This window comes from Evtepia sp. (assembly GCF_034090835.1).
GTDB lineage: Bacteria > Bacillota > Clostridia > Oscillospirales > Oscillospiraceae > Evtepia.
In genome coordinates this window covers 1-55,967 of sequence record NZ_JAXDRS010000046.1, presented here as the reverse complement: position 1 = coordinate 55,967, position 55,967 = coordinate 1, and the positions used below count along the sequence as shown (strand labels likewise).

Below are 55,967 nucleotides of genomic sequence, written 5' to 3'. Positions count from 1 at the left end.
TTCCGATGAACCCATGCAGGCCAATGCTCTCCAGCTTCTTTCGCAGCCGGGTCATGTTCACATACAGGGCGTTTTCATCCACATAGGCATCGCACTCCCACAGGGCCGCCATCAGCGCATCCCGGGTCACCACATTGGGCTTGCTCTCCATGAGCACCTGCAGCATCCGGTTCTCATTCTTGGTGAGTTCCGCCTTCTCCCCTTCAAAGGTGATGGTGCAGTCCAGGCAGTTGAACAGCGCCCCCCGGTGCTCCATGAGATGGCTCTGCCCCTGATAATCATAGGCCCGCCGGAGGGCCGCCTGGACCTTGGCCAGCAGCACGGACAGGTCAAAGGGCTTGGGGATAAAATCATCTGCCCCCATATTGATGGCCATCACAATGTTGACGCTCTCCCCTGCGGAGGAGAGAAAGAGAATGGGCACCTTGGACACCTGGCGGATCCTCTGGCACCAGTGATAGCCGTTAAAAAAGGGCAGCACCACGTCCATCACCACCAGATGGGGCTGAAAGGCAGCAAACTCTTCCATCACATGGGCAAAGTCTTCCGCACACTGCACGGCAAAGCCCCAGCTCTTCAGCTTGGCGGCAATGGTGCCTGCAATGACCGGGTCATCCTCCACAAGAAAAATGCGATACACGGTGCCACCTCCTTTGACTTGCTCTGATCTCTTGTCCATCATCATACCTCCATCAGGAAAAAAGCGCAAGACAGACGCCCCTTTCCCAGCAAATCTAAAAAATTTATTAAGAATTCATTTTCCTCTTGATATCCTTTCCTTATTAGGATATAATCCTATTAAAGATCGTTCCCGGGAAAAAGGAGAGCAGCTCCATGCAACGCAATACCATCCAGCGGTCCCTGACCCTCAAGGCTGTACAGACCTTACGGTGTCACCCCACCGCAGAGCAAGTGTACAACGCCATTAAAGAGACCTGCCCCAGCATCAGCAAAGGCACGGTGTACCGTAACTTAAATCAGCTGGCCGAGAGCGGCCATATCCAAAAAATCGAACTTACGGACGGCGCGGCGCATTTTGACCACCGCTGCCACAAACACTATCATGTGACCTGCCTTGCTTGCGGAAGGGTATTTGACGCAGATGTGGCGCTGCCCGATCTGGAACGCTTCATCCAAAACAGCCATGGATTTCAATTCCTCGGCTATGACCTCATGTTCAAGGGGATCTGCCCTGCATGCTCCGCATCGTCACAACACAGCGATACTACGGAGAATCCCACCCCGTAAATCAACCAAGAAAAGGAGATATGACAATGAGAAGCATCACGACACTCGACCTGCAATACGCCCACCGTTTTTATGGCTTCAAAGGCGAAGCCCAGTACCTCCATGGTCACACCGGCGTGCTGACCATTGAAGTAGAGGACTCCATCAACCCCGGCGTGAACATGGCCTTCCCCTGTAACGAGATCCAGAAAACCGCCTGGGAAGTCCTGAAGAACTTCGACCATTCCCTGATCCTCCGAGAGGACGATCCCCTGCTGCCCGCCGTACTGGACGTGTATGAAAAGCAGGGCATCAAAAACGGCGCCCCCAACAACGTGATGAAGGGCCCCGCTTTCAAGACCGAGCTGGCCACCGCATATCCGGACTGTCGGTTGGTGGTCACCAAGGAGACCATGACCGTAGAGGGCATGATCAAGATCGTCTATGACCTGCTCAAGGATAAGCTGAACATCGTGAAGCTGACCTTCACCAGCGGCGTCAACGCCGCCACCGAGGAGTACCCCTCCCACCTGCATCTGGACCGCTGCCCCCTGTGCGGCATCGCACTGGACGAGCACGGCGTCTGCCCCAAGTGCGGCTACAAGAAGGGCTGAGTTTCCCTTCTCTCAAGAAAATACCTCCTGTAGAAAAGCCTTGGAACCCTCTGGGTTCCAAGGCTTTTTCTCTGGTTCATCGCACGATTTTATAATAGGTCCTGGCAGTCAGGGCGTAGATGACGAGATAGCCTACGGCGAAAATCACCACCGTGACCCCACAGACCGTGGCAAAGAGGGCCGTGTTGGTCAGGGACAGGGCTGCCAGCATTTTGGTGATCATCTTGAAGGCAACCGCCAGATGAATCACCGCCCCGGCCAGGGGCAGGAAAAAGACTGTCCGCACCTGGCTGCGAATGGAGGTCCGCACCTGCCGCTGGCTCATGCCCACCTTTTCCATGATGGCAAAGCGTTCCTTGTCCTCGTATCCCTCGGAGATCTGCTTGTAGTAGATGATCAGCACAGTGGCCATCAGGAAGAGGATGCCCAGGAAAACGCCCAGGAAGAGCAGGCTGCCGTACATGGCATAAATATCTTCTTCCGCTTCCTGGCGGAAGGAGGCGCTGAATCCGCCCCTCTCCTCGGTGCCGATCACCTGACCGTTCTCGTCATAGACCGGTACCTCTACCGGCTCCGAGAGCTTTTTGGTAATTGCCCGATACAGATCCTTGACCTCTTCCCGCGGGGCATCAAAGTCCAGATTCAGCTCCCACTGAAAACCGCTGGACCCCTGAGACGCTACCTTCATGTTTTCATTCAGGGTTTCCAGCGCCTGGTCGTCGGCTACCACCACGTGCAGGTTCTTGTCACTGTAGGCAGGGACATCCGAAAACCCTTCCTCCAGCCACTGCTTAACCTGGTAGGTTGTGCCCCAAAGGGTCAGGGTATCCCCACCGGCTCCTGTACCGCTGTAGACCGCTGCCTCTCCTTCTTTCAGCGTGAGCTGCTGGCCTGTGGCCCGGTTGTACTCTGCGGCGGTGATGACCCGCAGGTTAATCATATCATCGATGCCGCTGGTCTCTCCAGGCGAGACATAACTGCCATTTTCCTGCACCACAGCAGAGTCGATGATATTCCGCTCGATCACCTGGATGGGCTTGGGGCCGTCATACTCCTCTACAGTGTCCATGACCAGCTTACGGTACTCCTCTTCCGACCGGACGTTATCATTGTCACGCCACTGGAAAAAGGTCATGTCATGGGGATACATACTATTCAGGCTGTCGTCCACCCCCATGTACAGGCACACGCAGACCGACAGCATCACCAGCACCATGGTGGACAGAATACAGATGTTGGCCAGGCCAACCGCGTTCTGCTTCATCCGGTAGAGCATCCCGGAGACCCCAATGAAATGCTTGGGCTGATAATAATATTTTTTCCGCTTTTTCAGCCCCTTGAGCAGCGCGATGCTCCCCGCCACAAAGAGGCAATAGGTCCCGATGATCACCAGGATCACCGCCAGGAAGAACAGGGAGAGCGCTTTCAAAGGAGACGTGACGGTGAGCGCGATCCAATAGCCGGCGCCCAGGGTGGCCACACCCAGCAGGGCCAGAAGTTTCTTGGTCTTGGGCTCCCGCTCCCCCACGTCGCCGCCCCGCAGCAGTTCTACTGGCTTGGACAGCCGCACATGGAGCAGGTTCCGCAGCAGCGCCAGCACGTAGATGCCCACAAACAGGACCATCGACACCAAGATGGTCTTTCCGCTCACGGAAAACCCAAAGTGCACCTGGAAGAACAGCAGCTTGAACACCAGCAGCATCAGCAGCTTGGAGAAGAGGATGCCCAGCAGCAGACCCAGGCCCACGGCGATCAGGCAGGTATATCCCATCTCCCAGAAAAGGACCGCACCAATGTGCCGCTTGGACATGCCCAGGATGTTATACAGGCCGATCTCCTTTTGGCGGCGCTTGATCAAAAAGCTGTTGGTATAAAAGAGGAAGATCACAGAGAACAGCCCCACAACCACCACACCAAACCCCATGATGCTGCTCATGGTTCTGGCGCCGGTGGGCAGCGCCTTCAGGTCCTCACTCCAGGCCAGGAAACCCATGTTGTAAAACATGGCCACCGTCAGAAGTCCGGTCAGCAGGTAGGGCACCACAAAGCGGCGGTTGCGCACCATGTTCCCCGCCGCCATTTTGGGGAAAAAGAGGTTACCCACGGTTCTCACCTCCTGCGGCCAGGGCCGTGAGGGTGTCTGCGATCTGGGCGAACATGGCCTCGTTGCTCCGGTCGCCTCGGTAGAGCTGGTGGAAGACCTCCCCGTCCTTGATGAAGAGCACCCGTCCGGCCCGGCTGGCGGCCCGGGCTGAGTGGGTCACCATCAAAATGGTCTGGCCCTCCTGGTTGATCTGGCTGAACAGATCCAGCAGCTGGTCCGCCGACCGGGAGTCCAGGGCGCCGGTGGGCTCGTCGGCCAGCAGAATGCTGGGGTCGGTGATGCAGGCCCGGGCCACAGCCGCCCGCTGCTTCTGGCCGCCGGACACCTCATAGGGATACTTCTCCAGAATGTCCCGGATCCCCAGCTTCTCCGCCAGGGGCTCCAGCCGGCGGGTCATCTCCTGGTATTTTACCCCGGACAGCACCAGCGGCAGAAGGATGTTATCTTTCAAGGAGAAGGTATCCAGCAGGTTAAAGTCCTGAAAGACGAAGCCCAGGTTGTCCCGGCGGAAATCCGCCAGATCCCGCTCCCGGATCTTGCCCAGGTCCCTGCCCTCCAGCAGCACCTCGCCGCTGGTGGCCTGGTCCAGGGAGGCCACAATATTCAAAAGGGTGGTTTTTCCGGAGCCGGACTCCCCCATGATCGCCAGATACTCTCCTTTTTCCACAGAGAAATTCACGTTCCGCAGCGCCTGCACCAGATGCCCGCCCAAGCGGGTGGTGTAGGTCTTTTTTACGTTCTTCACTTCAAGCAGTGTCATATGTCATCCCTCCGGATCATCAGTTTACAGGTCTATTCTACGTTCAGGGTCCAGAAGGCGCCATCGCTTTTTCTTACATTTCCTTCCCGTTTCTTACATTCTTGAAAGGTTTGCTTTTCTTCTGTTTCCCCCTGCTATTCTCCGCCATTTCATCCTAAAACTTCGGTTTTCCCCTGTCAATGGAACCTCCGATTTCTTCATGATTTTTCATCGTTTCTTTATCGAATCTTAAAAATTGGCGCAAGAAAAGCGCCGCCCCATATGGGGCGGCGCTGTCATCACAAGTGGGAAAGGCAATCCCGATGCGATCAGATGAGGTTCAGCTTCACGTGCTCGGTGGAAGCCAGCTTGCTGTAGTCGCTGTCGATGGTCACAGAACCGTCCACGACCTTCTTGAACAGATCTTCGTACTGCTCAACGGTGTAGTTCTTCATGGACCAGGTGTCGGTGGGCAGACCAACTGCGTGGTCCTTGGCGCCCAGAGAGGTGCCCTTGCCGCCGATCTCTGGGAAGGTGTTGTCATAGACCTTGGCCAGAGCCCACTGGGCTGCGTCGGCCAGACCCTTCATAGCGGAAGTGATGACGGTGTCAGACTCGCTGGACTGGTCCACGTCCACGCCGATGACCAGGCCGTCGTTGGCAGCAGCAGCAGCAACGATGGAGGCGAACATGGAGCCGCCGCAGGCAAAGATCACTTCAGTACCATTGGTGTACCAGCCGTTGGCCATGGTCTGCAGCTCAGGAGAGCCGGTGAAGCTTGCGCCATACTGCCAGGAGTAGTTCATCTCGACCTGAACGTTCTTCTCAGCAGCAGCAGCTTCTGCGCCCTGGACAAAGCCGTAGCCATACCGGCAGACAGCGGGGTTCTCACCGCCGCCGCCGCCGCTGAAGCCCAGCTTGGTGTAGCCTTCCATGACAGCTGCGTAACCTGCGAAGTAGCCGCACTGCTCTTCCTGGAAAGCAATACCTGCCACGTTGGTCAGGTCGTTGCCGGCAGCGTCCTTCACGGGATAGCCATCGATGAAGATGAACTTTGCGTCAGGGAAGTCAGCAGCAGCCTTGGTCAGAGCTGCTTCCTGCAGGAAGCCAGCGCAAACCACCACGTCAGCGCCGCCGTCCACAGCAGCCTTCATGGCGTTGTAGCGGTCGTCGTCGGTAGCCTGGTCGCCGTTGGCGGGCTGATAGTACTTGTAGGACAGGTCGTTGGCCTTGGCATACAGCTTCACGCCGTTCCAGGTACCCTCGTTGAAGGACTTGTCCTTCAGGGAGCCCACGTCAGTGACGAAAGCGATCTTGTACTTCCCGTCAGAAGAAGTCATGGTGTCCGGGATGGCGTTGGCATCTGTTGCTGCAGAAGTGCCTCCATCACCCTTTCCGGAATCTGCGGGGTCAGAAGCGGGTTTGTTGGTGTTGCCGCAGGCGGCCAGAGCAAACGTCATGACCAGAGCAAGCAGCAGAGCAAGAATTCTTTTCATGCCTTTTCATTCCTCCGTTTCAACATGGTTGGTGCCGTGTGGGCAAGATATTCGCCACACTTTGCTGATATTATATCATTTATGCATGAATCAATCAAGCGTCCCTATAAAATCGCTTTCATTTTAGTCCTTTCATACAAATCTAACCACAACATTTTGTAAACCTTGTGAATGGACCTCTTTTCCGGCCCGGCAAATGGAAGGCCCGGTTCCTCTCTTCGGGCAAAAACACCACAGAATCCTCCCCCTGTAAAATTGCATTCCCGCCCCGGATATGATACAGTTATCTCATCTTGATTCTCTACAACAGAAGGCAGGTGCAGTATGGCCAAACTCTACTTTAAATACGGCGCCATGGGCAGCTCCAAGTCCGCCCAGGCCCTCATCACACAGTTCAACTACGAAGAGCTGGGGATGCACGTCTGGCTCATCAAACCCAGCATCGATGACCGGGACGGCCCCTCCATCATCAAAAGCCGGGTGGGCCTCTCCCGCGAGGCCCATGTGGTCCAGCCCCAGGACGACCTCCTCCAGGGCTATCTCTCCGCTGGACAGTGCGACGTCATCATCGCCGACGAGGCCCAGTTCTTCACCCCCCGGCAGATCGACCAGCTCCGGGCCATCGTAGACGATTACGACATCCCCGTCCTCTGCTTCGGCCTGCGCACCGACTTCCTCACCCACCTCTTCCCCGGTTCCCAGCGGCTCATGGAGCTGGCAGACTCTATCACCGAGATCAAAAACGTCTGCGCCTGCGGCTCCAAGGCCACCGTCAACGCCCGCCTGGACCAGAACGGCAACATCGTCACCCACGGCGACCAGGTCCTCCTGGGCGGCAACGACAGTTACACCGCCATGTGCCACCGGTGCTGGCGAAAAAAGATCCGGGAACAGGAAACCGCCGCCCAGCTCCCCTGATCCCTCCCTTTTTCGTCCCGGTTTTCCAAAAAACTGGTGCCATTTCTTACTTTTTATGGTATACTGTGGTTACTCTTTTTCGCGTTCCCACGCCACTTTCTCAGGAGGTCACCGCCTATGAAATGCCCCTTCTGCGCTACTCTGGACAGCAAAGTTGTGGACTCCCGTCCCGCCAACGATGGAACCAGCATTCGCCGGCGAAGAGAATGTCTCAAATGTCATAACCGCTTTACCACCTATGAGACCATCGAGGTCCTGCCCCTCATCGTCATCAAGAAAAACGGAAGCCGGCAGGCCTTCGACCGGAGCAAGCTTATGAACAGTATGCTGAAAGCCTGCGAAAAACGGACCGTCTCCCTCTCTCTTCTGGAAAAAGCCGCCGACGACATCGAAAAGGAACTGCAAAACGAACTGGGCGGTGAGGTCTCCTCCAACCAGATCGGCGAGCTGGTGATGGACAAGCTGAAAGACCTGGATGAAGTCGCCTACGTCCGCTTCGCCTCGGTCTACCGCCAGTTTAAGGATATCAACATCTTTATGGATGAACTCAACAAGCTCCTGGACCGCAAAAAATGATCCCAGCCACCCCGGCACCGGTCCACGCTCTCATATGACCGACAAAGTCCCCCTTGATGCAGAACATGAACTGCATCAAGGGGGACTTTTATGGTGTTTCCGTCTCCGTTGTTTTCTCTCCCGGCAGCATCCTGCCAGAGGGCAGTTCTCAGTCCTTCAGCGAGAAGGTGAAGACTGCTGCGGGATCGTCATAGTTTTCGTTGGTGACCCACAGTACGCTCCTGTCGGTCAGGTTATAGACGGCGCTGTGCACCGTGCAGCCGTTCTTGTCGTCGTTGTCCCAGCTGCGGCGGCCCACGATCTGGAGGATATCCATCGCCGCCTGCTCGTCAGGCACCACACCGGAAACGGCCTGGAGTTCCTGGTACAGGCGGTCGTACCGGTCAGCCCCCTTCTTATTCTCGGCGGGCACCCCATCATAGTAGCCGGGCTGCAGCACAAAGTTGGTGACCACCTGGTAGCTGCTGTCAGCTTCCCGCTGACCGATGGATGCATCCTGGTCGTTGTAGATCACCTTCAGGGTACGCTGGCTGCCATCGTTGTCCGTGGTGTCCACCGCATCGTCGGCAGTCCACTCCAGAATGGCGCTTCTGCCGGAAGCGTCCGCTACCATGTAGTGATAAGAGGTCTCGGCAGAGTCATGGAGGTCATAGGAAGAGGCGATCTCCACCGCTTCTTCCACGTTGTCGGCGTAGTCCAGAATGAGGCGCAGCAGGGTGGTGGAGGTAAAGTCCGGCTTGTCGGTATTCTGGTCGGTGGGAATGGTTTCGTCCCCTCCCTGGTAGGTCATGTAGATGCCGCAGCTGACCCCTGCGTCATTGACGCCGTCCAGAGGGGCATACGGGGCAGCCAGACAGGTGATCTTATCCATCATGGAGGTCAGGTTCTGGTCCACGTCGATCCCCAGGAACTGCAGGTCGACCGTAGAGATGGAGGCGTGACGCCCCTCATTGGCCTCGGTAAAGACCAGCATGGTGTTGGTCTTGGAAAAATCGTAGTTGCGGGCAAAAAGGACATCCCCGTCCTGGGTGGCGGCCGTGAAGGAGGAGCAGCCGATCTCAGGGGCGCTCATATCCATCTTGATCACGCCCTTGGTGATGCGATCCGTGATGAACTGGATGAGCTCGCTGTCGCTGCTCACACCGCCCTGCTCCACAAATTCATCCAGGTAGAAGCCGCCCTTGACCTGCATCGTGTAAACAGCGCCGTCCAGATGGGCATCGTTCCGGTCCCGCAGCATCTGGATGCTGGTCACAGCGCCGATCTCGTTGCGCCAGACAGCAAAGACCGCCGCCAGCGCTGCCACCACCAGCACAACAACCACCGCCACCACGGACAGCAGGATCTTTTTCCATTTTCTCTTTGAACTCACAGCATGCATAGAAACTTTCCTTCCTTTTTCCGTTCTTTGAAAAACACAAGCCCATATTATGGCAAGAAAGGCTCCCATTGTCAAGCAGTTTTCCCAATTCCCTCCCCCGTTTTTTCCGTCGCCCCACAACAGGGCCGGGCAGCGCAAAGATCCCCGTACATGCCCGATGAGGCATGTACAGGGATCTGGTGGTGCGATTGCGTTTTGTCATCCTGGCCCGCAGGAAAGAGCAGGCCCTTTACGGACTGGGGACCTGGATATCCCCCTGCTCTGCGGCAAACCGGTCCAGCTCCTCCCGGAGGGCCTGGTAGAACCGGGCCATGTGCAGGCCGTCCACCAACGCATGGTGACAGAGCAGAGAGACCGGAAGCACGGCCCGCTCTCCCTCCCAGCGATAGGCGCCCCAGGTGATCCGGGGGTTGCTGTCCGCCGGAAAGGGCGTGGGCTGCACCAGGGCCTCATAGGAAACCCAGGGCAGGCAGGACACAAAGAAGAGGGATTCCCCCTCCTCCCCGTCCTCCAGGGAGCGGGCTGTCCTGGCCGCCTCCTGGGCTGCTTGGGCATAGGGAAGGTAGTCCTCAAAGGGCAAATCACTGCGCAGAGCACAGTAACAATAGGTTCCATCCTCCAGGGCCACCGTATGGGATGTGGGACAGTGGCGATACTGGCGGATGCCCTCCTCCCCGATCCGCTGCCGCAGTTCCGGAATCCGATTGGCGCTGCGGGAGACGCAGTAGAGGAAGGTCAGGAAAAAGGGATACCCCTTTCTCTTCACCACCTGTAAAAAGTCCTGGATCTCTATGGAAACCGTCAGCCCTGCGTAGGGCTGGGCCAGGGACGAAAAGTACTCAAAGTGGGCCCGCCGCTTATAGTCCAACAGGGGAATGAGCTCATAGGCTTCCATGGCTCCTCCTTACCGGTACTGGATGAGCAGGTTCAGGTTGCTCTGGTCCATGCTGGAAAACCGCAGCTGGCTGGAATCTCTGGTCCGGCCATGGTACCAGGGCTGTCCCTCAAACATGTTCTGCAGGCTCTGGGTACTGAAAATATACCCGTTCTTGGCGTAAATGGTGTTAATGAGCAGCTGCACATCATATTGGGAGAGGTTCCGTACATAGCTGGCGCTGAGGGGCGAATCCACAGCGTAGCGGCTCCACATCCAGCCCAGAGAGGAGCTGCTCCCGGAGGCGGACTCCCGGTAGCGCACCAGCAGGTTCAGATTGCTCCGGTCCAGAGAGGACATGTGCAGCCGGGAGACATCGTTGGAAACCGGCACATACCAGGGCATCTGGCTAAAGTACCGCTGGATATGTTCCGTGCGGAACACGTAGCCGTTCTTTGCATAGATCTGGTTGATGACAAACTGGATGGCCTCCTGGTCCATGGCGCTCACCTCCCGCTCGGAGAGGTAGTAGGTGGGATAGACCGAGGCAGGATTGGTCTCCCGCACGTAGACCACATAGGTGTCCCAGGACGCAGCGTTTCCAGAGGAAGAGGCGGTCTGCTTCTCCCCGCTGCCCTGCTCCTCGTCTGCGCCCACGATGACCTCCACATGGGCAGAGACGTCGCTGTATTCTTTGGAGGCAACGCTGATGGTACAGTTGCCGTCCCCGATGGCGCTCACCATGCCCCGGCTGTCCACCGTGGCAACGCTCTTATTGCTGCTGGTCCAGATGAATTTGCTCTCAGGGGCGTCAGAGGGGGTCATCACCACCTGGATGACTTCCTGATCCCCTTTCTTAAGATGCAGGGTTCCGGGTAAGCTGCGATGGATTGCAGCGTGTTACTCTCTGTGCTGCCGCCAGGCATGACCACCTGACAGCCCGTCAAAAGAAACAGCATCGCAAACGAGAGCAAAAGGAGCTTCTTCATGGCGGATTCCTCCCAATTTGTAAAAATATGTCGTTCTTTGCCTTGTTGTGCTATTATACTTGATTTTCTCTCCCAATGCAAGGAATCGCCGTTCTTCTGTCCTTTACTCGATCACAAAGGTCTGCCCGTTGTGATAAATGGGATGCACTCTGCCCCGGTAAGGTGCGCTGCAGGGCAGCTGCAGCAGCTTTTTGGTCACCCAAAACTCCTCCCAGCTGTGCATGGGGAAAGCCGCCTTCACCTCCATGGTGCGCATGAGCCAGTCAAACCCCAGCCAGAAATCTTCCTCCTGCCGGGGGTCCAGCACCAGAAAGGCTGCGTCTACGGTCTCGCCCCGGAGTTTTTCACACTCCTTCTTAAAGGCCCGTTCCATGTCCGGGTTCCAGGGGTCCGGCTCCTCCTTCCAGTGCTACCAGTGAAAGTCGCCGCTGTGGAAGATCCGCTTGCCCTCTGCCTCCACCAAAAACGCAACCCCGGCGTCCGTGGAACGGTAGGTGCTCACCGTCAGGTCTCCCAGGCGGATGGCCTTCCCCGCAGGCACCCGCACCACGTGCCCCTCCTGAATACCCAGCGCCTTCTTCCGCTTCTCCGAAAGACGGATGCAGGTAGCCAGCACATACCAAACCCCTTCCATCCCCAGGGCAGTAAAAATCTCCGGGGAGTAATGGTCGCCGTGGTGGTGGCTGGCCAGCACATACAAGGGCTTCTCCCGGTCATAGTCTGGCAGCGTCCCGCCGTACCAGTCAAAGAGCAGGGTGCATCCCTCCAGCTCTACCATAAATGCGCTGTGGTACAAAAAGGTGATCTTCATCGGTGTCCCACCGTCCCTTCTCGGGTCTGTTCCCGTTCTTTCGCTTCAGTGTATCCAATTCCAACCCCCTTGTCAATTCACCTGCCACACCTCTGCCCCGCCCGCCGCATACACTGCTCACAAAGGAGGTTTTCTCTATGCCATATTCCGGTACTATTATCGCCAGAGTCTTTACCGGCCGGGGACAGCTCCCTGTGGAAGACGCGGCCATCTCCATCGTCCGCCACGGAAGCCAGGGGAAACAGCAGCTGCTCAGCATCCAGACCAGCGACCCCAGCGGCAATACCCTGCCTGTGGTGGTGGAGACGCCCAGCCCCCAGAGCAGCCAGTCCCCCGGTGCCCAGGAGCTCCCCTTTGCCCAGTGCGATATCTGGGTGGAGTGCGTGGGGTATCAGCTCCTCCTCATTCGAAACGTCCAAATCTTCCCCGGGATCACCACCTTTCAGGACCTCCCCCTGATCCCCCTGCCGGAGTCCGGCGGCAGGCCCGCAGCCAGGGTGGATATCCCCCCGCAAAATCTCTGAGAAAGGAGGCCCTGTATGCCCATCATCGTGACCCCTTACGTACCCTCGTTCATTACCGTCCACTTGGGTCCCCCGGACAGCGACGCAGAAAACGTCACCGTCTCCTTCCGGGATTACATCAAAAACGTGGCTTCCAGCGAAGTCTACCCCACCTGGCACATATCCGCCCTGCGGGCCAACATTCTGGCGCAGATCTCCTTCGCCCTCAACCGGATCTACACAGAGTTCTACCCCAGCCGGGGCTACCCCTTCAACATCACCTCCACCACCGCCTATGACCAGTGCTTCATCAAAGGGCGCAACATCTTCGACAACATCAGCGCCCTGGTGGACGACATCTTCACCACCTACATCCGGCGGCAGGGATTCGTAGAGCCCCTGTCCGCTCAGTTCTGCAACGGCACCACCTCTCAGTGCGACGGACTCTCCCAATGGGGCAGCGAATACCTGGCCCGGGCGGGCAGCAACTCTGTGGAGATCCTCCGCTACTACTACGGCGACAACATTGAGCTGGTGCCCGACGCCCCCATCCAGGACATCCGCTACTCTTACCCCGGTGTTCCCATGAAGCTGGGGGACCAGAGCCCGGAGATCCGCATCGCCCAGATCATGCTGAACTTTATCGCCCGCACCTATATCGCTCTGCCCAGGCTCCAGCAGGTGGACGGGATCTTCGGACCGGAAACGGAAACTGCCGTCCGGGAATTCCAACGGATCTTCAACCTGACAGTGGACGGCATCATTGGTAAGTCCACCTGGTACACCATGGTCTATCTCTATACCGGGATCCTTCGTCTGTCTGAACTGGTCAGCAAGGGGCAGACCTTTTATGAACTGGACTTCGAGTATTATGAAGCCATCACCTATGGGCAGCGGGGAGACAGCGTAACCCTGCTGCAATACCTCCTGTCCATCCTCTCCCAGTTCTATCTGACCATCCCCTTCCTCACCATCGACGGAATCTTCGGGGACGAAACCCTGCAAGCGGTCAAGGCCCTGCAAAAGGACGCAGAGCTGCCCCAGACCGGCCGGGTGGATGAGGCCACCTGGAACGCCATCGTGGATCGCTACCTGGGCATCGACGAGACCGTGCTCCAGTCCATGGATACCTTCCCCTTTGAGCAGGAGTCTGGCCAGGCCATTCCCCCGGATACCCTCCAGTCCATCCTCGCCAACTCACCCGGACGGTTTCCCGGCTTCCCCCTGGAATACGGTTCCTCCGACGGAGAAAGGAGTTCCTCATGACCCAACCTTCTGCCTTGCCCAGCGGGCCGATCCGCACCTTGCAGACCATGCTGCGGGCGCTGGCCCATCAGGACCGGGACATTCCCCCTCTGACCCCGGACGGGTTCTTTGGGGAGGCCACCCTGGAAGGGGTGATGGTGTTCCAAAAGCATCACGGCCTCCCTGTGACCGGCATGGTGGACCGCACCACCTGGAACGCCCTGGCCGCCTGCACCAGGCTCCGGCGTCCGCATCCCACCCCCTTCTCCCTGGACTTCTTCCCCCCGGATACCCGGACCCTGGCCCCGGGAGAGGCTGCGTCCTTCCTCTTCCCTATCCAGGGCATGTTCTGCGCCCTGGCAGAGGTGCTGGACCAGGTGGTCCCCGCCGCCCCCTCAGGGACCCTGGACCCGGATACCATGCAAAACTTCCGCTGGGTCCAGCACGCCGCAGGCAAGCAGGAGACCGGCCTGCCGGATCAGGAGACCTGGCGGTTCCTGGCCCGGCTGTACCAGACCTTCGTCCTGGAAAACCCGGACCACCCCCTTAGGTAAAAAACAGGGCCGGCACATATGTGCCGGCCCTGTTGCCGTATGCTTTATGCTTCTTCCTTCTTCACAGGTTCCCAGTGCTTGCTCAGGTCGTACAGACGCTGATACTTGGCCTTGGCCTGCTGTTCTGCCTTATCGAAGAGCTCTCTGGCCCGCTCAGGGAAGGTCAGCTGGAGGGAGGAGTACCGCACCTCGCCCTCCAGGAACTCACGATAGTCCATGATGGGTTCGGGGGAATCCAGCTGGAAGGGGTTCTTTCCGGCCTCGGCCCGGCGGGGGTCATACCGGAACAGATGCCAGTAGCCAGCCTGCACCGCAGCGCTCATCTCCAGCATGGTGTTCTTCATACCCACCTTGATGCCGTGGTTGATGCAGGGAGCGTAAGCGATCACGATGGAGGTGCCGGGATAGGACTCGGCTTCCATCAGGGCCTGGAGGGTCTGGCTGTAATCTGCGCCCATGGCCACCTGAGCCACGTAAACGGAGCCATACTGCATGGCGATGGCAGCCAGGTCCTTCTTCTGGACCGTCTTGCCTGCGGCAGCGAACTGTGCCACTGCGCCGGTGTTGGTTGCCTTGGAGGCCTGACCGCCGGTGTTGGAGTACACCTCGGTATCCAGCACCAGGATGTTGATGTTCTCGCCGGAAGCCAGCACGTGGTCCACGCCGCCGTAGCCGATGTCATAGGCCCAGCCGTCGCCGCCGAAGGCCCAGACGGACTTGCGGCCGAACATATCCCGCATCTCATACAGCTCCTTGAGCTGCTCCTGGTTGGCGGTGCCGGAGGAGAGGGCCTTGGCCAGCGCAGCGGTGAGAGCCTCGCCGGTGGTCCGGGAACCTTCGGTCTCCTTCCGGTGGTTGAGCCACTTCTGGGCGCACAGGGTCACCGCAGCGGGGGTGTCCTCATTCTGGGCAATGGCCCGAGCCAGCTCTGCCGCAGCGTTCTGCCGGGCGTTCACCGCCAGGTTCATGCCGTAGCCGAACTCAGCGCCGTCCTCAAAGAGGGAGTTCTCCCAGGCGGGACCTCTGCCTTCCTTGTTCACGGTGTAGGGGGTGGAGGGTGCGCTGCCGCCCCAGATGGAGGAGCAGCCGGTGGCGTTGGCAATGTACATCCGGTCGCCGAAGAGCTGGGTCACCAGCTTCACGTAAGGCGTCTCGCCGCAGCCGGCGCAGGCGCCGGAGAACTCGAAGAGGGGCTGCTCAAACTGGCTGCCCTTGACGGTCTCCTTGGCGAAGGGCGTCTGCTTCCGGGTCACGTTCTCCATGCCGTAGTCGAAGACCTTCTGCTCGCTCAGCTGGGTCTCCAGCGGCTTCATGGTGAGGGCCTTGGTCTTGGCCGGGCAGGCCTCGGCGCAGGAGCCGCAGCCGGTGCAGTCCATCACCGACACGGTCATGGCATAGGCGTAGATCTCGCAGCCCTTGCCGCGCATGTCGTGCATCTTGGTCCCTCTGGGGGCCATGACCACTTCGTCTGCGTCCATCACGATGGGACGGATGCAGGCGTGAGGACAGATGTAGGAGCAGATGTTGCACTGGATGCACTTCTCAGAATCCCAGGAGGGAACGGTCACGGCGATGCCGCGCTTCTCAAAGGCAGCGGTACCCTGCGGCAGGGTGCCGTCGGCGCCGGGCATCAGCTTGGAGACGGGGATGGCGTCGCCGCGCATGGCGTTGGCGGGGATCATAACATCCTTCACGTACTGGGCCAGGTCCTCCCGCTGGGTGTTGACCTGGGTCTCTTCCACCGTGTCCTGGGCGTCTGCCCAGCCCATGGGGATGGGGATCTCCTGCACGCTCTCCACACCGGCGTCCACGGCGTTGTAGTTCATCATGATGACGTCCATGCCCTTGTGGCCATAGCTCTTCACGATGGCGTCCTTCATGTGCTGGATGGCCTCCTCCACGGGGATGACCTTGGCCAGCTTGAAGAAAGCAGCCTGGAGGATGGTGTTGGAACGGTTGCCCATGCCCAGCTCAATGGCCTTGTGGGTCGCGTCGCAGGTAAAGAGGCGGATGTTGTTCTGGGCCAGGTACCGCTTGGCGGCAGCGGGGAGGTGCTCCTCCAGCTCCTGGAGGTTCCAGGGACAGTTGAGCAGGAAGGTGCCGCCGGGCTTGATGTCCTGGACAATGTCAAACTTCTCCACGTAGGAGGCCAGGTGGCAGGCCACAAAGTCTGCCTTGGTCACGTAGTAGGAAGCCTTGATCTGATTCTTACCGAAGCGCAGGTGGCTGATGGTCACGCCGCCGGACTTCTTGGAGTCGTACTGGAAGTAAGCCTGCACCTGCATGTCGGTGTTGTCGCCGATGATCTTGATGGAGTTCTTGTTGGCGCCCACGGTACCGTCGCCGCCCAGACCCCAGAACTTGCAGGCGATGGTGCCCTCGTCGGCCACGTCGGGTTCTTCCTCGATGGGCAGGGAGCGATGGGTCACGTCGTCCACGATGTTAATGGTGAAGCTGCGGATGGGGTCATCCTTCTGGCCGTTGCGGAAGGCAGAGAGGATGCCGCCGGGGGTGGTATCCTTGGAGCCCAGGCCGTAGCGGCCGCCCAAGATCTTGGCGCCGGCGAAGGGGGTCCCTGCCAGAGCGGTCACCACGTCCTGATAGAGGGGCTCGCCGATGGCGGAGGGTTCCTTGCAGCGGTCCATGACCACGATGTTCTTGGCGGTGGCGGGGATGGCTGCCACAAACTTCTCGGTAACGAAGGGACGGTAGAGGCGAACCTTGATGAGGCCGACCTTCTCCCCCTTGCCGTTGAGGTAATCGACCACTTCCTCCGCTGCGTCGCACATGGAGCCCATGGCCACCATGACGGTCTCTGCGTCGGGCGCGCCGTAGTAGTTAAAGAGCTGATAGTTGGTACCCAGGCGCTGGTTGACCTTATCCATGTACTCCTCCACCACAGCAGGCAGAGCGTCATAGTACTGGTTTCTGGTCTCGTTGACCTGGAAGAAGATGTCGGGGTTCTGGGCAGAGCCGCGGAGCACCGGGTGCTCGGGGTTCAGCGCCCGGGCGCGGAAGGCGGACAAGGCATCCATGTCCACCATTTCCTTCAGTTCGTCATAGTCCCAGACCTCCACCTTGCGGATCTCGTGGGAGGTACGGAAGCCGTCAAAGAAGTGGAGGAAGGGGACCCGTCCGCCCAGGGCAGCCAGGTGGGCCACAGCGCCCAGGTCCATAACTTCCTGGGGGTTGCTGCTGCACAGCATGGCGTAGCCGGTGGAGCGGCAGGACATCACGTCGCTGTGGTCGCCAAAGATGGACAGGGCGTGGGTGGCCAGGGCACGGGCCGAAACATGGGTCACGCCGGGCAGCAGGCTGCCGGCGATCTTATACATGTTGGGGATCATGAGCAGAAGGCCCTGGGACGCAGTAAAGGTCGTGGTGAGCGCACCGGCGGTCAGAGAGCCGTGCACCGCACCGGCTGCGCCGCCTTCCGACTGCATGACCGAGACCTTGACCTCCTGGCCGAACATGTTCTTTTTGCCTTCCGCAGACCACTTGTCTGCCAGCTCCGCCATCACAGAAGACGGGGTAATGGGATAGATCGCTGCAACTTCTGTAAAAGCATAGGCCACGTGCGCTGCCGCGGTGTTGCCGTCCATTGTCTTTTGCTTTCTTGCCACGTTTATTCCTCCTTCAACCAGGGAACCCAGGGGCTTTTTCCGCTGGCCTTATGACTGATATCCTCAAACCTATGAAAGGTCTGCATTCTCGTTAGCCTAATCCTATCATCATCCAAGGCTTCTTGTAAATGAAAGTTCTGTCCAAAGTTCCTGCGGGAATCTCCCGCAGAATACCTGAATACTGCCAAGGAGGAAAAAGTAACGCATCTTGGTAGCCCTTCTTTGTGCAAATAAACCACAGATTTTTGAAGGATTTTTTCACCCCACATGGCCGTCTATCGCGGATTCTTGTCCACATGCGCTGGATTTTCTTCCAATTTTCTCCTTTTCTTTGCAGAAGCTTTTTTGCAAAAAAACGATTATTCTTGACATTTCTTCTACCTTTTAGTACGCTATATAAGCATTTGTAGCAAAAAAACAAAATTTTCTAAGAAAAGAGAGTATCTGTCCATGCATTTCTTCAAAGAAAACGGCAGCGGCCTGCTCCTCTGCCTGGCCATTGCGGTTCCCTCGTGGATCCTTGGTCAATTTTTCCCCATCATCGGCGGGGCGGTCATCGCCATCCTCCTGGGTATGCTCATCACCATCCCCTTAAAGGATAAATCCCGCCTGGCTCCCGGCATCAAATTCACCTCCAAAAAGATCCTTCAGTGGGCGGTCATCCTCCTGGGCTTCGGCCTGGACCTGGGGATCGTCCTTCAGACCGGCAAGCAGTCCCTGCCCATCATCGTCTGCACCATTGCCGCCTCTCTCATCATCGCCTACGTCCTGCACAAAGTTCTCCATATTCCCTCTAAGATCTCCACCCTCATCGGCGTGGGTTCCTCCATCTGCGGCGGCTCTGCTGTGGCAGCCACCGCCCCTGTGATCAAGGCCGACGACGAGGAAGTGGCCCAGGCCATCTCCGTCATCTTCTTCTTTAACGTCCTGGCCGCTATCATCTTCCCGCCCTTCGGCCACTTCATCGGCTTTGACACCCTCTCCGGCGAGGCCTTCGGCATCTTCGCCGGCACTGCTGTGAACGACACCTCCTCAGTGACTGCCGCCGCCTCCACCTGGGACAGCATGTGGGGGCTGGGGACCGCCACCCTGGACAAGGCCGTCACCGTGAAGCTCACCCGTACCCTGGCCATCATTCCCATCACCCTGGTTCTGGCGTTCATCCAGACCAAAAAGGGCAGCAAGGACAAGGAAAATGCCGTGAGCATCAAGAGCATCTTCCCCTTCTTCATCCTCTACTTCGTGGCTGCCTGCCTCATTACCACCATCGCCATCCACTTCGGCGCAGACGCCTCTCTGTTCAGCCCCATCAAAACCCTCAGCAAGTTCTTCATCGTGCTGGCCATGGCTGCCATTGGCCTGAACACCAACATCGTTAAGCTCATTAAGACCGGCGGCACCCCCCTCATCCTGGGGGCCTCCTGCTGGGTGGGCATCACCGCTGTGAGCCTGCTGATGCAGCATCTTATGGGCATTTGGTAAGCCCCTCTCCCATGCAAAGAAAAACCGACGCAGCGTTCTGCTGCGTCGGTTTTTTGTCCACAGTTTTCTGTTTACTCCGTGCGAAGGGCCACCACAGGGTCCTTTTTCGCCGCCAGGCGGGAGGGAATGAGGCCGGCGATCATGGTGAGCACCACGCTGATGACCACCAGAATGACGCCGCCCAGAGGCGGCAGCGCCGCCAGCGCACTCACACCGGACAGGTGCTCGATCACCAGATTCAGCGGGATCAGCAGCAGAAGGGTCAGGCCGATGCCAATGAGGCCCGCGGCCAGACCCACCAGAATGGTCTCTGCGTTGAACACCCGGGAAATGTCCCGCTTGGAGGCGCCGATGCTCCGAAGAATGCCGATCTCCCTGGTGCGCTCCAGGACCGAGATATAGGTGATGATGCCGATCATAATGGAGGACACCACCAGGGAGATGGACACAAAGCCAATGAGCAGGTAGCTGATCATATCAATGATCTGCTTCACCGAGTCCATCATGATCCCCACCATATCCGTGTAGGTGATCACGTATTCCTCGTGGCCCTGGTCCTGCTGCTCCTGGTTGTACCGGTTGATGGCGTCGATCACCTGCTCCCGGGACTCAAATCCCTTCAAATACAAGCTCACCGACGAGGGTTTCTCCCGGTCCACAATGCCCAGGGTCTCCAGGTTATCCTCGTACGTGGCCTCCAGAGACTGGGCGTACGCATCCAGGTACGTGGTCCGTTCCGCCTCCGTGAGCATACGCATCTGGGCCTGCTGCCCGGGGGACAGGGTGGCCAGCAGCTCTTCCTGGCTCATATTCTCGGCGGAGATAAATTCCCGGCCGGTGAACACATTGATCTCCGGGTTCTCCTTCTGCTCTTTGGCGATGTCGCTCTGGTTGACCTGGTCAATGAGGTACTCGGTCAGTTCCTTGGTGTACCCCACAGAGCCCCCGATGGCCGCCGCAGCTGCCGACTCCGAAGGACGAAGGATGCCCACCACCCGCAGGGGCAGGGCCTTCTCCAGGGCCTGTTCCATGAACGCCTCGTCCTCCCGGCGGTCGATCCAGGCACCGTCCACCTTTTCATAGCAGGCCGTGCCGGGGAGCACACGGAACTCCAGGTCCAGAAGTTCCTCGTAGGAATAGCTGGTTTTTTCATACTGGGATTCGTCCAGTTCCTTCCCCTCTGCCAGGGCCTGCTTCATCTCCTCCACTTCCTGCCCATCCTTCAGGCCCAGGGTGTAGAGGGTCAGATCGCTGATCTCGTTGTTTTCGTTCACCAGAAGGACCACCTCGTCATAGGACGACGGCCAGCGTCCCGCCAGCACGTCATACTGATCTTCCAGCAAACCCCGGTTATCCATCATCTCCGTCCAGATATCCCCGGATATCCCCATCGACTCTCCCATGGCCGCCATGGGCATGGGGTTCTCCTCTTCCAGCAGAGGACTGGGGTTCACCTGGAGCACTCCGTCTTCGGTCTCCCGATACACACACAGAGGGGTGCTGTACCCATACTGAATGGCGCTGGTCCCCTCTCGGATGGCGGTTTCCTCCCCCTGCTCCAGCCACTGTTTGAACCGGGCCAGGTCATTGTTCTGCAGCTGCAAAGTCTGCCGCTCCAGGGTGCGTCCGGCATAGCCGCCCTGGTAGACCCGGTCGGTGCCATGGCTGCCTTCCTCCTCCCGGCAAAGGCCGTGAGAATGGTCCGGCCCTTCTTGGTCCGCAGATTCTGCAAGCTCAGGGACAGGGCGGTCCAGAAGGACATGGAGACCTTTGCGGCCTCCCGCTCCTCCGGCACCGTGTCCCCCTCTCCCCCGTCATAGGGATCAGAGTCACTGACGATCTCTCCGTCCAGCAGACGCACGATCCGGGTGGAGTAGGCCTCCGCCAGCTCGGGGTTGTGGGTCACCATGATGACCAGTTTCTCCCGGGCGATCTCCTTCAAGAGATCCATGACCTGCACGCTGGTCTCAGAGTCCAGCGCCCCGGTGGGTTCGTCCGCCAGCAAGATCTCCGGGTTATTGATGAGGGCCCGGGCGATGGCCACCCGCTGCATCTGCCCCCCGGAGAGCTGATTGGGCTTCTTATGGATGTGGTCCCCCAGCCCCACCTGTTCCAGCACGGCTTCCGCCCGGGCTCTCCGCTCCTTGCGGGATACCCCCGCCAGGGTAAGGGCCAGCTCTACGTTGGACAAAACGCTCTGGTGAGGGATGAGGTGATAGCTCTGGAACACAAAACCAATGGACCGGTTGCGGTATGCGTCCCAGTCCCGGTCCCGGTAATCCCGGGTGGAGACCCCATTGATGAGCAGATCCCCCCTGGTATACCGGTCCAACCCGCCGATGATGTTCAGCAGAGTGGTTTTTCCCGAACCGCTGGGTCCTAATATGGAAACAAATTCACTGTTCCGAAACCGGATGCTGACCCCTTTCAGGGCGGTCTGGGTCAGCGCTTCCGTTGCATACGTCTTCACAACTTCCTTCAGTTGAAGCATGGATGCACCTCCTTTTGCTCTGTCCAGTATACCACGTTCCTCTTCAAACTGGAATCCCCCCTCCCCTATAGGAAAAAGCAACCCTATGCCCGGAACGCCCAGACATAGGGTTGCCTCTTTTTTCCTGTCGTATTCTTGCCCGGAAAAGGCTGGGGTCCGTTTAGTCGTCCCACTCCTTTTCCCACTGGAGGATCTTTCCGTCGGCGGCGCTGATCTCATAGCTGTACTCATAGCCGCCGCTGATGAACTCGATCTCGTAGACCAGGCTGCCGTCCTCCCGTTCCCGCTCGCACTTGTACTTGCGGAGCCCGTTGGCGCTCACCCCTGCGTGGGCCAGAGCTACCTCTTTGGCCTTGGCCTCTCCGATATCGGTTCCGGCGCCGTTCTGCCAGCCGTTTCCGTGGTGGCCATCGTCGTGGTCCCAATCCCAGTCCCAGTCATGGTGCCAGCCGGTGGTGACCAGCTCCCCGGTCAGGGCGTTCACTGCGTACTCGTACTCCCGGCCGCCGCTGGTGAACTCCACCTCGTAGACCATGGTGCCGCAGGCGTAGTCCAGCTCACACTCGTACTGGGTGATCTGTCCCTCAGAAACACCGGCCTCTTTCAGGGCGATCTCTCTGGCCTTGCTTTCCCCGATGTAGGCCTTGTCACTGGCGGTCCCCACAGCGCTCACCTTATCCAGGTTCCCCTGGGAGGAGAGCAGGTTCAGCTCGTTGATGGACAGAGGGGCCAGCTCTTCAAAGGTGTGCACAGGGCTCTGCGCCACGATCTGCTGGATGAGCTGGGCCTTTCCCAGGCTGATGTCATAGGTGTCCGCCAGGTTCTGCAGTTCCTTGTCCTTGGACACAGTCTGGCTCAGCACCGCACCGCTGAAGGTATTCGTCTGGAGCATCGCTTCGATCTCCCGGCTCAGCTCCTCCTGCAAGGCCGCGCTCCTGGCAGGGTCCCCGCTCTCTACGCTCACCAGAATGGAGTTGGCCAGTTCGGTCAGGTATCCGTTGCGCAGCATAGAGCCAATGAGGGCGTTCACAGTCACGTCCAGGTCGCTGCCTTGAAAGTCCATATCCCCCACTACCTTGGCCCCGTCCTCGTTAAGGGGCTTCACGTCCAGCACCCGGTCCTTCTGGTTCACCTGGATCTCAATGCTGGGGTTCACATCCAGAGACACCGTGGAGGCCACCCCATAGACAGCCTGGTAGGTCTGCATTCCGACTACTCCAGCCACCGCCAGCACCAGCACAGCGGCCAGGCCGGCCATCCAACGACGCCACTTTTTGGGTTTCTTCCGGGCCGGCATGGTCTCCGGCAGCACACACAGGTTCGTATCCTCACACCGGGAAAGAATCTCATCCAGCGCGTCCGGCGCAGCATGGGCAAACGCCTGCTGGATCTTTCCGTTCAGTTCATGCTCTGTCATAGGCTTGTTGCTCCTTTCCCATTTCTTCTTTCAGCTTCTTGATGGCCCGATGGTACTTGGACAGCACGGTGGATACCCCCAGCTCCAGCAGTTCGCCGATCTCCCGGTGCTTGAACCCGGCCACCGCATGGATGCACCACGATCTGACGCTCCTCGTCGCTCAGCTTGTTCATACACTCCGCGATCACCATTCTGTCCTCGGTGGTCACCCCCGGGCAGCCCTCCAAATAGCGCTCCCAGTCCTCCTGGGGGATCTCCGCCTGCCGGGTCCGCTCCCGGAGCCTCTGCAAGCAGAGATTCCGGCAAATGGTCAGTATCCACGCCATGGGCTTCCCCACCGAAACATAGCCCGGGGCCGCCGCATAGATCCGCAGATACGTGTCCTGTAAAACATCCTCCGCATCGTGGGTATTCTTCACCACGGAAAACGCAAAGCCATAAACGGCCGGGTTGGTCTCCCGATACAGCGCCGCCAGGGCCTGGCGGTCGCCCCGGGCGATCTGCTCCAGTGCAGCGTCCAAACGCTGGTTCCGCAGAGCCTCGTCCCGTCCATTTCCTTTTGTCATTGGGATCAACATGGCCTCCCTCCTTTCTACACTATCAATGCATGGGAACGCCGTTTTATTGCGTTCTTCTGCAAAAAATTTTTGCAATCTTCAAAACCGCCGCCGGAGAGGACTCCGGCGGCGGTTTTCTCAGTCTGCGTGTTCGCTGGCCCGCATGGCCTGGATGGTCTTTTCCATCAGGGTATCCAGGTCCCAGCCCAGCATCTCCGCCCCCTGGAGGATGATATCCCGGGAGCAGCCTGCGGCAAACTTCTTATCCTTAAACTTTTTCTTCACCGACTTGACTTCCAGGTCCTCCACGCTCCGGGAGGGGCGCATCAGCGCCGCTGCGCCAATGAGCCCGGTCAGCTCGTCGGTGGCGAAGAGCACCTTCTCCATGGTGTGCTCCGGGGCAATATCCACCGTGCTCCCGTAGCCATGGCTGGCAGTGGCCCGGATGAGCCGCTCGTCCAGCCCCCGGTCCCGCATGATCTCCTGGGACTTGATGCAGTGCTCCTCCGGGTACTCCTCAAAGTCCAGATCGCGGAGCAGGCCCACCAGACGCCAGAAATCCTCTTCTTCCCCGTAACCCATTTCCCGGGCAAACCAGCCCATCACGTCAGAGACGATGTAGGCATGCTTGCGGTGAAAGTCTCCCTGGTTATACGCGCGGAGCAGGGCCAGGCCTTCCTCATAGGTCAGTTCCATGACAGGGTCCTCCTCTCTCAGGTGCGGGCGGTCTCGCCGCCGCCGGGGCGCAGATCCCGCCAGAACTCATACTCGTCGGAAACAGCGCCCAGCTGGTCCGGGGTCAGCCCCATGGGAACCTCCCGGAACAGGCGGGGGTCCATATACCGCACGTGCTCTGCGATGACCGGCTTGAACTCCATCTGGTCCAGAATGTCGGTCTGCAGGTCCACCCCGTGGGCGATCTCAATGAGGGTAATGCCCTTGAGCTCCAGGCTGAACACTGCACGCTCGGTGATGTACAGCACCTCCTGGCCCTTCCGGGCGGCCTCCTGGCCGGAGAAGGTGATGGACTCCACATCCGCCCGGAACTTCTTCTGGGGGCCCTGCTTGTGGATCACAAGGCCGTTGTCCTTGATGCCCACTTCCTGCCGTCCGGCGGTAAAGGTGCCGATGAAGCACACCTTCTTCACGTTCTGGGTGATGTCGATGAACCCGCCGGGGCCCACCATCCGCCCCTGGAAGCAGGCGGCGTTGACATTGCCGAACCGGTCCACTTCCGCAAAGCCCAGAACGGCCATATCCAGCGCACCGCCGTCGTAGATCTGGAGGATATCCGCCATGCGGTACATGGCCTCCGGGTTGATGGCAGCGCCGAAGTCGATACCGCCCAGGGGGATGCCCCCCAGAGGACCGCACTCGATGGACAGGGTGAACATATGGGACAGGCCCTCTTCCTCGGCCACCGAGCCGATGCCGCCGGGCATCCCGATGCCCAGGTTAATAAAAGCGTTGGGCCGCAGCTCCATGGCTGCCCGCCGGCAGCAGATCTTCCGGGGGCCCATGGGCACCGGGTCGAAGCCCGTGCCGGGCACGGTGGCCAGGCCGGCGATCTCCGGGCGGAACAGGTCGGTCTCAAAGCTCTGCATGCTGTACTCCGGACGGCCTTCCACCACGTAGTCCACCATGAATCCGTGGATGAGCACATCCTTGGCGGGGATGGAGCCCCGCTCCACGATCTTATCCACCTGTGCAATGACAATGCCGCCGGAGTTATGCACTGCCGCCGCCACCTCAAACTGCTCGATGTTCATGGCCTCGTTCTTAATGGAAAGGTTCCCTGCCTCGTCCCCGTACGTGGCCCGGATGAAGCAGACATCAATGGGGAAGCTGGGATAAAAGAGGCACTCCTGTCCCCCTAGTTCCACCAGAGAGACCACTTCCTTGCCGGAATCTCTGGCCAGCTGGTTGGCCTTGCCTCCGCCGAAGCGGGGGTCGGCAAAGGTGCCGATACCAGTGGTGGCGATGGCGCCGGGCAGGCCCCCGGCAATGGCCCGGAAGAGCTGCATCAGATTGCCCAGGGGCAGCATAAAGCAGGCTGCCTTCTCCTCCTGCACGATCTTCCGCAGGCCGGGGTCATAGCCCATGTGGGAGATGATCATCTCTTTGATCATCCCCGGCTTCTCTGCCAGGTGGCTCACGCCCCGGCCCTTGCCGTCTCCCTGGCTGGTGCACTTGACCAGGGTCAGATCTCTGGGGTGCCCTGTCTGGTCATAGTATCCCGCCAGAGACATGATGAGGTCCTCCGGGCAGCCAAACCCGTTGAATCCCGTGGTGGTCAGAGTACACCCGTCTGTGACCAGCGCAGCTGCCTGCGCGGCGCTAATTCTCTTACTCATACCGTCCTACTCCTATCATAAACCGGATGGCCCTGCGCTAAGCGCCATCCCTTTTCCTTTTGTTCGACAGGCTCCATTATACCACGGTTTTTCCTCCCGACAAGCAAACTCTTCTACTTTTTGCAATTTTTGCTGCTTCTTTGGAACATTTGCTTGCAGGATCTCCCAGCGGCCACTATACTGGATGGGACCTGGTCTTCAGGATTACTCTCTCGGAAGGTGTGTTTCCTATGCCCCGTCCCGTTTCCATGCAGATCATTGCCACCATGCGCAGCTCCTTTCCCTCCAAGTTTGGCATTCCCAGACAGAGCGGGCTGGTGGAAGAACTCAAGTCTACAGTGGTCTTTGAGCCGGAATACCGCAACCCGGACGCCCTGCGGGGGATCGAGGGCTTTTCCCACCTCTGGCTCATCTGGTCCTTTTCCAAGGCTGTCCGCTCCGGCTGGTCCCCCACTGTCCGCCCGCCCCGGCTGGGGGGCAACACCCGCATGGGGGTCTTTGCCACCCGCTCCCCCTTCCGTCCCAATCCCATCGGTCTGTCCTCCGTGAAGCTGGACCGGGTGGAGCTCCATCCGGAGCTTGGGCCTCTGCTCCACGTCTCCGGCGCTGACCTTCTGGACGGCACGCCCATCTTTGATATCAAACCCTATCTGCCCTACACCGACGCCCACCCAAACGCCGCCAGCGGCTTCACCGCCGGTTACCAGGGCTATCACCTTACAGTCGAGTTCCCCCCTGCCCTGCTGGAGCAGGTCCCCCCAGAGGACCGGGAGGCCCTGCTGGGCGTGCTGGCCCAGGACCCCCGCCCCTCCTACCAGGAGGACCCGGACCGGATCTACGGCATGGCCTTCGGCCAGCTGGATGTGAAGTTCCGGGTGGCGGAGGGCCGCCTCACCGTGGTGGCTGTCACCCAATAACACACAAAACGGACCGTCCGCTTTCCTGCGGACGGTCCGTTTCGCTTGTGTGCGAATGGATCAGAAATAGTTCATGGGGTTCACGCGGCTGCTGCTGGAGCTGCCCTTCCACACTTCAAAGTGCAGATGGTTGCCGGTAGAGCTGCCGGTGGAGCCCACATACCCGATGGTCTGTCCCTGGGAGACGGTCTGACCGGCAGAAACCGCCCGGGAGGACTGGTGGGCATACATGGTACGGCTGCCATCGCTGTGGGAGATGACGATGTAGTTGCCGTAAGAGGAACCATAGGTGGAGATGATGACCACACCGCTCTTGGCTGCCTTGATGGGTGTGCCATAGTTGGCGGGGATGTCGATGCCGCCGTGAAGCTCCTTCCCGTGGAAGGGACAGTTGCGGTAGCCGAAGGGGGAGGAAATGCGGGTGTAGCCGGGCAGGGGCCAGATGTAGCCGCCGCTGCCGGAAGGACTGCTTCCGCCGCCGCCCTGGTTGCCCTGGTTGGCCTGCTCCTGCTCCTGCTTCTTCTTTTCTTCCTCTGCCTTGCGCTGGGCTTCCAGCTGGGCCTTATAGGCCGCCTCGGCGCTGGTGATCTGCTTGGAGACCGTATCGGCGTCCTCCTCGATCTCTGCCAGCTGGGCTGCGTAAGTAGAGGACTGGCTGTTGATCTGGGCGATCAGCTGCTCCACCTTGGCTTGCTCGGCTTCCAGGTCGGCCTTCTGCTGGGTCAGCTGGGCGCGGACCGCTTCTTCCGCAGCCTTGCTCTCCTCCAGCCCGGCCTTGGCGTCTGCCACGGCCTGGCGGGCCTTCTCCAGCTGGTCCATGATCTTGTTATCATAGTCCATCACGTCCCGGACTGCGTTCATCCGGTCCAGAAGGTCGGAAAAGCTGGTGGCCGAAAAGAGGACGGACCAGTAGGAGATGCTGCCGTTCTCCTCCATGCTCCGGACCCGGGCCCGGAACTCTTCATAGTACTTGGCCTCTTCCTCCTGGGCTTTGGCCAGTTCCGCTTCCTTCTGCTGGATCATTTCTCCATAGTTGGCAATGGCCTGCTCAGAGACTGCGATCTCTTCCCGGAGAATGTTGATCTTCTTTTCCAGAGAAAGCTTCTGGTCCAGTGCGGAGTTCTCCTGCTGAGATAATTTGTCCAGCTCTTTTTGCAGATCAGCTTTCTGTTGGCTCAGACTGCTGGCCTTCGACTTCAAGCTGTTGATCTGTTCCTGCGTCACCGCAGCGCTGGCCGGCGGCAGGACAGCCGTCAGCGCAAACAGGACCATGACCAAAGCCAGACCCAGTGCCCCAAGGCGTTTGGACCACCCATGGAGTTGAAAGGGATGCTGCATAATGGATTCACCTCGTCGTCTTAGTTTCCATCGCTTCCACAATAACAGAGCAAGTATAGCATAGATTTCGAAAAAATGCACGAATATTTCAATTTCTTAACAAAACTGTAACAAAAATCAATCCCGCCCCCTTTGGCAGGGAGGGGATTGACAACTTTTACCATTTATTCTTCCAAAAACAGTACGCCCAGGGTGCCGGGACCGCAGTGAGAGGTCACCGTACAGCCGGTCCGGGTGAAGATGACCTCCTTCACCGGCGTAAGACGGCGCACCAGCGCCTCCAGCCTTTCCTTCATGTCCGGCTCCAACTCCACAGAGGTGGTGATGAAAATATAGTCGGGGGCGATCTTTTTCCCGGTCAGGCGCTCCTCGATGTACTTTTCATACACCTTGGAAATATTGCCCCGGTACTTCTTGCAGACCTCCAGCTTACCGTCGCGCATCTCGATGCACGGCTTCAGGTGGAGCAGGTTAGCCCCGAAGGCTGCCACACCGGTGCAGCGGCCGCCCTTCCACATGTACTCCAGGGTGTCGATGACAAAGCTCACGTTGACTTTGGAGATAAGGTCCTGCATGGCCTGGACAATGGTGGCGGCATCCTTTCCTTCGTCCCGCATACGGCAGGCCACCAGCAGCATCTCCCCCATGCCTGTGGTGAGCTGGCGGGTGTCGATGGGATACACCCCCGGCAGGTCTGCTGCGGCGATCACTGCGTTCTGATAGGTCCCGGACAGCTCCGAACTGATGTCCAGGTGGACCACCTCATAGCCGGCCTCCACCAGAGGCGTAAAAAACTCGGTAAATTCCTGGGGACTGACCGCGGCGGTACGGGGCAGGATCTTGTCCTTGGCGTAACGCTCATAGATCATGTCCGGGGTAAACTCCACCCCGTCCAAGTATACTTCCTCCCCCAACACTACATGGAGAGGAACCGTTTTGATCTGAAAACGCTCCAGCAGTTCCGGTGTCAGGTCACAGGTACTGTCTGTCGTGATATATACGGGTTTGCTCATACTCTTCCTTCCTCTCTGCCATCCAGGAAGCGTCAGACAGACCGCCGACAGCTTCCCTTTCCGATTTCCGGGCAACACAGCAGGTTGTCACGATCTTCTATGGTCATTATACCTTTCCTTTTTTCTGATTTCAACACTCTTTCCTGGAACTTTCCCAAAAGCCCCGGGCGGGGGAAACCCGGTTTCTTCACCGGCTGAAAAAGGTCCGGGCCAGGCGCAGGACTTCCTCCAGCTCCCCCGGGCCCATAAGGTTGTGCTCCCCCTGCTTCAGCACCGTGAGCTCTGCCCCAAAGGTCTCTGCAAACCGTTGGGCATCCGCCAGGGGCGCCACGTCGTCCCGGCCCCCGTGGACCATCCGCAGGCGGGCTTCTCCCGCCCGATACCGGGCAAACACATCGTGCTCCTCCAGGTCCTGGAGAAAGGCCGGGGTGATCCGGGCCTCCCGCACGTAGTCATAGTCCGGGACAAAGTAGCCCCGCCGGTCCATCTCCTCCCTGGCCCGCTGGTCCACCCACTGATCCACCAGCCGGGGCATGGACACCGCCGCCGAGCGCAGCATGGCCCGGTCCCCTGCGTGGGGGCGGGTGCCCAGGTAAAGCAAAGTGATGTACGCCCCAAAACTGGAGCCAAAATAGCCGATGCTGGCCTGGGGCGCCAGGGTGCGCACGTGCCGCTCCACCGCCGCCAGGTCATCGATGCAGAAGGGGACCCGCATCCCATCCTCCCAGACCGGACTGTCGCCATGGCCGGGAAAATCAAAGCTGTAAACGCCGATCCCGTACTTGGGCATCTCCTGGTTCAGGGCCTGGACCATGGGGCTGCTCTTGCTGCTGCCAAACCCATGGCAGACCAGGATCACGTTGGGCTCCCCGGACCAATGGTTGTGACAGGGAATGTCGTAGCCGTGCACACTCTTGCAGAACTCTTTCTTCATGGGTCTCTCCCCCTCCTTGTCTTGGTTGCCACCATTCTGGCACACTGCCCCGCTCCCGTCAAGGACCCATCCTGCGCAAGAAAAAAATTGACATCCTCCTTTGCATATGATACCGTAAAATCGAGCATAGATAGTATGGAAATGCTATCGAAAACGCCCAAACGACCATAAGAAAGGATGACTCTGACCTATGCTGAACAAAGAAGTGTCCGCCCTGCTGGAACAGCAGATCAACAAAGAACTCTACTCCGCTTATCTGTACCTGGATATGTCCAACTTCTACTATGATAAGAACCTGGATGGCTTCGGCAACTGGTATAAGGTCCAGGCCCAGGAAGAGCGCGACCACGCCATGCTTTTCCTGACCTATCTCCAGAACAACGGCGTGCGTCCCAAGCTCACCGCCATCGACACCCCTGACAAGGTCTTTGAGACCTTCCGTGATCCCCTGGCTGCTGCTCTGGAGCACGAGGAGTATGTGACCGCCCTCATCAACAACATCTACGCCGCCGCTGTGAAGGTCAACGACTACCGCACCATCCAGTTCCTGGACTGGTTCTTCAAGGAACAGGGCGAGGAAGAGAAGAACGCCAACGACCTGCTGGGCCGCTATGACCTTTTCGGCGCCGACCCCAAGAGCCTCTATGCTCTGGACAGCGAGATGGGCGCCCGGGTCTACAGCGCTCCCTCCCTGGTCCTGTGAGCCCCTTTCGCAGAACGTTTCCCATTGACCGCATGATCTGTTCAAAAAAGACCGCTGCAGAATTCTGCAGCGGTCTTTTTCTCTGTGTTGGAAACAGGAGCAGGCAATTACTTTTTCTCGTTGTATGCCTTGATGCCCAGAGCCAGCAGGTCCATCGCCCGCTCCAGGTCAGCCTGCTTGAGCACGTAAGCGATACGGATCTCATTCTTGCCCTTGCCGGGGGTGCCGTAGAAGGGCTCACCAGGGGAGAACATCACGGTGTCGCCGTTGTCCTCGAACTCTTCCAGCAGCCACTGCTGGAACTTGTCTGCGTCGTCCACGGGCAGAGCAGCCATCACATAGAAAGCACCCTTGGGACACTCACACACCACGCCGGGGATCTCTGCCAGCTTGGACACCACGGTGTCGCGGCGGCGCTTGTACTCCTCACGGACAGCATCGAAGTACTCGGGACCCACGGAGTACAGAGCGGCGGAAGCCACCTGGTCCAGGGTAGCAACAGACAGACGGGCCTGGCAGTACTTCATAGCCTCGCCCAGCAGCTCATGGTTGCGGCTCAGGATGCAGCCGACTCTGGCGCCGCAGGCAGAGAAGCGCTTGGAGACGGTGTCGATGACCACCACGTTCTCAGCAGCGTCGGCATACTCACCGAAGGACTGCAGAGGCTCGCCGGCATAGACGAACTCACGATAAGCCTCGTCGCCGATGATGAACAGACCGTGCTCCTTGGCGATGTCGCACATGAGGCGCTGCTCCTCGGGGGTCAGAACCACGCCGGTGGGGTTGCCGGGGTTGGTGCACATGATAGCACGGGTGTGCTCGTTGATCTCAGCCTCAATTCTGGCCCGGTCAGCATAGCGGTAGCCTTCCTCGGGAGAAGTGGGGATGGGATGGATGGTAGCGCCGGTGGTGTTCACCATGGTGCTGTAGTTGGGGTAGAAGGGCTCGGGGATGAGGATCTCGTCGCCGTCGTCCAGGATGCACTGGAGCACGATAGCCAGAGCCTCGCTGCCGCCGGTGGTGATGAGGATCTCATCCTTCTCGAAGTGCATGTTCAGGTTGTCATAATACTTCTGGATGGCGTCGATGAGTTCGGGCACACCGGGAGAGGGCGCATACTCCAGCACGGGGAACTGGAAGTTGCGAACGGCTTCAAAATACTGAGGAGGAGTCTCGATGTCGGGCTGGCCGATGTTCAGGTGATAGATCTTGCGGCCCTTTGCTTCTGCTGCCACTGCATAGGGGTGGAACTTACGCATGGGAGACAGGCCGCACTTTTTAACTTTGCTGGAAAATTTCATGTCCTTACCTCCGTTTGTTTGGTATCCTTTCCTCATTGTACGTCCTGGCAGGAATATTGTCAATCATTCTGTCAACATTTCTGCCGATCCCAGAAGGACTCCCGGTAAAACCATGCCTTCCCCCTCACTTTTTGGCAACCAGCTGCACGTTCATATCCACGTTCCCCTGGATCCCAGGGACGGGAAGCTCGCCGTACTGCCAGATATCGAAGTGGTAATAGAAGGAGGGCTTTTCATTGTACTGGGCCAGCCAGAAGGGATACTCTGTCAACTTGGACAGATCAAAATGCAGGTAAAAATACGACAGATTGGAGTACACCATGGGCTGGTAGCCTGCCTCCTTCACCGTTTCGCAGAAGGCCACGGCGCACTGGGTCAGGATCTCGTCAGACAGTCCCTCGGTCCGGGGATTCAAGCTGCTGTCGTAGGGCTCCCAGTCAAATACGATGGGATAGTCCAGCTTCCGGCCCTTCAGGGCATCCAGGGCGTAGCGGGCCTCCTCCGCTCCCTCCTCCGCGGTGATGGCCTGGGAGAAGAAATAGACCCCCACCTTGATCCCTGCCTGCCTGGCCTCGGTGATGTTCTTTTCAAAGTACGGGTCCATCACCAGAGCGCCGGAGCCGTAGCCCCGGTAGCCCAGGCGGATGATGGCAAAGTCGACCCCCGCCTGCTTGACCTGCTTCCAGTCAATGTTCCCCTGGTATCGGGATACGTCGATGCCAAACTGACTGGTGTACTGCTTGCTCTCGTAGGTCACGACCCCGTTTTCGTTCTTCCGGAACAGGTCCGGGTCATAGGGACAGACCGGGATCTCCTTCACCACCGGGACCTTTTGACCCCAGAACAAAATGTACTCCTGATCGGGGTCCTCCGGTTCTCCCGGGTCCGGGGGCGCAGGGGACACCTCTTCGATGTGATACACCCGCCAGATCACCGTGCTGATCTCCGCCCGGGTAATGGAGTCATTGGGCTTGAACACCAGCAGGGCCCCTTGGTCCGAGCCCTTGAAGATCCCGTGGTCATGAAGGATCAGCGCATAGGGGTCAGAAGTATCTGCAAAGGGAGACGGGGTCTGACGGATGCGGGACAGGCCCAGTACCTTCACGATCATTTCCGCCATTTGCAGGCGGGTGATGGGCTCGTCCAGCAGCAGCTGTTTGTCCGAGGCGGGCAGGAATCCCTTTTCGCTGGCCAGGCGATAGTATCCGCTGGCCCAGTGGGGGGTGGTGGGAGACTGCTCCGGATAGCCCGCTGCCAGCAGAATAAGCTTCAGGGCGTGGGCCAGGGTGGACGGGGTCTGCGGGCAGAAGGTGGTGTCGGTCATGCCGTTGATCACCCCGGCCTCATAGAGTTCCTTCACATAGGTGTAGTACCAGGACGTGGGTTTCACGTCAGAAAAAGGCATGGTGCCCGCCGCCGTGGCCGGCGCCCAGAGGGACAGCGCCATGGACATCAGCAGAAGCAGGGCTACGATCTTACGTTTCACGTTATCTCTCTCTTTCTCAATTTCTTTGGCTCAGGAAGTATGTCTGGGAAACAGCTTGGGGCGCAGCCGGTAGACATAGAGATCACTCAGGCGGGACAGCAGCACGTCATACACCAAAAATGCTGCGTTGCCCACCACCAGCATCCCTGCCACCAGCAGGCCGGTCCAGTCCGCCGCCTCCGCCTGGAGGTCCGGCATGGTGAGCACGAAGAGCAGCAGCGCATACATGGCGCACAGGGCTGCGTTCAGCAGGATCAGCTTCACCGCCACCCGGATGGGTTTCCGGCGCAGATGCTGCAGCTTGGGCCGGAGCAGCGGGTACCACCCCAGAAAAAACACAAACAGAAAGGCCGCTTCCTTATCCGGCGCCAAAATGACGCTGAGGATGGAGGCTGCCACATAGAGCAGCAGGCCGCTGCGCATCCCCAGCTCCCAGACCACAGGGATGACCAGGGCACCGGCAATGGCCGGGCAGAGAAACGTGGACATGGGGACCATGGTGCCCAGCAGCATCACCACCAGCATGAGGGCAGCCAGGACGCCGCAGAAGGCGACCCGCAGACTGATTCGATGGGACACAACCATCACCTCCAATAAAATAAGGGCTTACTTTTTCTCGTCCGGTCCAGTGTCCTCTTCTTCCTTGCTTGGACTCTTTTTACCAAAAAACGGCCGCTTGAGGCCCTGTCGCATCCGGTTCCAGACGCTGTCTTCTCCTCGGAACAAGGGACGGAACTGGATGGTCTTGGGAACGATATAGGTGATCGTCCCCCGCTCGTCAATGCCGCCGATGTTCACATACTCCTGGGTGGCCACCGGGAGATTCCGTTTTCGCAGACGGGCATTGACAAACTCCCGGAGCAGGTAGTAGAAGGAGGCAAAGAGGGGCACCCCCAGCAGCATGCCCCAGAAGCCCATGAGATGGTTAAAGAGCAGCAGAGCGAAGAGCACCCAGAAGGCAGACAGGCCCGTGGAGTCTCCCAGGATCTTGGGCCCGATCACGTTGCCGTCCACCTGCTGGAGGATCACGATAAAGATGATGAAAATGAGACACTTCTTGGGATCGGTGAGCAGCAGCAGAAAGGCGCTGGGGATCGCCCCGAAGAAGGGCCCGAACACAGGAATAATGTTGGTGATGCCGATGATCACGCTGATGAGCAGCACATAGGGCATCTGCAAAATGGTGAGGCAGACCCCGCAGATGATGCCAATGATCAGGGAGTCCAGCAGCTTGCCGGAGACGAACCCGCTGAAAATCACGTTGATGACCCGAAGGTGCTTCAAAATGGTGTCGCAGGTGCGGCGGTTCCGGCACAGGGCAAACAGGATCTTCTTCCCCTGCCCCACGAACTGGTCCCGGCTCATGAGCAGGTAGACCATGACGATGATGCCGATGATAAAGTTCAGCAGGCTCTTGGCCACCGCCGCCACCCGGCTCGCCAGGTCCACCAGGGCGGAAAGAGGGTCCTCCTGGAGCCAGGCATTGAACGACTCGGTCACCCGGTCGGACACCTTCTGCAGGATCTCCACAGATTGTCCGTGGCTCTGGAGATAGTCTGCCAGCCGGTTGGAAAAGTCCCGGATCATCCCCGGAATACTTTCCACCAGGGACGGAAGATTGAACAGCAGCTGGGGCACAATAAAGTAGACAAACAAGACGATCAGCAGCAGCAGCACAAAAGTGGAAAACCCCGTGGCCATAGCCCGGGCCGTTTTCTTTTTCACATTATGGTAGAGCAGAAATTGCTCGGAAAACCGGGCCAGCGGATAGAGCAGATAGGCCATCACGCAGCCCAGTAAGATCGCCCGAAGGGAATCAAAGATCCCTCGAATGGAATCCCCGATGTTTTCCATATCCAGCAGGGCGCGGCACACCAAAAATACCACCACGATGCCCAGCAGAGCCAGGCAGCTGTACAGCAGGATCTTCTTGATCGGAAATCGCAAGGCAGACACCTTCTTTCTTTCCGTTTCCCGGCCTCAAAACCGGAAAACACGGAGTATTCTTTGATAGTATAACAAAGCTCTCCCCCCCTTGCAAGGCCAAGGCGGCAATCCTCCCCCGCCCCTCGAAAAAAACCTCAACTATTGGTTGATCCCATACGATGTCTATGGTAAAATGATCGGGAAAGGATCGGGTTGCCTGCAATCCATTCTCCTGAGAAAGGAGGTCGCTCTTTTGACGTACCCATTCCTCTGGCTGATCCTGCTGGTGGCCTTCGCCGCAGTGGAGGGCCTCACCGCCGGCCTGATCTCGATCTGGTTCTGTGCCGGCAGCCTGGCCGCGTTTTTTGCTGCGTGGCTGGACGCCTCCCTCACCGTGCAGATCGCCCTCTTCGCCGTGGTCTCCCTCATCTCCATGGCCCTCATTCGCCCTCTGGCAAAAAAGTACCTGCACACCAAGACAGAAAACACCAACGCTGACCGGATCCTCGGCACCCAGGCCGTGGTCACAGAATCCATCGACAACCTCCGGGCCGCCGGGCAGATCAAGGCCGGCGGTATGGTGTGGACCGCCCGGTCCGCCTCCGGAGACCCCATCCCCAAAGGAACATTGGTCCGGGTGGAGCGCATCGAAGGCGTCAAAGCCATCGTCTCTCTCCCGGAGAAAGGAAACGGTACCTCTTTATGACACCCGGAAAAATCGCCATCATCATCCTTGTGGTCCTTATCCTCATCATCCTGGCCCGGTGCATCCGCATCGTCCAGCAGTCCAAGGCCTATGTCATCGAGCGTATGGGCGCTTTCTATGCCGTTTGGGGGGTAGGCCTCCACTTTAAACTTCCTTTCATCGACCGCATCCAAAAGGTGATCTCCCTGAAAGAACAGGTGGCGGACTTCCCGCCCCAGCCGGTCATCACCAAGGACAACGTCACCATGCAGATCGACACCGTCCTGTACTTCCAGATCACCGACCCCAAACTCTACGCCTACGGGGTGGAAAATCCCATGAACGCCATCGAAAACCTCACCGCCACCACCCTGCGTAATATCATCGGCGAGCTGGAACTGGACCAGTCCCTCACCTCCCGCGATATCATCAACGCCCGGATGCGCAGCATCCTGGACGAGGCCACCGACCCCTGGGGCATCAAGGTCAACCGGGTGGAACTGAAAAATATCCTGCCCCCCAAGGACATCCAGAACGCCATGGAAAAGCAGATGCGTGCCGAACGGGAACGCCGGGAACAGATCCTCCAGGCCGAAGGCCAGAAGCAGAGCCAGATCCTGGTGGCCGAAGGCGAAAAGGCCTCCCGCATCCTCCGGGCAGACGCAGAAAAACAGGCCAGGATCATGGCCGCCGAGGCAGAGGCCACAGCCATCCTCAAGGTCAACGAGGCGATGGCCAACTCCCTGAAGCTCCTGAACGAAGCCAACCCCGCCGAAGCGGTCATCAAGATCAAGGCTCTGGAAGCCTTCCAGGCTGCCGCCAACGGCAAGGCCACCAAGATCATCATCCCCTCCGAGATCCAGGGGCTGGCTGGTCTGGCCGAGGGCATCGTGGAGACGGTCAAGCGGCCTGAGACCGGAAAGGCGCCCACACCGTCCGTTCCTCCCCTCACCCAAAAGCCGTAACCATGCATCACAACAAAACGCGCTGCGGAATCCTCCGCAGCGCGTTTTTTCTCACCGAATCAGGAAAAAGTAGGCCAGGACCACCACGCCCAAAACGATCCGATACCAGCCGAACACCGGACGAGGTCTTTGATTTCGGATAGATAACATCTACCGGACTTCTGCCTGAAAAATGTCCAACTTGTTATTGCAATTTGCGAAATATTTAACGAGGGAAAAGAATCCTATTAATACTATGATCATCTTCATCGCGCGCCAACCACCTATGGCAAGGAAAAATCCACACTTTTTTGGTGCGCTCGTTCGTTACAGTCACCTCATCCAAAAACCAGCCTGGCCTTTTACCCGAATTATCATGCCTAATGCGAATAAATTCAATGTTACCAAGTTCAGAAGAATAAATTTTATAGGTGCCAATATCCCCACGTTCAAAATCATCATCGGAACTATCAAGGGAATACTCGGAGCTATTTCCTTCAGATCCAAATAAAGTAAGGTATACACTAGCATTGGTGCCAGCACCAGGTATATCACCAGTGCTTACAGTAACTCTGTAATAAGTTCCGATCTCATGAACATTTCTTCCCATCTTAACGTCCTCCTTGCTTAATCCGTTTTGACAATGGTCATTACATATCAGCATCCTACTGAATGTTGTGTAGTATTATATACTCTCAAGAGGATAGTGTCAAGGATTATGCGCAAATTGGTCTGCAAACTCTGAGCGAATGAAGTCAAATGGCAAAAGAGCATCCTCGCAGATGGTCTTAAGGTGCTTCATGTTCATGCATTTCTTGTTCCCCCACCATGTGCTGGCCATATGGCGCAGACGAGCACAGACCAGCATAAAAGCCGAGTTTCCAGCCAACCACTCTCGTGCGGCGGCGGATTTTCCGGTTCAGCCGCTCAATGACATTGTTGGTGCGGATTCGTATCCAATGCTCTGAGGGAAAATCGGCATAGGCTAGCGTTTCTTCAACGCCATCCTCAATTTTCTGGATAGCTTCTTTGAGTTTGATTGCACGCAGCGCTGGCATTTGGACTTCTCCTACGGCTTCCCGCATCCCGAGACACTTGTCACAGACGATGAGTTTTACGCCGTCCAGCCCGCGTCCTCTGAGCCACTGAAAGAAGCTGACCCAGCTGACCTTATCCTCTTTCATACCTTCAGCAGCACTCAGAATCTCACTATATCCATCCTCATTTACAACAACTGCTACCAGAATAGCCATATTTTCATACTATCCGCCCCAGTTGCGCCGCAGATAGGTGCCATCCACATAGACGTACGGGTAACGGCTACCCTGTAGCGGGCGGTTACGCCATTCTTCAATATGGACATAGGCTTTCTTGTTCGACTCGCTGATGGTGGAGGAAGATATCTTGCTGCGCCCACAGGGCTTCAGTGATATCCTCCACACGGCGCACGGAGACGCCGGCCAGGTACATCTCAATGAGTGCTTCCTCCACGCTGCTCTCACGACGGCGGCAGCGAGAGCAGAATCGATTGGAACGAAAAACCATAAGGTGTGAACAAAGGAAGGTGGAAAAGGAGCGACAATTTGCGCTGCGCCAACAGAAAAAACGGGAGAAGTATCGGGGACATTGATCTTTTATGTCGAAAAAAAGAAAAGAGGGGTTCTTTCCGTCTTTTGAAAGCCGTAAAGAACCCCTCTTTTTGGTGCGGATGACGGGACTTGAACCCGTACGTCATAGACACACGCCCCTCAAACGTGCCTGTCTACCAGTTCCAGCACATCCGCAAATCACGGTTGCTTGGATAGTATACTCACTTTAAAAGGATTTGTCAATCCTTTTTTCTATTTTCCCGAAAGAAAGCCCGGCGTTTTTTCGCCGGGCTCTCTTTGTCTGCTTTTGGGGATAGAGGATTCCTCACCCTTTCAAAGAAGGGGGATACACACCCTTGTCGTGGAGATCTTTCAGCGCCTTCTCCACCACCGGGCGGTCCTCCTGATAGGTCACGCCAAACCACACAGCGTCCGTGTGGAGAACCGAGACCTTCAGCTTCCCCTGGCCGATGAGCTGGTCCACCAGCACCGGCAGGAGACATTCTGCCTTCAGCTCCTGGGGAGCCAGGCCATGGAGGAAGTTCTGGAAGTAGGTATCCAGCTCCTGGAAGATCCAGGGGGTAAAGCCCCAGAAGTTCATGGACACCACGCTCTCCGGGTCCAGAGGCTTCTCCTGGTCCGGGTCCTCGGTGTCGGCGATCCGTCCGTCGGGATAGAGCTTAATTTTCAGGGTCTCCTTCACCTTGTCCAGGTGGCCTTCCTTCAGCTGGCAGATGCCGCGGGAGACGGTCCCGTTTTCGCTCACCGTGTTTTTCAGGCGATAGCCCACCATGGCAGCCTCCCCCTCAGCGGGGAGGGCCAACAGCTTCTCCAGAATGGTGCGGTACGCAGACACCCCGTAGTAGTCGTCGGCGTTGATGATGGCAAAGGGCTCGTTCACGTGGTCCCGGGCGCACAGAGCAGCGTGGACAGTGCCAAAGGGCTTGGTCCGCTCTGCCGGGATCTGGTAGAAGTCCGGGACACTGGAGAAGTCCTGCACTGCGTACGCCACCTCCACCGGCTCTCCCTGGGGGGTCTTCATGGTCTGGATCCGGTCACCGCACAGGGTGTGGATGGTCTCTTCCATCCCCGGCTTGATGATAAAGACGATTTTGTGGAATCCGGCCTGGACCGCGTCATAGACGGAATATTCCATAATGGCTTCGCCATGGGGGCCGATGCCGTCGGTCTGCTTTTCGCCGCCGTATCGGGAACCCATCCCGGCTGCCATAATCACCAAAGTTGCTTTCATGCTTGATCGCTCCGTTTCACCGCCGCAGCGGTTTTTTTCATATTCTGCTTTATTATACTATGGTTCTTCCTGTTTTTCCATGGTTGGGGCCATTTTTCTCCGATTCTTTTCTCCGTCCGAAAAAAGTTTTCCCGGGAAACCCAAAAAAAGAGTCGTCATCCCCGCCAAACTATGGTTTAATAGAGACAGAATCGCAGCACCGCTGCACCAAAGGAGGCCTCTCTATGGAACAACTGACCCTTCGCTGGCACGGCCACGCCTGCTTTGCCCTGACCTGCCGGGACTTTACCGTGGTCTTTGACCCCTACGAGGACAACTATGTCCCCGGCTTCTCTCCCCTGGATGTCCAGGCCGACCTGGTCCTCTGCTCCCACCAGCACGGCGACCACGGCGCGGCCCATGTGGTCAAGCCCCGCACCGGCCACCAGAATCCCTTCCAGATCACCACCATCGAAACCTTCCACGACCCGGAAGGGGGTGCGCTCCGAGGCAATAACACCATCCACATCCTCCAGGCCGGTTCTCTGCGCCTGGCTCACTTCGGCGACCTGGGCTGCGAACTGGCCCCCGCCCAGCTGGCGGAGCTCTCCGGCCTGGACGTGGCGCTCATCCCCGTGGGCGGCTTCTACACCATTGGCCCGGAAGAGGCCAAGGCCCTCATTGACACCATCCGCCCCAAAGTGGTGGTACCCATGCACTACCGGATGGGCGACGTGGGTCTGCCCACTGTGGCGGAACTGGAGGAATTCCTGGCCCAAATCGGCGGGGACTACGTCTATTATCCCGGCGATACCATCACCATCAACGAAGGCACCAAACCCCAGGTGGCCGTGCTCACCTATAAGGGATGAGCACACAGCCTTCCCCGGGCGACACCCCGGAACTGGTGCTGGCCTATGACCGGCAGGAAGACGTGCTGGCCCTTCTCACAGAATACACTGACAGCATCCTCCAGCATGGCGAGGAAGTCCGGCAGTGCCTGCAGTCGCAGCACCTGGAAGAGGAGCTAATAGATCTTCAAACCAAATACGCTCTCCCCCACGGCCGCCTGTACCTGGCCCTGGTCCAGGGGGTTCCGGCAGGGTGCGTCGCCCTCACGCCAAATGATGACAAATTCTGCGAGATCAAGCGGCTGTACCTCCGTCCGGCGTTCCGTGGTCACCATTTGGAGGAGCTGCTGACCCAGAGGGTGATTCAGGACGCCAAAGCCATCGGATACCGTCACATGCGGCTGGACACCTTTCCGTTCATGGTAGAAGCCATTGGGCTGTATCAGCGTCTCGGCTTTACCTTCATCCCCCGCTACAACGACAACCCCGCAGAAAACGCCCTTTTTATGCAGCTGGACTTATAACGGCAAAAACGCACAGAAACCCATGGTTTCTGTGCGTTTTCTTGCTTTTTATCGTTCTGCCAGGGCCTTATCATAGGCTGCCTTGGTCTTTGCGTCAAAGCAAACCATGGTCACCTGCTCCGGCAGGGGATGCTCCGCCAGGAAAGCACGGATCTCCCGGATGGCAATGGCAGCTGCCTGGGCCAGGGGGAAATGGTACACCCCTGTGCTGATGGAGGGGAAACACACGGTTTTGCATCCCTTTTCCGCCGCCAGGGCCAGGCAGGACCGATAGCAGGAGGCCAGCAGGTCCGGCTCTCCGTTTTCGCCCCCGCGCCAGATGGGTCCGGGGGTGTGGATCACATAGGAGGCCGGCAGGCGGTACCCTCCTGTGATCTTGGCTTTGCCCGTGTCGCAGCCGTGCAGCGTGCGGCACTCTGCCAGCAGATCCGGCCCGGCTGCCCGGTGGATGGCGCCATCCACCCCGCCGCCCCCCAGAAGGCTGGTGTTGGCAGCGTTCACAATGGCGTCGCAGGTCTGCCTGGTGATATCCCCCTGTATGACAGAAATCCGTGGGTCCATGCCATTTCCTCCTTTGTTACAGCGCCCGGGAGTGCTCGCTGCGAATCCGGCCTTTGCCTCCCAGCACATCGTCGATCATCTTCAGGAACATCGCCCGGTCGTCGGGAAGGGTCCCCTTCAAGGGCAGATAGTTGGAGGCGTGGTTGCTGGTAAAGTGGAAGGGACCGTAGTTGAGGCCCTCCACCAGCGCCCGGGTCTCCTCCAGGTACTCCCGGGCCGTGATCATCTGGAAGCGGCCCTCCCGCACGTCCTGATACATGGGAGAGTTGGGCTCCGGCATATAGGACAGGCAGGAGACATGGTTGGCCTGCATCTGGTTGAGCACCCGGATGGTCTCTTCTACGTGCTTCTTGGACCCCTCGCCAGGACCGGCCAGGCCCAGGATCACCGTGACCCACAGGTCGATCCCTGCAGTTTTCAGCATATTCGCCGCCTGGAGCATCTGACTGGAGGTGACCCCCTTGTTGACCTTCTTCAGCAGGTCATCCCAGCCGCTCTCCACCCCCAGATAGGCCCGGGTGAGGCCGGCCTTCCGCAGTTCGTTCAGCTGCTCCTGGCTCTTGGTCATGGTGCTCCGGGTGCCGGCGTATACCGTCACCTGGCGCAGATGGGGAAAGGCTGCGTACAGCGCCTCCAGAATTTGCAGCAAATGCTCCTGCCGCATCACAATGGCGTCGCCGTCGCAGAGGAACACCTTATCCACGTTCTCCGGGCCGTAGTATGCCTGGGCCATGGCGATGTCCTCCATGATCTCCTTCATCTTCCGCACATGGAACTTCTTGGTCTTGTACATCCCGCAGAACGTACACTTGTTATGGGAACATCCCACCGTGCACTGGAGCAGATAGCTCCGCCACTCTCCGGGGGGACGATAGATCTGACCTTCATAACGCATGGTTCTTCCTCCTGTCTTACTGCTCGCTCCCGCCGGAGCGAATGATTTTTTTCAGGGATTTCTCCGCTTTCTTCCGGGGAATCATCACTTCCCGGCCGCAGCCCTGACACCGAAGACGAAAGTCCATCCCCACCCGGAGGACCAACCACCGTCTGTCGCCGCAGGGATGCTCCTTCTTCATCTCAAGAATATCCCCTGGAATAATATCCATATGCCATCCACCTCCCCAAAGCAAGGAACTGGCAAGTTTTCCTTTTCGTCCGAATATAGTTGAGGCAGACTTTGTCTCAACCCATTGATGATTGTTATGAAGAAAGGAAGGCAAGCTATGTCCAACCTGTATCCCCCGGAAGGGCGCCTTCTGCACACCTCGGATAATCAGGCTGCCTGCGCCAGCCTCCCAGCTCTCCTGGCCGCCATGGACCGGGAAACCGTCCTGGAAGGGCGTGCTGTTCTCTGCACCCCTTCCCATGATCTCTCCGTCCGCCTGGGCCCCTTCACCGGGATCATTCCCCGGGAGGAAGCCGCGCTGGGTATCCGGGAGGGGACCGCGCGGGAAATCGCCATCCTCTCCCGGGTGGGAAAGCCGGTGGCGGTCACCGTCACCCGGCAGGACGAGGAGGGACGTCTGATCCTCTCCCGCCGCCGGGCACAGGAGCGGGTCCTGGACCGATTGGCGGCCCAGCCGCCGGGCACGGTACTGCCCGCGGTCATCACCCACCTGGCCGGGTTCGGCGCCTTTGCAGACGTAGGCTGCGGCGTGATCTCCATGGTGGGCATTGAAAACTGTTCGGTCTCCCGGATCTCCCATCCCTCCTGCCGGTTCTCTCCCGAGCAGGACATTTTTGTGGTGCTCACCGGGGTGGACCGAAAGGCCCACCGGGTCTATCTCTCCCACAAAGAGCTGCTGGGCACCTGGGAGGAAAACGCCGCCCGGTTCTCCCCCGGTATGACCGTACCCGGCATCATCCGGGGCATCAAGGAGTACGGCGCCTTTGTGGAGCTGGCCCCCAACCTCACCGGGCTGGCCGACCGCACCGAAGGGCTGCGGGAAAACCAGCGGGTCTCGGTCTATCTGAAATCCATTCAGCCCAAAGCCATGAAGGTGAAGCTGAACATCATTGGACCGCTGGAGGACCTGTCAGGACCGCCTCCCCTACCCTATGTTATCACCTCTGACCGGATCACCCGGTGGGACTACTCGCCCCCCGACTGCACCCGCGCCAAGGTATTTCGTGACTTTTCCTATCCCTGTCCCTTGACAGAGTCCCAGTAACGCTTGGCCGCCTGCTCGGTTTTGTTCTCCCCGTACCGGTAATAGACCCGGTCTTTCAGCTCGTCAGGGAGATACTGCTGGGCCACATAATGGTTGGGGTAGTCGTGGGCGTAGCGATAGCCCAGACCATGCCCCAGTTTGGCGGCGCCCCCGTAGTGGGCGTCCTGTAAATCCGCCGGGATGTTGCCGCTCTTCCCTGCCCGCAGGTCAGCCATGGCCTGGTCAATGGCCATCATGGCACTGTTGGACTTGGGGGCGGTGGCCAGGAAAATGACCGCCTGGGCCAGAGGGATGCGGGCCTCGGGCAGGCCCAGCATATTGGCGCTGTCCACGCAGGCCTTCACCACGGAGACCGCCTGGGGATAGGCCAGCCCCACGTCCTCGCTGGCGATCACCATGAGGCGGCGGCAGGGGGAGATCAGGTCTCCTGCTTCCAGCAGGCGGGCCAGATAGTGGATGCCTGCATCCGGGTCGGAGCCCCGGATGGACTTCTGAAAGGCCGAGAGAATGTCGTAATGGCTGTCCCCGTCCCGGTCGTATCGCATGGCAGAGCGCTGGGACAGGGTCTGCGCTTCCTCCAGGGTAAGGGTGATCTCCCCTCGATCCATGGCGTGGGCTGCAAAGAGGGCCTCTACTGCGTTCAGGGCCTTTCGCACGTCCCCGCCGCAGCTCTGGGCCACGTGGGCCAGAACGCCCTCCTCCCACTGCACCGACACGCCCCGGGTCTTGGCCAGATGGTCCACCCCCCGGCGGACCACCGGCTCCACCTCTTCCGGGGACACCGGCTTGAACTCAAAGACGGTCGAGCGGCTGAGCACCGCGTTGTACACGTAGAAATACGGATTTTCCGTGGTAGAGGCAATGAGGGTCAGGCTCCCGTTTTCCATAAACTCCAGCAGGCTCTGCTGCTGCTTCTTGTTGAAGTACTGGATCTCGTCCAGATAGAGCACCACCCCTTCCGGCGCCAGCAGGGTCCCTACATCCTTGGTGACCGCTTTGATGTCCGCCAGGGAGGCGGTGGTGGCGTTGAGCCGGTAGAAGGGCCGGTGGATACGGGCCGCAGCGATCTCCGCCACGGTGGTCTTTCCCGTCCCGGAGGGGCCATAAAAGATCATATTGGGAATGGTGCCGCCCTGGATGATCCGGCGGAGGACCCCCTGCTCTCCCAGGATATGCCTCTGTCCGGCTACTTCGTCGATGGTTTTTGGCCGGAGCGCGTCTGCCAACGGCTGGTACACAGCCCCTCCCCCCTTTCCACAGGTAAAAATAAGGAGAACGACATCCGTCGTCCTCCTTATTTTAACAGTAGTTCACTTACTCGTAAAGGGGATATTTCGCGGTGAGCTGGGCCACTTCCTGGCGGATCTCATCCTGCTTGGCGTCGAACTCGGTGGCGGTCTTCCAGATGAGTCGGCCGATGACCTTCATGTCCTCCTCCTTGAAGCCCCGGCTGGTGGCAGCGGGCACGCCCACCCGGATGCCGCTGGTGACGAAGGGAGACTGGGGATCGTCGGGGATGGTGTTCTTGTTGACGGTGATGTTCACCTGGTCCAGACGCTTCTCCATCTCCTTGCCGGTGATGTTGGCGGGACGCAGGTCCACCAGCATCAGGTGGTTGTCGGTGCCGCCGGACACCAGCTGGAAGCCGGACTCCATGAGGCTCTCGGCCAGAACGGAAGCGTTCTTGATGACCTGCTGCTGATAGGTCTTGAACTCAGGCTTCATGGCCTCGCTCAGGGCCACAGCCTTGGCGGTGATGATGTGCATCAGGGGGCCGCCCTGGGAGCCGGGGAAGATGGCCTTGTCGATGGTCTTGGCCAGGTTCTCCTTGCAGAGGATGATGCCGCCTCTGGGACCACGGAGGGTCTTATGGGTGGTGGTGGTCACCACGTCGGCGTAGGGCACAGGAGAGGGATGCAGGCCGGTAGCCACCAGGCCGGCAATGTGGGCCATGTCCACAAAGAGGTAAGCACCCACTTCGTCAGCGATCTCACGGAAGGCCTTGAAGTCAATGATCCGGGGGTAAGCGGAAGCGCCAGCCACGATCATCTTGGGCTTGTGCTTTCTGGCCAGATCCCGCACCTGATCGTAGTCGATGCGATGGGTCTTGGCGTCCACCCCGTAGGGGACGATGTTATAGTTGAGACCGGAGAAATTCACAGGGCTGCCGTGGGTCAGGTGTCCGCCGTTGTCCAGGTTCATACCCATGACAGTGTCGCCCACGTTGCACAGGGCCTGGTACACCGCATAGTTGGCGGAAGCGCCGCTGTGGGGCTGTACGTTGGCGTGATCGGCGCCGAAGAGCTGCTTTGCGCGGTCCCGAGCAATGTCTTCCACCACGTCCACGCATTCGCAGCCGCCGTAGTACCGCTTACCGGGGTATCCTTCCGCGTACTTGTTCGTGAGAACCGTGGACGCGGCTGCCAGAACTGCCTCGCTGACAAAGTTTTCAGAGGCGATGAGTTCGATGTTTCTGCGCTGACGGTCGTACTCCGCTTTCACTGCGTTTCCCACCTGGGGATCCTGCTGGATCAGGAAATCAATGACATCTTTGACCACAATATTCGCTCCTTTTCCTGTAATTTCTAAGGTGGCGGTTTTTTTGTAACGAATGTATTATACCCCAACCTCGAAAAAATTCCAATGACTATCCCGTGACTTTATGCTATACTATTTATACGAAAAACAGAGACTGCCCAAAAAGGAATCGGTACGTTTTATGAAAAATACAGAAGATATTCTCGCCATCATTCAGGCCCTCAAGGAGCTGTATCCCGACGGTATCTGCTCCCTCCAATACGAAAAGGACTACGAGCTCCTCTTTGCCACCCGTCTGGCTGCCCAGTGCACCGACGAGCGGGTCAACCAGGTGACCCCCGCCCTCTTCCAGCGCTTCCCCTCTCTGGACGCTCTGGCCCAGGCGGAGCCTGCCGACGTAGAACCCTACATCCACTCCTGCGGCTTCTTCCGGGCCAAAGCCCGAGACATCGTGCTAGCCTCCCAGATGCTGCTCTCCGACTTTCACGGCACCGTACCCGGCACCATGGAAGAGCTGCTGAAGCTCCCCGGCGTGGGCCGGAAAACCGCCAACCTGATCCTGGGGGATGTATACCACACCCCCGGCGTGGTGGTGGCGGACACCCATTGCATCCGCATCTCCGGCCTTCTGGGCCTCACCGATGGCACCAAGGACCCGGGAAAAACCGAAGCCCAGCTCCGGGCCTGTCTGCCCCCGGAGGAGTCCAACGACTTCTGCCACCGGCTGGTCCTCCACGGCCGGGCGGTCTGCCGGGCCAGAAAGCCCGACTGCCTCCGCTGCACCCTCCGCCCCTGGTGTGACCATTTTATGTCCAGCCAGCAGGAAGAGTCCTAAATCATGCCCACCAAAAACGCCCACACCCGAAAAAACGGGTGTGGGCGTTTCCTATTTATCGTTTTAATCCTTTTGGCTCTCCCGGTACTGCCGGGCCAGGATACGCAGGCCATCGATGATGAGGTCGTGGTCCACCACGTCGATAAGGTCCGTATTGTCCGCGATCAGCTGGGCCAGGCCGCCGGTGGCCACCACCTTGGCCCGGTCGCCAAAGCCGGTCTCCTTCTTTGCCCGGCGAATGAGATACTCCGCAGAGCCAATATGACCCATAATCAATCCTGCCTGGATCTGGGAGACCGTGGTCATGCCCAGCACCGTCTCCGGCAGCTGCAAGTCGATCTGGGGCAGCATGGCCGCCTGCTGGAACAGGGCGTTCACCGAAGTCCGCACCCCGGTCAGAATACAGCCCCCCAGGTACACCCCCTGCTCGTTCACTGCGTCCATGGTGGTAGCGGTCCCAAAGTCCAGCATGATAACCGGCTTGCCGTACTTCTCCATGGCAGCCACGCAGGCCACCGAGCGGTCAGGACCCAGACGCTCGTCCCCCTCGTAGTCCAGCTTGGGGAACACATCCACGTCTACTACAATGGGCTTTTTCCCAAAATACCGGGTGATCCCCTGGGTCAGCGCGGGCATCACCTGGGGCACCACCGACACGATGATGCTCTCCGTCACCGCCTTGGGCTCCAGACCGAACTGGTGGAAGTACTGGCACCCCAGAAGACCCAGTTCATCTGCCGTCCGGGTGGGGTCAGTGGCCAGGCGGAACGATCCTACCATTCTCTCCCCCTCCAAGAGACCAAACACGATGTTTGTGTTTCCTACGTCAATGGCCATCAGCATGGTGCGCTCCTCCTCTGTCTGCCAGTCTGGTTTCTCCCCAAATCTTTAAAAATGGAGTCGATGAGAGCATCATAGCACAGTTGCGCCGGTTTTTCCACTCTTATTTTTCTCTCCGCCAGGTACAGTCCCGGCCCTTCCCTCATATACCGTGGTACCACGACCACAAGGAGGAATCCATCCATGCAGCATTCATCCGGCTCTTTCGGCCAGTCTTCCCAGGCGAAGAAACTCCTGGAAAATCAGGCGGCCATCCGCAAGCTGCTCTCCGATCCTGAGACCAGAAAGGTCCTTCAGCTCCTGCGGAAGAGAGACAGCGCCCAACTGCAGCAGGCCGCCCAGGCCGCTATGAAGGGGGACGCCTCCGCCCTGAACCGCATCATGTCTGATCTCTCCCGCAGCCCCGAGGCCGCAAAAGCCATGGAGCATCTGAACCAGTCTCTCAACCAGTAAACCCAGCCATTCAGCGGAAAGGAGGGGGTCCCCCATGGCTGATTTCGAGCAGACCCTGAATTCCCTGCTCTCAGACCCGGACGCAATGGGACAAATCATGGCCCTGGCAGGAAAGCTGGGAGGAGCCCCCTCCGCCCCCCAGGAAGCGCCCTCTGCCCAGGAGGGTGTGCCCAGACCAGAAGAAAGCCCTGCGGCACAGGACCTTTTCTCCTCAGAAGAGGAGGGCGAGGTGCAGGAGGTCTTCTCTTCTCAGGAGGAACCATCACCCTTTCCCGACCTGGACCAGCTGGCCAAAATGGGACAGCTCATGGAGCTCTTCCAAACCGCCCAGGCCGACCCGGAGACCATGGCTCTGCTCTCTGCCCTGCGTCCCTTTCTCCGAGAGGATCGCCAGCGCAAGCTGGACCGGGCTATGCGCCTGGCCTCCCTCTCCCGGGCCGCCCGAACCGCCATCCGACTGTGGAAGGACGGTGAGCTCCATGTATAACGCCTACATACCCGGACCCCAACCCTATGAAAAAATCCCGGAGGAATCTCCCCCGGGATTTGACGCTGCTTCGTCGTCTCTGTTTGGTTCCAAGCTGGGCGGGCTGTCCGGTCTGCTGAAAAAGTTCGGTCTGGACCGGCTGGACTCCGGGGACCTTCTTTTGCTGCTCATCCTCTTCCTGCTCCTGCGGGAAAAGGATCAGTGGGACCCCATTCTCCTCTTAGCCCTGGCCTTTGTCTTTCTCTCCGACAACGGTCGGTGAATAGGTGTGCAGCACCTTGCCATCCGGCAGAGAGAAGCTGACTTCCTCGTCCATGGGAGCTTTCAGAAGGGTCTGGTGCATTTCGTAGACCACCTTGCCCTGCTCCAGGGTCTCTCCCCGGTAGAGCAGGCCCGTGGCCGTCTCGATCCAGTAGCAGTCCTTGCGGTCGCCGTCTCCCTGGATCTCCACGTAAATGCAGTCCCGGCCGTCCCTGGTCTCGTACCGGGCAGCTGCGATCTGTTGCGGGTCCGCCTTCAGCACGTCCTCATAGGTGGGGATCCGCTGGGCCAGGTCGGCGGATGTCTCCTCCGCGGGCATCTCCCGCCAGGTATCGTCTCCGTGATACCAGAGATACAAGGTTCCGTCCCCTACCAGCCGATACTGGGTCAGCCCATTCTCTGTGAGGGCGGTCTTGGTGTACCCCTGGTCCGACCAGATCTGCACGATGGTGGACGCACTGCCTTCCTGACCATCCGCCGTCCAGAAGAGGGTCACAGCCAGCTCCCGATAGGAATTCTCCGGCCGGGACAGGGTTTTGATGACGCTCTGCACCGTGGCCGGGGTCACGTCAATGGGCAGCTGCCCCTCTTCCCCGGTTCCTGCCGCCGCCTGGCTGATGTCTGGCAGCTTCACCTCCGGGATCTTTGCCGTCAGGGCAGGGACCCCGAAGCTCACGAACACCGCCACGCAGATGGTGACCGCAATGGCCGCCACCAGAATGGTCCGGCTTCGCTGCTCCACAGGGGGTTTGTCCACTTTCTTATCCATGGTACACGCTCCAGTTTCTCAAACAGAAAACTCGTCCGGCCGCTGGCGGCGCAGCCCCTTCTTCCACAAAATGCCGTCCACGATCCGGCGGCAGGCCTGGCCATCCCCGTAGGGGTTGACCGCCCGGGCCATGGCCTCATAGGCCTCCGGGTCTGTGAGCAGGCGCACGCCATGGGCATACACGGTTTCTTCCTCCGTACCGGCCAGCAGGACGGTCCCTGCTGCTACGGCCTCCGGCCGCTCCGTCTCCCGACGGAGCACCAGCACCGGCCGGCCCAGGGCAGGCGCTTCCTCCTGGAGCCCGCCCGAGTCGGTCATAACAAAGGAAGACCGGGCCATCAGGTTGTGCATTTCATCCGGCGTAAGAGGCTCGATCAAATGAATCCTCTCGTGGCCCCCTAAGTAGGTCTGGGCAGCCTCCCGCACCACGGGAGACAGATGCACAGGGTACACCAGCTCCACCTGGGGGAAGTCCTCCGCCAACCGGCGCAGGGCCCGCATGATATTGGTCATGGGCTGACCATAGTTCTCCCGCCGGTGGCAGGTCACCAAAATCACCCGCTTCCCTTCGTAGTCCAGGGTGTTCAGCAGGTCTGTGCGGAAGGTGTAGTCCGGGCGGACGGTGGTCTTAAGGGCGTCGATCACCGTGTTGCCGGTGACGAACACCCCGTTCTCAATGCCTTCCCTGGCCAGATTTCTCCGGTTGGCATGGGTGGGGCAGAAATGAAGCTCCGCCAGGTCGCCCACCAGGGTACGGTTCATCTCCTCCGGGAAGGGGGAGTACTTGTCCCAGGTGCGCAGGCCCGCTTCCACGTGGCCCACGGAGATCTTCTGATAAAAGGCGGCCAGCGCCCCGGAAAACGTGGTGGACGTATCCCCGTGGACCAGCACCAGGTCCGGCCGTTCCCGGGAAAAGACCTCCTCCAGCCCCAGCAGGCACTTGCTGGTGATGGTGTACAGGCTCTGCCGAGCCTCCATGATATTCAGGTCATAGTCCGGCGTAATATCAAAAAGGCGGAGAACGTCGTCCAGCATCTCCCGATGCTGCGCAGTAATGCAGCAAATGCTTTTAATCTCTTCTCTGCTCTCCAGCTCCTTCACCAGAGGCGCCATCTTCACAGCCTCCGGTCGGGTCCCGAAGATCGTCATGACTTTCAGAGGCATGGTCTTTCTCCCCCTCCTTTTGGGTATTGTCCGGCTGGGCGCTGCCGTGACTCAGGGAGATCTTCCCTGCGATGAGGCCCGCCAGACACAGGGCACACAGCAGTACAATGGCCTTCAGCGGGCCGCTGGTGGTGAGCACCACAGCAGACAGGCCCAGAATCGCGCTGATGATATACAGGATGGACACCGCCTGCTTCTGGTTAAAGCCCATGTCGATGAGACGGTGGTGCACATGGCTGCGGTCGGGCGCCATGGGGTTTTGTCCCTTGGACACCCGGCGCAAAATGGCAAAGCAGGTGTCAAACAGCGGCAGCCCCAGCATCAGGAAGGGGACTGCAAAGGATATGATGGTGTAAAACTTAAAGAGTCCCTGGATGGACACCGTAGCCAGAATAAAGCCCAGGAAGGTGGAACCGGTGTCTCCCATGAAGATCTTGGCCGGGTTCAGATTATAGGGCATGAACCCGATGCAGCCTCCGGCCAGGGCCGCCATCATGAGAGCCACCACGCCCTCGCTCACCAGCATGGCGATCACCAGCATGGTGAGGGAACTGATGGTGGCCACTCCCACCGCCAGGCCGTCCAGGCCGTCGATGAGGTTCACTGCGTTGGTGATGGCCACGATCCAGATCACCGAGATGGGAATGGACAGGCTCCCCAGGGACCAGTAGGGGTTATCGCTGAACAGGTTGGGGTTGGAGATCACCTGGATCACGTTGCCCCCCATGACCGCCATCAGCGCCGCTACGATCTGTACGATGAGCTTAGGCAGGGCGGGCAGGGCGTAGATGTCATCCAGCACCCCCAAAATCACAATGATCACGCCCCCCAGCAGCATCCCCTGCAACGGACGGGACAGGGGAACGAACACCAGGGTGCTGAGCAGAAATCCGAAAAAAATCGCCAGGCCGCCCATCCGGGCAATGGGATGGTCATGCATTCTCCGTCCATCCTTGGGGACATCGATGGCGCCCACCTTCTGGGCCAGGGACTTGACCACAGGGGTGGCGATGAAGGAGATCAGCATGGCTGCCACCAGGGCCGCCATGATCTTTGCAATCGCCGGCAGTTCCATAGTCATAATGTTGTACACTCCTTTGGGTAAGAGCCCCGTACCGGGTCAACGGGGAGCAAAGCCCACTTTCTTGTGCACCTTGCGCAGGGTCTTGCGGGCGATGGCAGAGGCCTTCTCTGCGCCCTGACGATAGAGGCTCTCCAGATAGGCCTTGTCGTTCAGCAGACGCAGGGTCTCCTCGCGGATGGGACGCAGGGCTTCCACCACGGCGTCGCCTACGGCGGGCTTAAAGGTACCGTAACCCTGGCCGGAGAACTCCTGTTCCACCGCTTCGGGGGTCTTGCCGGTAACAGCAGCGTAGATCTCAATGAGGTTGGACACGCCGGGCTTGTCGGGGGAACGGTAGATGCCGCCCTCGCTGTCGGTGACAGCCCGCTTAAACTTGCGGATGATGTCCTCCGGCTTGTCCATCACCAGAATGTAAGAGTTCTCGTTGGGGCTGGACTTGCTCATCTTCTTGTCGGGCTCGCTCAGGGACATGACCCGGGCAGCCACTTCGGGGATATAGGCATCCGGCATGGTGAACACATCCCCATAGATGCCGTTGAACCGCTGGGCAATGTTCCGGGTGAGCTCCACGTGCTGCCGCTGGTCCTCGCCAACGGGCACCAGGTCAGTCTGATACAGCAGGATATCCGCTGCCATCAGGCTGGGATAGGTGAACAGGCCCGCGTTTACATTGTCTGCATGGGATGCCGATTTATCCTTAAACTGGGTCATCCGGCTCAGCTCGCCGTACATGGTGTAGCAGTTGAGCACCCAGGCCAGCTCTGCGTGCTCCGGCACGTGAGACTGGATGAAGATGATGCTCTTCTCCGGGTCCAGGCCGCAGGCGATGAACTGGGCATAGAGCTCCAGGCTCTGGCGGCGCAGGGCTGCGGGGTCCTGGCGGACGGTGATGGCGTGCTCGTCAGCGACGCAGTACAGTGCATTATAGTCGTCCTGAAGGGACACCCAGTTGCGCAGAGCGCCCAGGTAGTTGCCCAGGGTGATCTTGCCGCTGGGCTGGGTTGCGCTGAAAATGATCTTCTTATCTTTTTCCATAGAACCTCCCTGCGTGGTGGTCCACGCAAATTAAGAATAATATAGTCTCTCGATTCCTCTCGATCTTAAATCATGTTTTTTATCTTACCACAACAGAATCTTCCGTGCAATACCACGCAATAATCCTTGACAATTCCCCAGGCAAATTTTAGAATATACTTTCAGAACAATGTTATTACCACTTGAATTTAGGAGGCATTCCCCATGGATATGACCTGGTTTGACCAGATGGAAGCCCAGATCCCCAAGGGCTCCGTTCGTACCCGCTTTGCCCCTTCCCCCACCGGGTATATGCACGTGGGCAACCTGCGCACCGCCCTGTATACCTGGCTCATCGCCCGGAAGGCCGGCGGGACCTTTATCCTCCGCATTGAAGACACCGACCAGGAGCGCTTCGTGGAAGGCGCCACAGAGATCATCTACTCCACCCTGCGCAAGTGCGGCCTGGACTGGGACGAAGGTCCTGACCTGGGCGGCCCCGTGGGCCCCTACATCCAGACCGAGCGCCGGGGTCTTTACGGCAAGTACGCCGACCTCCTGCTGGAAAAGGGCGGCGGCTACCGCTGCTTCTGCAAGCCCGGCGAGGGCGAGGTGAGCGTCACCCTGCCCAACGGCTCTGTGATCAAAAAGCACAAGTGCGGCTGTCCCTCCCTGACCCCCCAGGAGATCCAGGCCAAGCTGGACGCCGGTGAACCCTCTGTCATCCGGCAGAAGATCCCCGAGACCGGCACCACCACCTTCTCTGACACCGTTTTCGGCGACATCACTGTGCCCAACGCCGAACTCTCCGACAACGTGCTCATGAAGACCGACGGCCTGCCCACCTATAACTTTGCCAACGTCATCGACGACCACCTCATGGGCATCACCCACGTGGTGCGCGGCTCCGAGTACCTCTCCTCCGCCCCCAAGTACAACCTCCTCTATGAGGCATTCGGCTGGGAAGTTCCCACCTACATCCACTGCTCCCCCGTCATGCGGGACGCACACAACAAGATGTCCAAGCGTCACGGCGACCCCTCCTACGAGGACCTGCTGGCCCTGGGCTATCTCTCCGAGGCTGTGGTGAACTACGTGGCCCTGCTGGGCTGGAGCCCCGGCGTCGAGCAGGAGATCTTCTCCCTGAAAGAACTGTCGGAGATCTTTGACGCCAAGGGCATTTCCAAGTCCCCCGCTATCTTCGACATGGAAAAGCTCAACTACTTCAACAGCTCTTACCTGAAGACCCTCTCCCCCGAGGACTTCTTCACTGTGGCAGAGCCTTACCTGAAGCAGGGCATCAAGAATCCCCACATTGACCTGCGTCTGGTGGCTCCCCTGCTCCAGACCCGGCTGAACACCCTCACCGAGATCCCCCCCATGCTGGACTTCTTTGACACTCTCCCCGCCTACTCCAACGTGCTTTATCTCCACAAAAAGATGAAGACCAACGAGGAGAACTCTCTGGAGGCTCTCCAGATGGTAGTGCCGGTGTTCGAGGCCATGGAAGAGTGGACCTTCCAGTCCGTCCATGACGCGCTCATCCACCTGGCTGAGGAAAAGGGTCTGAAAAACGGCCGGATCATGTGGCCCGTCCGGGTGGCAGTCTCCGGCAAGCCCACCACCCCCGGCGGCGCAGTAGAACTGTGCCAGATCCTGGGCAAGGAGGAGACCCTCCGGAGAATCGCCGTGGGCATCCAGCAGTTGACCCCCAACCCCCAAGGCATAATTGGAGCAACCATATGAAAAAAACGATCCCTTTGGCACGCTGCCAAAGGGATCGTTTTTTGCTTTCGCACAAGAAAAAGACCCAGTCGGTTTCCCGACCGGGTCTTTTGTAGGCAAATTTTCTGAGGCGAGCTCAGACCAACTAAATAAATTAGTGGACCTTGTTGGACAGCAAAGCGCCAGAGATAACGATCTTCTGGATCTGGTTGGTGCCCTCGAAGATGCAGTATGCCTTGATGTCGCGGAAGATCTTCTCAACGCAGTCTTCCTTCATGTAGCCCTTACCGCCCATCAACTGGACAGCGTCGGTGCAGACTTCCATAGCAGCGTTGGTAGCGAACATCTTAGCCATAGCAGCTTCCTTGGAGAAGGGCAGGCCGTTTGCCTGCAGATAGTTAGCGTGGGTAACCAGCAGACGGGAAGCCTCGATCTTGGTGGCCATGTCAGCCAGCATCCACTGGATGCCCTGTCTCTTGGAAACGGGAGCGCCGAAGGTGACTCTTTCCTTCACGAAAGCGATAGCTTCGTCCAGAGCGCGGCGAGCGATACCGACAGCCAGAGCGCCGACGCAAGCACGGGACTTGTCCAGGGTCTTCATAGCGAAGCCGAAGCCCTTGCCCAGGCCTGCCTCACCACCAACCAGGTTGAAGGCGGGAACGCGAACG

At 58.8% G+C, this 55,967-nt stretch carries 55 protein-coding genes, 1 tRNA gene and 2 pseudogenes (1 of these 58 running past the window's edge); 21 read left to right on the top strand and 37 right to left on the bottom strand.

Features of this window, described 5'->3' with window-relative positions:
• Window positions 1-640: the 5' portion of a response regulator transcription factor gene (locus SOR61_RS08625; protein WP_320612257.1), read on the bottom strand. Its footprint begins 32 nt before the window's first position; 640 of the gene's 672 nt are visible here — the first part of the coding sequence; its start codon is at window positions 638-640; its stop codon lies beyond the left edge, outside the window.
• A 194-nt stretch (window positions 641-834) separates the two neighbouring features.
• On the opposite strand from SOR61_RS08625, the gene SOR61_RS08620 reads away from it, so the two are divergent.
• Entirely contained in the window at window positions 835-1,248 is a 414-nt protein-coding gene (locus SOR61_RS08620; protein ID WP_320612256.1) for a transcriptional repressor, read from the top strand.
• Window positions 1,249-1,274: 26 nt separating this feature from the next.
• Window positions 1,275-1,841, top strand: a complete 567-nt coding sequence (locus SOR61_RS08615; RefSeq protein ID WP_320612255.1) for a 6-carboxytetrahydropterin synthase — start codon at window positions 1,275-1,277, stop codon at window positions 1,839-1,841.
• Between the two features lie 76 nt (window positions 1,842-1,917).
• Here the strand turns inward: SOR61_RS08615 and SOR61_RS08610 are convergent, their stop codons facing one another.
• The 3 genes from SOR61_RS08610 to SOR61_RS08600 all read right to left on the bottom strand — a co-directional run bounded on the left by SOR61_RS08610 (window position 1,918) and on the right by SOR61_RS08600 (window position 6,180).
• A complete protein-coding gene (locus SOR61_RS08610) occupies window positions 1,918-3,945 on the bottom strand; it encodes an FtsX-like permease family protein (protein ID WP_320612254.1) in 2,028 nt (675 codons plus the stop codon).
• The gene (locus tag SOR61_RS08605; RefSeq protein WP_320612253.1) at window positions 3,938-4,705 is read right to left on the bottom strand and encodes an ABC transporter ATP-binding protein; all 768 of its coding nucleotides are present in this window, start codon (window positions 4,703-4,705) and stop codon (window positions 3,938-3,940) included. Before SOR61_RS08605 ends, SOR61_RS08610 begins: the two co-directional genes overlap by 8 nt.
• Before the next feature lie 308 nt (window positions 4,706-5,013).
• Window positions 5,014-6,180, bottom strand: coding sequence for a BMP family ABC transporter substrate-binding protein (locus SOR61_RS08600; RefSeq protein ID WP_320612252.1), 1,167 nt, complete (start codon window positions 6,178-6,180; stop codon window positions 5,014-5,016).
• 324 nt (window positions 6,181-6,504) lie between these two features.
• Here SOR61_RS08600 and SOR61_RS08595 point away from each other — a divergent pair, with 324 nt between their 5' ends.
• Window positions 6,505-7,098: a thymidine kinase gene (locus tag SOR61_RS08595; protein WP_320612251.1), complete on the top strand. Its 594-nt coding sequence runs from the start codon at window positions 6,505-6,507 to the stop codon at window positions 7,096-7,098.
• Window positions 7,099-7,215: 117 nt separating this feature from the next.
• Window positions 7,216-7,674, top strand: a complete 459-nt coding sequence (gene nrdR / locus SOR61_RS08590) for a transcriptional regulator NrdR (protein WP_320612250.1) — start codon at window positions 7,216-7,218, stop codon at window positions 7,672-7,674.
• Window positions 7,675-7,822: 148 nt separating this feature from the next.
• Here the strand turns inward: nrdR and SOR61_RS08585 are convergent, their stop codons facing one another.
• From SOR61_RS08585 to SOR61_RS08565, 5 genes are all read right to left on the bottom strand, one after another.
• Entirely contained in the window at window positions 7,823-9,055 is a 1,233-nt protein-coding gene (locus SOR61_RS08585; RefSeq protein ID WP_320612249.1) for a C45 family peptidase, read from the bottom strand.
• A gap of 229 nt (window positions 9,056-9,284) precedes the next feature.
• Window positions 9,285-9,950, bottom strand: coding sequence for a CatA-like O-acetyltransferase (locus SOR61_RS08580; RefSeq protein ID WP_320612248.1), 666 nt, complete (start codon window positions 9,948-9,950; stop codon window positions 9,285-9,287).
• A gap of 9 nt (window positions 9,951-9,959) precedes the next feature.
• Window positions 9,960-10,796: a YARHG domain-containing protein gene (locus tag SOR61_RS08575; protein WP_320612266.1), complete on the bottom strand. Its 837-nt coding sequence runs from the start codon at window positions 10,794-10,796 to the stop codon at window positions 9,960-9,962.
• Window positions 10,797-11,021: 225 nt separating this feature from the next.
• Window positions 11,022-11,291 carry a hypothetical protein gene (locus SOR61_RS08570; RefSeq protein ID WP_320612247.1) on the bottom strand — a complete coding sequence of 90 codons (270 nt, stop codon included), beginning with the start codon at window positions 11,289-11,291 and terminating at the stop codon, window positions 11,022-11,024.
• Between the two features lie 36 nt (window positions 11,292-11,327).
• On the bottom strand, window positions 11,328-11,729 hold the full coding sequence (locus SOR61_RS08565; protein ID WP_320612246.1) for an MBL fold metallo-hydrolase: 402 nt from the start codon (window positions 11,727-11,729) through the stop codon (window positions 11,328-11,330).
• A 137-nt stretch (window positions 11,730-11,866) separates the two neighbouring features.
• Here SOR61_RS08565 and SOR61_RS08560 point away from each other — a divergent pair, with 137 nt between their 5' ends.
• The 3 genes from SOR61_RS08560 to SOR61_RS08550 are packed head-to-tail and all read left to right on the top strand — an operon-like array spanning window position 11,867 to window position 14,031.
• A complete protein-coding gene (locus tag SOR61_RS08560; RefSeq protein WP_320612245.1) occupies window positions 11,867-12,253 on the top strand; it encodes a spore cortex-lytic protein in 387 nt (128 codons plus the stop codon).
• 15 nt (window positions 12,254-12,268) lie between these two features.
• The gene (locus SOR61_RS08555; RefSeq protein ID WP_320612244.1) at window positions 12,269-13,498 is read left to right on the top strand and encodes a peptidoglycan-binding protein; all 1,230 of its coding nucleotides are present in this window, start codon (window positions 12,269-12,271) and stop codon (window positions 13,496-13,498) included.
• The gene (locus SOR61_RS08550) at window positions 13,495-14,031 is read left to right on the top strand and encodes a peptidoglycan-binding domain-containing protein (RefSeq protein WP_320612243.1); all 537 of its coding nucleotides are present in this window, start codon (window positions 13,495-13,497) and stop codon (window positions 14,029-14,031) included. The genes SOR61_RS08555 and SOR61_RS08550 overlap by 4 nt, the downstream gene beginning before the upstream one ends.
• Before the next feature lie 44 nt (window positions 14,032-14,075).
• Here SOR61_RS08550 and nifJ read toward each other — a convergent pair whose 3' ends face one another.
• Window positions 14,076-17,654 carry a pyruvate:ferredoxin (flavodoxin) oxidoreductase gene (gene nifJ / locus SOR61_RS08545; protein WP_320612242.1) on the bottom strand — a complete coding sequence of 1,193 codons (3,579 nt, stop codon included), beginning with the start codon at window positions 17,652-17,654 and terminating at the stop codon, window positions 14,076-14,078.
• A 450-nt stretch (window positions 17,655-18,104) separates the two neighbouring features.
• Here nifJ and SOR61_RS08540 point away from each other — a divergent pair, with 450 nt between their 5' ends.
• A complete protein-coding gene (locus SOR61_RS08540) occupies window positions 18,105-19,136 on the top strand; it encodes a YeiH family protein (protein ID WP_320612241.1) in 1,032 nt (343 codons plus the stop codon).
• A gap of 71 nt (window positions 19,137-19,207) precedes the next feature.
• On the opposite strand, the pseudogene SOR61_RS08535 reads toward SOR61_RS08540, so the two are convergent.
• From SOR61_RS08535 to SOR61_RS08510, 5 genes and pseudogenes are all read right to left on the bottom strand, one after another.
• Window positions 19,208-21,627 (bottom strand): annotated as a pseudogene (locus tag SOR61_RS08535) (ATP-binding cassette domain-containing protein).
• A 160-nt stretch (window positions 21,628-21,787) separates the two neighbouring features.
• A complete protein-coding gene (locus SOR61_RS08530) occupies window positions 21,788-23,044 on the bottom strand; it encodes a PepSY domain-containing protein (RefSeq protein WP_320612240.1) in 1,257 nt (418 codons plus the stop codon).
• Window positions 23,041-23,622: an RNA polymerase sigma factor gene (locus SOR61_RS10285; protein WP_407066529.1), complete on the bottom strand. Its 582-nt coding sequence runs from the start codon at window positions 23,620-23,622 to the stop codon at window positions 23,041-23,043. The genes SOR61_RS08530 and SOR61_RS10285 overlap by 4 nt, the downstream gene beginning before the upstream one ends.
• A 117-nt stretch (window positions 23,623-23,739) precedes the next feature.
• Window positions 23,740-24,297, bottom strand: coding sequence for a hydrolase (locus SOR61_RS08515; protein ID WP_320612238.1), 558 nt, complete (start codon window positions 24,295-24,297; stop codon window positions 23,740-23,742).
• Window positions 24,298-24,314: 17 nt separating this feature from the next.
• Entirely contained in the window at window positions 24,315-25,955 is a 1,641-nt protein-coding gene (locus SOR61_RS08510; RefSeq protein ID WP_320612237.1) for a CoA-transferase, read from the bottom strand.
• A gap of 230 nt (window positions 25,956-26,185) precedes the next feature.
• On the opposite strand from SOR61_RS08510, the gene tsaA reads away from it, so the two are divergent.
• A complete protein-coding gene (gene tsaA, locus SOR61_RS08505) occupies window positions 26,186-26,872 on the top strand; it encodes a tRNA (N6-threonylcarbamoyladenosine(37)-N6)-methyltransferase TrmO (protein ID WP_320612236.1) in 687 nt (228 codons plus the stop codon).
• 60 nt (window positions 26,873-26,932) lie between these two features.
• On the opposite strand, the gene SOR61_RS08500 is transcribed toward tsaA, so the two are convergent.
• The 3 genes from SOR61_RS08500 to SOR61_RS08490 form a co-directional block, all read right to left on the bottom strand.
• Entirely contained in the window at window positions 26,933-28,210 is a 1,278-nt protein-coding gene (locus SOR61_RS08500; protein ID WP_320612235.1) for a peptidoglycan DD-metalloendopeptidase family protein, read from the bottom strand.
• 164 nt (window positions 28,211-28,374) lie between these two features.
• Window positions 28,375-29,223, bottom strand: a complete 849-nt coding sequence (locus tag SOR61_RS08495) for a DegV family protein (protein ID WP_320612234.1) — start codon at window positions 29,221-29,223, stop codon at window positions 28,375-28,377.
• A 187-nt stretch (window positions 29,224-29,410) separates the two neighbouring features.
• Window positions 29,411-30,157, bottom strand: coding sequence for an alpha/beta fold hydrolase (locus SOR61_RS08490; RefSeq protein ID WP_320612233.1), 747 nt, complete (start codon window positions 30,155-30,157; stop codon window positions 29,411-29,413).
• Between the two features lie 190 nt (window positions 30,158-30,347).
• Between SOR61_RS08490 and SOR61_RS08485 the strand changes: the two genes are divergently transcribed.
• Entirely contained in the window at window positions 30,348-30,860 is a 513-nt protein-coding gene (locus SOR61_RS08485) for a ferritin (protein ID WP_320612232.1), read from the top strand.
• A gap of 107 nt (window positions 30,861-30,967) precedes the next feature.
• Here SOR61_RS08485 and SOR61_RS08480 read toward each other — a convergent pair whose 3' ends face one another.
• From SOR61_RS08480 to SOR61_RS08465, 4 genes are all read right to left on the bottom strand, one after another.
• The gene (locus SOR61_RS08480) at window positions 30,968-32,161 is read right to left on the bottom strand and encodes a pyridoxal phosphate-dependent aminotransferase (RefSeq protein WP_320612231.1); all 1,194 of its coding nucleotides are present in this window, start codon (window positions 32,159-32,161) and stop codon (window positions 30,968-30,970) included.
• A 124-nt stretch (window positions 32,162-32,285) separates the two neighbouring features.
• On the bottom strand, window positions 32,286-33,647 hold the full coding sequence (locus SOR61_RS08475) for a GH25 family lysozyme (RefSeq protein ID WP_320612230.1): 1,362 nt from the start codon (window positions 33,645-33,647) through the stop codon (window positions 32,286-32,288).
• Between the two features lie 30 nt (window positions 33,648-33,677).
• On the bottom strand, window positions 33,678-34,226 hold the full coding sequence (locus SOR61_RS08470) for a hypothetical protein (RefSeq protein WP_320612229.1): 549 nt from the start codon (window positions 34,224-34,226) through the stop codon (window positions 33,678-33,680).
• Window positions 34,227-34,253: 27 nt separating this feature from the next.
• Complete coding sequence (locus tag SOR61_RS08465; protein WP_320612228.1) at window positions 34,254-35,594, bottom strand: AI-2E family transporter; 1,341 nt, start codon at window positions 35,592-35,594, stop codon at window positions 34,254-34,256.
• A 232-nt stretch (window positions 35,595-35,826) separates the two neighbouring features.
• On the opposite strand from SOR61_RS08465, the gene SOR61_RS08460 reads away from it, so the two are divergent.
• Entirely contained in the window at window positions 35,827-36,279 is a 453-nt protein-coding gene (locus SOR61_RS08460) for an NfeD family protein (RefSeq protein ID WP_320612227.1), read from the top strand.
• Complete coding sequence (locus SOR61_RS08455) at window positions 36,276-37,223, top strand: SPFH domain-containing protein (protein ID WP_320612226.1); 948 nt, start codon at window positions 36,276-36,278, stop codon at window positions 37,221-37,223. The genes SOR61_RS08460 and SOR61_RS08455 overlap by 4 nt, the downstream gene beginning before the upstream one ends.
• Before the next feature lie 205 nt (window positions 37,224-37,428).
• Here the strand turns inward: SOR61_RS08455 and SOR61_RS08450 are convergent, their stop codons facing one another.
• Window positions 37,429-37,812 (bottom strand): PLAT/LH2 domain-containing protein, encoded by a 384-nt coding sequence (locus SOR61_RS08450; protein WP_320612225.1) that lies wholly within the window; start codon window positions 37,810-37,812, stop codon window positions 37,429-37,431.
• Between the two features lie 99 nt (window positions 37,813-37,911).
• Window positions 37,912-38,717: pseudogene (locus tag SOR61_RS08445) on the bottom strand (transposase); the annotation flags it as partial.
• On the opposite strand from SOR61_RS08445, the gene SOR61_RS10280 reads away from it, so the two are divergent.
• Window positions 38,677-38,832 carry a DUF2992 family protein gene (locus SOR61_RS10280; protein WP_407066528.1) on the top strand — a complete coding sequence of 52 codons (156 nt, stop codon included), beginning with the start codon at window positions 38,677-38,679 and terminating at the stop codon, window positions 38,830-38,832. The pseudogene SOR61_RS08445 and the gene SOR61_RS10280 sit on opposite strands and share 41 nt — an antisense overlap.
• Window positions 38,833-38,902: 70 nt before the next feature.
• Here SOR61_RS10280 and SOR61_RS08440 read toward each other — a convergent pair.
• A tRNA-Leu gene (locus SOR61_RS08440) sits at window positions 38,903-38,986 on the bottom strand.
• A gap of 130 nt (window positions 38,987-39,116) precedes the next feature.
• A complete protein-coding gene (locus tag SOR61_RS08435) occupies window positions 39,117-40,043 on the bottom strand; it encodes a sugar phosphate nucleotidyltransferase (protein WP_320612224.1) in 927 nt (308 codons plus the stop codon).
• Window positions 40,044-40,267: 224 nt separating this feature from the next.
• On the opposite strand from SOR61_RS08435, the gene SOR61_RS08430 reads away from it, so the two are divergent.
• Both SOR61_RS08430 and SOR61_RS08425 read left to right on the top strand, forming a co-directional pair.
• Window positions 40,268-40,894: an MBL fold metallo-hydrolase gene (locus SOR61_RS08430; protein ID WP_320612223.1), complete on the top strand. Its 627-nt coding sequence runs from the start codon at window positions 40,268-40,270 to the stop codon at window positions 40,892-40,894.
• Window positions 40,891-41,397, top strand: coding sequence for a GNAT family N-acetyltransferase (locus tag SOR61_RS08425; protein WP_320612222.1), 507 nt, complete (start codon window positions 40,891-40,893; stop codon window positions 41,395-41,397). The genes SOR61_RS08430 and SOR61_RS08425 overlap by 4 nt, the downstream gene beginning before the upstream one ends.
• 48 nt (window positions 41,398-41,445) lie before the next feature.
• Here SOR61_RS08425 and SOR61_RS08420 read toward each other — a convergent pair whose 3' ends face one another.
• From SOR61_RS08420 to SOR61_RS08410, 3 genes are read right to left on the bottom strand one after another with little or no spacing between them, the layout of a single operon-like run.
• Entirely contained in the window at window positions 41,446-41,958 is a 513-nt protein-coding gene (locus SOR61_RS08420) for an O-acetyl-ADP-ribose deacetylase (RefSeq protein WP_320612221.1), read from the bottom strand.
• A 16-nt stretch (window positions 41,959-41,974) separates the two neighbouring features.
• Window positions 41,975-42,853: a radical SAM protein gene (locus SOR61_RS08415; protein ID WP_320612220.1), complete on the bottom strand. Its 879-nt coding sequence runs from the start codon at window positions 42,851-42,853 to the stop codon at window positions 41,975-41,977.
• Between the two features lie 16 nt (window positions 42,854-42,869).
• Entirely contained in the window at window positions 42,870-43,064 is a 195-nt protein-coding gene (locus SOR61_RS08410) for a DUF951 domain-containing protein (RefSeq protein WP_320612219.1), read from the bottom strand.
• Between the two features lie 117 nt (window positions 43,065-43,181).
• Between SOR61_RS08410 and SOR61_RS08405 the strand changes: the two genes are divergently transcribed.
• Window positions 43,182-44,129 (top strand): S1 RNA-binding domain-containing protein, encoded by a 948-nt coding sequence (locus tag SOR61_RS08405; protein ID WP_320612218.1) that lies wholly within the window; start codon window positions 43,182-43,184, stop codon window positions 44,127-44,129.
• Here the strand turns inward: SOR61_RS08405 and SOR61_RS08400 are convergent.
• Entirely contained in the window at window positions 44,099-45,367 is a 1,269-nt protein-coding gene (locus SOR61_RS08400) for a replication-associated recombination protein A (RefSeq protein WP_320612217.1), read from the bottom strand. The genes SOR61_RS08405 and SOR61_RS08400 overlap by 31 nt on opposite strands.
• 76 nt (window positions 45,368-45,443) lie before the next feature.
• Window positions 45,444-46,688 (bottom strand): serine hydroxymethyltransferase, encoded by a 1,245-nt coding sequence (gene glyA, locus SOR61_RS08395; RefSeq protein ID WP_320612216.1) that lies wholly within the window; start codon window positions 46,686-46,688, stop codon window positions 45,444-45,446.
• A gap of 160 nt (window positions 46,689-46,848) precedes the next feature.
• Here glyA and nth point away from each other — a divergent pair, with 160 nt between their 5' ends.
• Entirely contained in the window at window positions 46,849-47,502 is a 654-nt protein-coding gene (gene nth / locus SOR61_RS08390) for an endonuclease III (protein ID WP_320612215.1), read from the top strand.
• Window positions 47,503-47,565: 63 nt separating this feature from the next.
• On the opposite strand, the gene SOR61_RS08385 is transcribed toward nth, so the two are convergent.
• On the bottom strand, window positions 47,566-48,345 hold the full coding sequence (locus tag SOR61_RS08385) for a type III pantothenate kinase (protein WP_320612214.1): 780 nt from the start codon (window positions 48,343-48,345) through the stop codon (window positions 47,566-47,568).
• Window positions 48,346-48,525: 180 nt separating this feature from the next.
• On the opposite strand from SOR61_RS08385, the gene SOR61_RS08380 reads away from it, so the two are divergent.
• Genes SOR61_RS08380 through SOR61_RS08370 form a run of 3 tightly spaced genes read left to right on the top strand, consistent with a single transcriptional unit; the run spans window position 48,526 to window position 49,544 of the window.
• Entirely contained in the window at window positions 48,526-48,795 is a 270-nt protein-coding gene (locus SOR61_RS08380) for a hypothetical protein (RefSeq protein WP_320612213.1), read from the top strand.
• A 34-nt stretch (window positions 48,796-48,829) separates the two neighbouring features.
• Complete coding sequence (locus tag SOR61_RS08375; RefSeq protein WP_320612212.1) at window positions 48,830-49,282, top strand: hypothetical protein; 453 nt, start codon at window positions 48,830-48,832, stop codon at window positions 49,280-49,282.
• Window positions 49,275-49,544, top strand: coding sequence for a hypothetical protein (locus tag SOR61_RS08370; RefSeq protein ID WP_320612211.1), 270 nt, complete (start codon window positions 49,275-49,277; stop codon window positions 49,542-49,544). Before SOR61_RS08375 ends, SOR61_RS08370 begins: the two co-directional genes overlap by 8 nt.
• On the opposite strand, the gene SOR61_RS08365 is transcribed toward SOR61_RS08370, so the two are convergent.
• The 4 genes from SOR61_RS08365 to trpS are packed head-to-tail and all read right to left on the bottom strand — an operon-like array spanning window position 49,503 to window position 53,595.
• Window positions 49,503-50,312 (bottom strand): hypothetical protein, encoded by an 810-nt coding sequence (locus SOR61_RS08365; protein WP_320612210.1) that lies wholly within the window; start codon window positions 50,310-50,312, stop codon window positions 49,503-49,505. The genes SOR61_RS08370 and SOR61_RS08365 overlap by 42 nt on opposite strands.
• Window positions 50,313-50,330: 18 nt before the next feature.
• Window positions 50,331-51,476, bottom strand: a complete 1,146-nt coding sequence (gene wecB, locus SOR61_RS08360; protein WP_320612209.1) for a non-hydrolyzing UDP-N-acetylglucosamine 2-epimerase — start codon at window positions 51,474-51,476, stop codon at window positions 50,331-50,333.
• Window positions 51,382-52,557 carry an MraY family glycosyltransferase gene (locus SOR61_RS08355; RefSeq protein WP_320612208.1) on the bottom strand — a complete coding sequence of 392 codons (1,176 nt, stop codon included), beginning with the start codon at window positions 52,555-52,557 and terminating at the stop codon, window positions 51,382-51,384. Before SOR61_RS08355 ends, wecB begins: the two co-directional genes overlap by 95 nt.
• A 39-nt stretch (window positions 52,558-52,596) precedes the next feature.
• Window positions 52,597-53,595, bottom strand: a complete 999-nt coding sequence (gene trpS, locus SOR61_RS08350) for a tryptophan--tRNA ligase (RefSeq protein ID WP_320612207.1) — start codon at window positions 53,593-53,595, stop codon at window positions 52,597-52,599.
• Window positions 53,596-53,799: 204 nt separating this feature from the next.
• On the opposite strand from trpS, the gene gltX reads away from it, so the two are divergent.
• Complete coding sequence (gltX, locus tag SOR61_RS08345) at window positions 53,800-55,320, top strand: glutamate--tRNA ligase (protein WP_320612206.1); 1,521 nt, start codon at window positions 53,800-53,802, stop codon at window positions 55,318-55,320.
• 133 nt (window positions 55,321-55,453) lie between these two features.
• Here gltX and SOR61_RS08340 read toward each other — a convergent pair.
• A partial coding sequence (locus SOR61_RS08340; protein ID WP_320612205.1) for an acyl-CoA dehydrogenase family protein occupies window positions 55,454-55,967 on the bottom strand: 514 nt, incomplete at its 5' end.

Coding starts and splice junctions, on each gene's coding strand:
- SOR61_RS08485 (WP_320612232.1), top strand. CDS start 30,348: ATGCTGAACAAAGAAGTGTCCGCCCTGCTGGAACAGCAGATCAACAAA.
- SOR61_RS08550 (WP_320612243.1), top strand. CDS start 13,495: ATGACCCAACCTTCTGCCTTGCCCAGCGGGCCGATCCGCACCTTGCAG.
- SOR61_RS08570 (WP_320612247.1), bottom strand. CDS start 11,291: ATGGAACGGGCCTTTAAGAAGGAGTGTGAAAAACTCCGGGGCGAGACC.
- SOR61_RS08355 (WP_320612208.1), bottom strand. CDS start 52,557: ATGACTATGGAACTGCCGGCGATTGCAAAGATCATGGCGGCCCTGGTG.
- SOR61_RS08500 (WP_320612235.1), bottom strand. CDS start 28,210: ATGCAGCATCCCTTTCAACTCCATGGGTGGTCCAAACGCCTTGGGGCA.
- SOR61_RS08595 (WP_320612251.1), top strand. CDS start 6,505: ATGGCCAAACTCTACTTTAAATACGGCGCCATGGGCAGCTCCAAGTCC.
- SOR61_RS08450 (WP_320612225.1), bottom strand. CDS start 37,812: ATGGGAAGAAATGTTCATGAGATCGGAACTTATTACAGAGTTACTGTA.
- SOR61_RS08480 (WP_320612231.1), bottom strand. CDS start 32,161: ATGAAATTTTCCAGCAAAGTTAAAAAGTGCGGCCTGTCTCCCATGCGT.
- SOR61_RS08410 (WP_320612219.1), bottom strand. CDS start 43,064: ATGGATATTATTCCAGGGGATATTCTTGAGATGAAGAAGGAGCATCCC.
- wecB (WP_320612209.1), bottom strand. CDS start 51,476: ATGCCTCTGAAAGTCATGACGATCTTCGGGACCCGACCGGAGGCTGTG.
- SOR61_RS08615 (WP_320612255.1), top strand. CDS start 1,275: ATGAGAAGCATCACGACACTCGACCTGCAATACGCCCACCGTTTTTAT.
- nth (WP_320612215.1), top strand. CDS start 46,849: ATGAAAAATACAGAAGATATTCTCGCCATCATTCAGGCCCTCAAGGAG.
- SOR61_RS08620 (WP_320612256.1), top strand. CDS start 835: ATGCAACGCAATACCATCCAGCGGTCCCTGACCCTCAAGGCTGTACAG.
- SOR61_RS10285 (WP_407066529.1), bottom strand. CDS start 23,622: ATGTTGATCCCAATGACAAAAGGAAATGGACGGGACGAGGCTCTGCGG.
- SOR61_RS08605 (WP_320612253.1), bottom strand. CDS start 4,705: ATGACACTGCTTGAAGTGAAGAACGTAAAAAAGACCTACACCACCCGC.
- SOR61_RS08405 (WP_320612218.1), top strand. CDS start 43,182: ATGTCCAACCTGTATCCCCCGGAAGGGCGCCTTCTGCACACCTCGGAT.
- SOR61_RS08585 (WP_320612249.1), bottom strand. CDS start 9,055: ATGCATGCTGTGAGTTCAAAGAGAAAATGGAAAAAGATCCTGCTGTCC.
- trpS (WP_320612207.1), bottom strand. CDS start 53,595: ATGGAAAAAGATAAGAAGATCATTTTCAGCGCAACCCAGCCCAGCGGC.
- SOR61_RS08540 (WP_320612241.1), top strand. CDS start 18,105: ATGCATTTCTTCAAAGAAAACGGCAGCGGCCTGCTCCTCTGCCTGGCC.
- SOR61_RS08455 (WP_320612226.1), top strand. CDS start 36,276: ATGACACCCGGAAAAATCGCCATCATCATCCTTGTGGTCCTTATCCTC.
- SOR61_RS10280 (WP_407066528.1), top strand. CDS start 38,677: ATGAGTGCTTCCTCCACGCTGCTCTCACGACGGCGGCAGCGAGAGCAG.
- SOR61_RS08530 (WP_320612240.1), bottom strand. CDS start 23,044: ATGACAGAGCATGAACTGAACGGAAAGATCCAGCAGGCGTTTGCCCAT.
- SOR61_RS08365 (WP_320612210.1), bottom strand. CDS start 50,312: ATGGATAAGAAAGTGGACAAACCCCCTGTGGAGCAGCGAAGCCGGACC.
- SOR61_RS08435 (WP_320612224.1), bottom strand. CDS start 40,043: ATGAAAGCAACTTTGGTGATTATGGCAGCCGGGATGGGTTCCCGATAC.
- nrdR (WP_320612250.1), top strand. CDS start 7,216: ATGAAATGCCCCTTCTGCGCTACTCTGGACAGCAAAGTTGTGGACTCC.
- SOR61_RS08495 (WP_320612234.1), bottom strand. CDS start 29,223: ATGAGCAAACCCGTATATATCACGACAGACAGTACCTGTGACCTGACA.
- SOR61_RS08425 (WP_320612222.1), top strand. CDS start 40,891: ATGAGCACACAGCCTTCCCCGGGCGACACCCCGGAACTGGTGCTGGCC.
- SOR61_RS08515 (WP_320612238.1), bottom strand. CDS start 24,297: ATGGAACTGACCTATGAGGAAGGCCTGGCCCTGCTCCGCGCGTATAAC.
- tsaA (WP_320612236.1), top strand. CDS start 26,186: ATGCCCCGTCCCGTTTCCATGCAGATCATTGCCACCATGCGCAGCTCC.
- SOR61_RS08370 (WP_320612211.1), top strand. CDS start 49,275: ATGTATAACGCCTACATACCCGGACCCCAACCCTATGAAAAAATCCCG.
- SOR61_RS08420 (WP_320612221.1), bottom strand. CDS start 41,958: ATGGACCCACGGATTTCTGTCATACAGGGGGATATCACCAGGCAGACC.
- SOR61_RS08385 (WP_320612214.1), bottom strand. CDS start 48,345: ATGCTGATGGCCATTGACGTAGGAAACACAAACATCGTGTTTGGTCTC.
- SOR61_RS08415 (WP_320612220.1), bottom strand. CDS start 42,853: ATGCGTTATGAAGGTCAGATCTATCGTCCCCCCGGAGAGTGGCGGAGC.
- SOR61_RS08555 (WP_320612244.1), top strand. CDS start 12,269: ATGCCCATCATCGTGACCCCTTACGTACCCTCGTTCATTACCGTCCAC.
- SOR61_RS08375 (WP_320612212.1), top strand. CDS start 48,830: ATGGCTGATTTCGAGCAGACCCTGAATTCCCTGCTCTCAGACCCGGAC.
- gltX (WP_320612206.1), top strand. CDS start 53,800: ATGGATATGACCTGGTTTGACCAGATGGAAGCCCAGATCCCCAAGGGC.
- SOR61_RS08580 (WP_320612248.1), bottom strand. CDS start 9,950: ATGGAAGCCTATGAGCTCATTCCCCTGTTGGACTATAAGCGGCGGGCC.
- SOR61_RS08600 (WP_320612252.1), bottom strand. CDS start 6,180: ATGAAAAGAATTCTTGCTCTGCTGCTTGCTCTGGTCATGACGTTTGCT.
- SOR61_RS08510 (WP_320612237.1), bottom strand. CDS start 25,955: ATGAGTAAGAGAATTAGCGCCGCGCAGGCAGCTGCGCTGGTCACAGAC.
- SOR61_RS08560 (WP_320612245.1), top strand. CDS start 11,867: ATGCCATATTCCGGTACTATTATCGCCAGAGTCTTTACCGGCCGGGGA.
- SOR61_RS08430 (WP_320612223.1), top strand. CDS start 40,268: ATGGAACAACTGACCCTTCGCTGGCACGGCCACGCCTGCTTTGCCCTG.
- SOR61_RS08490 (WP_320612233.1), bottom strand. CDS start 30,157: ATGAAGAAAGAGTTCTGCAAGAGTGTGCACGGCTACGACATTCCCTGT.
- SOR61_RS08380 (WP_320612213.1), top strand. CDS start 48,526: ATGCAGCATTCATCCGGCTCTTTCGGCCAGTCTTCCCAGGCGAAGAAA.
- SOR61_RS08565 (WP_320612246.1), bottom strand. CDS start 11,729: ATGAAGATCACCTTTTTGTACCACAGCGCATTTATGGTAGAGCTGGAG.